Source organism: Streptomyces sp. NPDC056144 (assembly GCF_042264145.1).
Lineage (GTDB): Bacteria > Actinomycetota > Actinomycetes > Streptomycetales > Streptomycetaceae > Streptomyces.
This window is the reverse complement of the sequence record NZ_JBHJVF010000005.1, coordinates 1-56,474: the sequence shown is the minus strand read 5'-3', so window position 1 is coordinate 56,474 and position 56,474 is coordinate 1. Positions and strand designations below refer to the sequence as shown.

Below are 56,474 nucleotides of genomic sequence, written 5' to 3'. Positions count from 1 at the left end.
GCCGGGCGGCCATCCGGTCGAGGCCGTCGACGGTCAGCTCGGGGTCGATGGTGTCCTGGCCGACGCGGTGCGCCGGGTCGTCGACGACGCCGCAGCGCTCGGCCATGACGGCGAGGACGTCCTGCTCGTCGGTCCAGCGGTCGCCGAGCTCCAGGCCGAACCAGTAGTGCCGGTCGCCGTTGGCGAGCCTTCTGTAGTGCGCGAGGTTGTTGTCGCGCGGGGTGGCGACGTCTCCCGCGATGCGGGTGCGGACGAGGTGCTCGACAAGGGCGGCGCGGCTGAGTATCGGCATGGGGTTCATTCTGGCGGAGCGCCGGACGGTACGGGGAACCCGTTCCGCCTGACGGGACCGAACCCGTTCCACCTGGCGGGACCGAACCCGGTCCGCCTGGCGGGACCGGCGCCCGTGCTGCCGGGCGAGCTTCCGCGCTACCGGGCGAGCGCCCCGAAGGCCCCGTGGGCGAGCCCGCGCAGCAGGTCCTCCATCGAGCGGCGGCCGAGCGCCCCCAGGTGCGGGGTCGAGTTCAGGAGGCCGAAGACGGCGTGGACCGCCGTCCGGGCCTCGTCCTCCGACGGGTCCGGGTACAGCTCGCGCACGGCCGCGACCCACAGCTCGACGTACTGCCGCTGGAGCTGGCGGACCCGCTTGCGGTCCTCCTCCTTGAGCCGGTCGAGCTCGCGGTCGTGGAGGGTGATCAGCGGCCGGTCGTCGAGGGCGAAGTCGATGTGCCCGTCGATGAGGGAGCCGAGGAGGACGCGCGGGTCGCCGCCGGCCTCGCCCACGCGCAGGCGCCCGCCGTCGAGGAGCCGCTCGCTGATGCCGACGAGGAGCTCGGCGAGCATCGCGTCCTTGCCGGCGAAGTGGCGGTAGAGCCCCGGGCCGCTGATGCCGACGGCCGCTCCTATCTCGTCGACGCCGACCCCGTGGAAGCCGCGCTCGGCGAATAGCCGGGCGGCCTCTTTCAGGATCTGCTCACGCCGGGTCGGCACACCGTCCCTGCCGCGGGTCGTCGAGGTCGTGGGGCTCGTGGTCATGGATTCGATTCTAGACAACGCGGTTAGCGCTCGTTAACCTGATCGCCGTACGTTAACGCTCATTAACCGAGCAAGGGAGCTCGAGGGATGCAGCAGGCACCTGTGCTGACGAGCGCGGCGGATCCCGCGTCCGCGGCCTGGCAGGCCAACGAGGCCGCTCACCACGAGCTGGCCGCGGCCCTGCGCGCCAAGCTCGCGCAGACCGCCCTCGGCGGCGGCGAGAAGTCCCGGGCGCGCCACACGGCACGCGGGAAGCTGCTGCCGCGCGACCGGGTGGACACCCTCCTCGACCCGGGCTCGCCCTTCCTGGAGCTGGCCCCGCTCGCGGCGAACGGGATGTACGGGGACCAGGCACCGGCCGCCGGCGTGATCGCGGGCATCGGCCGGGTCAGCGGGCGCGAGTGCGTGATCGTCGCCAACGACGCCACCGTCAAGGGCGGCACGTACTACCCGATGACGGTGAAGAAGCACCTCCGGGCGCAGGAAGTGGCCCTGGAGAACCGGCTCCCCTGCCTCTACCTGGTCGACTCGGGCGGCGCGTTCCTGCCGATGCAGGACGAGGTCTTCCCCGACCGGGAGCACTTCGGCCGGATCTTCTACAACCAGGCCCGCATGTCCGGCGCGGGCATCCCGCAGATCGCGGCGGTCATGGGCTCGTGCACGGCCGGCGGCGCGTACGTCCCGGCGATGAGCGACGAGGCCGTGATCGTACGGAACCAGGGCACGATCTTCCTCGGCGGGCCGCCGCTGGTGAAGGCGGCGACGGGCGAGGTCGTGACGGCCGAGGAGCTCGGCGGCGGCGAGGTCCACTCGCGGATCTCCGGCGTCACCGACCACCTCGCCGAGGACGACGCCCACGCCCTGCGGATCGTCCGGAACATCGTGGCGACGCTCCCCGAGCGCGGCCCGCTCCCCTGGTCGGTCGAGCCGGCCGAGGAGCCGAAGGTCGACCCGGCCGGTCTGTACGGCGCGGTGCCGGTGGACTCCCGTACCCCGTACGACGTCCGCGAGGTCATCGCCCGGGTCGTCGACGGCTCCCGCTTCCAGGAGTTCAAGTCCGAGTACGGCCAGACGCTGGTCACCGGCTTCGCCCGGATCCACGGCCACCCGGTCGGCATCGTCGCCAACAACGGCATCCTGTTCGCCGAGTCCGCCCAGAAGGGCGCGCACTTCATCGAGCTGTGCGACCAGCGCGGCATCCCGCTGGTCTTCCTGCAGAACATCACCGGCTTCATGGTCGGCAAGGCGTACGAGCACGGCGGCATCGCCAAGCACGGCGCGAAGATGGTCACGGCCGTGGCGACCACCCGCGTCCCCAAGCTGACGGTCGTCGTCGGCGGTTCCTACGGCGCGGGCAACTACTCGATGTGCGGCCGGGCCTACTCCCCCCGCTTCCTGTGGATGTGGCCCAACGCCAAGATCTCCGTCATGGGCGGCGAGCAGGCCGCTTCGGTCCTCGCGACGGTCAAGCGCGACCAGCTCGGCGACGAGTGGAGCGCGGCGGACGAGGAGGCGTTCAAGGCGCCGATCCGCGAGCAGTACGAGACCCAGGGCAGCGCCTACTACGCGACCGCCCGCCTCTGGGACGACGGGGTCATCGACCCGACGGAGACCCGTCAGGTCCTCGGTCTCGCGCTGACCGCCTGTGCCAACGCGCCGCTGGGAGACCCCCAGTTCGGCGTCTTCCGGATGTGAGAGGGCTCCAGGAGATGCAGCAGATGTTCGACACGGTCCTCGTCGCCAACCGGGGCGAGATCGCGGTCCGCGTCATCCGCACCCTGCGGGCGCTCGGCGTCCGCTCGGTGGCCGTCTACAGCGACGCGGACGCCGACGCCCGGCACGTGCGGGAGGCCGACACGGCCGTACGGATCGGGCCGCCGCCGGCCTCGGAGTCGTACCTCTCCGTCCCGGCGCTCCTCGACGCGGCCCGCCGCACGGGCGCGCAGGCCGTCCACCCGGGCTACGGCTTCCTCGCGGAGAACGCGGGCTTCGCCCGTGCCTGCGCCGAGGCGGGTCTGGTCTTCATCGGCCCGACGGCCGAGGCGATCGCGCTCATGGGCGACAAGATCCGCGCCAAGGAGACGGTGAAGAAGGCGGGCGTGCCGGTGGTTCCCGGCGCGGCCGACCCCGAGATCGAGGCCGCGGCCCGCGAGTTGGGCGCCCCGGTCCTCCTCAAGCCGAGCGCGGGCGGCGGCGGCAAGGGCATGCGCCTGGTCCGCGACCTGTCCGTCCTGACCGAGGAGATCGCGGCGGCCCGCCGCGAGGCCCGCTCCTCCTTCGGTGACGACACGCTGCTCGTGGAGCGGTGGATCGACCGCCCCCGGCACATCGAGATCCAGGTCCTCGCGGACACCCACGGGAACGTGATCCACCTCGGCGAGCGCGAGTGCTCCCTCCAGCGCCGCCACCAGAAGATCATCGAGGAGGCGCCGAGCGTCCTCCTGACCCCGGAGATCCGCGCCGCGATGGGCGCGGCGGCGGTGGAGGCGGCCCGCTCCTGCGGCTATGTCGGCGCGGGCACGGTCGAGTTCATCGTCCCGGGCGGCGACCCGTCCTCGTACTACTTCATGGAGATGAACACCCGCCTCCAGGTCGAGCACCCGGTGACGGAGCTGATCACGGGCGTGGACCTGGTGGAGTGGCAGCTGCGCGTGGCGGCGGGCGAGCCCCTCCCCTTCACCCAGGACGACATCCGCCTGACCGGCTGGGCCGTCGAGGCCCGCATCTGCGCGGAGGACCCCTCCCGCGGCTTCCTCCCCTCCGGCGGCACGATCCTGGCCCTCGACGAGCCGTCGGGGAACGGGGTCCGCACGGACTCGGGCCTGAGCGAGGGTACGGAGATCTCCTCGCTGTACGACCCGATGCTCTCCAAGGTCATCGTCCACGCCGCCGACCGCCCCACGGCCCTCCGCAAGCTCCGCGCGGCCCTGGCGGACCTGGTCACCCTCGGCGTCCCGACCAACGCGGGCTTCCTGCGGAACCTGCTGGCCCACCCGGACGTGGTCTCCGGCGCCCTCGACACGGGCCTGGTGGAACGCGACGCGGAGAGCCTGATCCGCTCGGACGTCCCGGAGGAGGTGTACGCGGCGGCCGCCGCCGTGCGCCGCGCCGGGCTCGCCCCCGTGCCCCGGGGCGGCTGGACCGACCCGTTCGACGTGCCCGGCGGGTGGCGCCTCGGCGGCACCCCGAAGCCGCTCGCGTTCCCGTTCCGGATCGCGGGCCACGAGCCGGTGACGGTGGAGGCCCCGGCCGACGGCCGGGTCACGGACACCGGGGTGACCGTCACGGTCGACGGCGTCACCCACCACTTCCGCCGCGCGGGCGCCTGGCTCGGCCGCGACGGCGACTCCTGGCACGTGCAGGACCACGACCCCGTCGCCGCCGCGCTCAGCGGCGCCCGGCACGGCGGTGCCGACACGCTCGCCGCGCCGATGCCCGGCACCGTCACCGTCGTGAAGGTGGCCGTCGGGGACGAGGTCGAGGCCGGACAGAGCCTGCTCGTCGTCGAGGCGATGAAGATGGAGCACGTCATCTCCGCCCCGCACGCCGGCACCGTCACCGAACTCGACGTCACCCCCGGCGCCACCGTCGCCATGGACCAGATCCTGGCCGTCGTGGCCCCCCGCGAGGACTCCGCGAAGGAAGAGGAGGCGGCGGGATGAGCCTGCCCATGGCCGTACCGGACCCGACGCTTCCGAAGCGGGTCCGGATCCACGAGGTCGGCCCCCGCGACGGGCTGCAGAACGAGAAGACGGCCGTCCCGACCGCCGTGAAGGCCGAGTTCGTGCGGCGGCTCGCCGCCGCGGGGCTCACGACGGTCGAGGCGACGAGCTTCGTGCACCCGAAGTGGGTGCCGCAGCTCGCCGACGCGGAGGAGCTGTTCCCGCTCGTCCGCGACCTCCCGGTCCGTCTCCCCGTCCTCGTGCCGAACGAGCGCGGTCTCGACCGCGCCCTCGCCCTCGGCGCCCGCGACATCGCCGTGTTCGCCTCGGCGACCGAGTCCTTCGCGAAGGCCAACCTCAACCGCACCGTCGACGAGGCCCTCGCCCTCTTCGCCCCGACCGTCATCCGGGCCATAGAGGCGGGCCTCTCCGTCCGCGGCTACCTCTCGATGTGCTTCGGCGACCCCTGGGAGGGCGCCGTCCCGATCGAGCAGGTCGTCGGCGTCTCGAAGGCGCTCATCGAGATGGGCTGCGACGAGCTGAGCCTCGGCGACACCATCGGCGTCGCCACCCCGGGGCACGTCCAGGCGCTCCTGACGGCGCTCAACGACGCCGGGGTCCCCACCTCCCGTATCGCCGTGCACTTCCACGACACGTACGGGCAGGCCCTGTCCAACACCCTGGCCGCCCTGCGCCACGGGGTGACCACGGTCGACGCCTCCGCCGGCGGCCTCGGCGGCTGCCCGTACGCGAAGAGCGCGACCGGCAATCTCGCCACCGAGGACCTCGTGTGGATGCTCGACGGTCTCGGCATCGAGACCGGGGTCGATCTGGCCGCCCTGACCGCCACGAGCGGATGGATGGCCGAGCAGTTGGGGCGGCCCAGCCCCTCCCGTACCGTCCGCGCCCTCTCCCACAAGGAGTGACACCGCCCATGTCCCTCGACCATCGGCTCTCCGAAGAGCACCAGGAACTCCGCCGCACCGTCGAGGCGTTCGCCCACGACGTCGTCGCCCCGAAGATCGGCGACTACTACGAGCGGCACGAGTTCCCGTACGAGATCGTCGCCGAGATGGGCCGCATGGGCCTGTTCGGTCTGCCGTTCCCCGAGGAGTACGGTGGCATGGGCGGCGACTACCTCGCCCTCGGCATCGCCCTGGAGGAGCTGGCCCGCGTCGACTCCTCCGTCGCCATCACCCTGGAGGCGGGCGTCTCGCTCGGCGCGATGCCGCTCTACCTCTTCGGCACCGAGGAGCAGAAGCAGACCTGGCTGCCGAAGCTGTGCGCCGGCGAGATGCTCGGCGCGTTCGGCCTGACCGAGCCCGGCGCGGGCAGTGACGCCGGCGGCACCCGCACGACCGCCGTCCGGGACGGCGACCACTGGGTCATCAACGGCTCGAAGTGCTTCATCACCAACTCCGGTACGGACATCACGGGTCTGGTCACGGTCACCGCCGTCACCGGCCGCAAGCCCGACGGCCGCCCGCTGATCTCCTCGATCATCGTCCCGTCCGGCACCCCGGGCTTCACCGTCGCCGCCCCGTACTCGAAGGTCGGCTGGAACGCCTCGGACACCCGCGAGCTCTCCTTCGACGACGTCCGCGTCCCGGTGGAGAACCTGGTCGGCGAAGAGGGCCGCGGCTACGCCCAGTTCCTCCGCATCCTCGACGAGGGCCGGGTCGCCATCGCCGCGCTCGCGACGGGCCTCGCGCAGGGCTGTGTCGACGAGTCGGTGAAGTACGCGAAGGAGCGGCAGGCCTTCGGGCGGCCGATCGCCGACAACCAGGCCATCCAGTTCAAGATCGCGGACATGGAGACGAAGGCGCACATGGCCCGCATCGGCTGGCGCGACGCGGCCTCGCGGCTCGTGCTCGGCGAGCCGTTCAAGAAGGAGGCGGCCATCGCGAAGCTGTACTCCTCCACGGTGGCCGTGGACAACGCCCGCGAGGCGACCCAGATCCACGGCGGCTACGGCTTCATGAACGAGTATCCGGTGGCCCGCATGTGGCGCGACTCGAAGATCCTGGAGATCGGCGAGGGCACGAGCGAGGTCCAGCGGATGCTGATCGCACGGGAGTTGGGCCTGTCGGCCTGACCCACCGGAGGTACGCGAGGAGCCCGTCACCCCGTCAGGGGGCGGCGGGCTTCCGCGTTCTCCGCGCCGCCCGCGATCCAGGTGGCGCCGCTCGCGATCCAGGTGGCGCTGCCCGCGATCCGGGTGGCGCCGCCTGTGATCCAGGCCTCCCGACCCCACCCCTACCCCGGAAACTCAGGTTAGGCTAACCTACCTTCGACTCACCCCGGCCGACGACACGGCACGTACCGAAAGCGACTTCGCCATGCCCAGCAACGCCCGAGCCACCCACCTCACCCGCCGCGGCCTCATCGCCGCGGGCAGCGTCCTCGGGCTCGGTGCCATGCTGGCCGCCTGCGGCGGCGGCGAGACGAAGGACTCCGCCTCCCCGAAGGGCTCCTCCTCCGCCTCCGCCCCGGCGAAGTCCGGCGCCTGGGAGTTCAAGGACGACCGCGGCATCACGGTCAAGACGCCGAGCACCCCGAAGAAGGTCGTCGCCTTCACCGGCACCGCCGCCGCCCTCAAGGACTTCGGCGTCGAGTCCGTCGGCGTCTTCGGCCCGACCTACGTCGAGGACCCGAAGACCAAGAAGCGCACGGCGGACGTCCAGGCGGGCGACCTCGACATCAACAAGGTCAAGGTCATCGGCAACGTCTGGGGCGAGTTCAACATCGAGGAGTACCTGAAGCTCCAGCCCGACGTCCTCGTCACGGACATGTGGGAGAAGAACGACCTCTGGTACGTCCCGGCGGAGCAGAAGGACAAGATCGCCAAGATCGCCCCGAGCGTCGCCCTGTGGGCCGCGGACAAGTCCATGCCGTCCGTCCTCCAGCGCCACGCCGACCTGGCCGCCTCCCTCGGCGCCGACGTCGAGACCGCGCAGATCAAGGCGGACAAGGCCCGCTTCGAGGCCGCCGCCGAGCGCGTCCGCAAGGCCGCCCAGGGCAAGAAGGACATCAAGGTCCTCATCGGCTCGGGCTCCCCCGACCTGTTCTACGTCTCCACCCCGGTCCGCCCGACCGACACGCTCTTCTTCAAGGAGCTCGGCGTCAACCTCGTCGTCCCGGACAAGCTGGACGCGGCCGGCTGGTTCGAGGGTCTGAGCTGGGAGAACGTCGACAAGTACAAGGCCGACGTCATCATGCTCGACAACCGCACGGGCACCCTCCAGCCGGAGCAGCTCAAGTCCAAGCCGACCTGGGCCGCCCTGCCCGCCGTCAAGGCCGGCCAGGTCATCCCGCGCGTGACCGAGCCGATCTACTCGTACGCCAAGTGCGCCCCGCTCCTGGAGGACCTCGCGAAGGCCCTGGAGAACGCGAAGAAGGTGTCCTGACCCATGACGACCGCCGAGACCGCCCCGTTCCAGTTCTTCTCCCTCCAGGTCGACCGGACGCGGCGGCTCGGCCCGTCCCTGGTCCGCGTCACCTTCACCGGCGAGGACCTCAAGCGCTTCGCGGCCGGTGGCCGCGACCAGTCGCTCTCCCTCTTCCTGCCGCACCCCGGCCAGGAAGCCCCCGTCCTGCCGCCGCTGGACAACCCGGACATGTACGCGATCCTGGGCGCCTGGCGGGCGATGCCGGACGACGAGCGGGCGGTCATGCGCTCGTACACGGTCCGCGAACAGCGCACGGACCCGAACGAGATGGACATCGACTTCGCGCTCCACGCTGAGACATCAGCCGCCGGGGCGGCGGGCGTCGGCCCGGCCTGCCGCTGGGCCGGCCGCGCCAAGGCCGGTGACCGCGTGGTCGTCCTCGGCCCGGCGGTCGCCGCCAACACGGGCGTCCGCTTCCAGCTCCCGGAGGACGCCGACTCCGTCCTGATCTGGGCGGACGAGACGGCCCTCCCGGCCGCCTCCGCGATCCTGGAGTGGCTGCCGGCCGAGATCCGCGCGCAGGTCTTCCTCGAAGTGCCGTTCTCCGGCGACCGGATGGAGCTGCGCACCGAGGCGGACGCCACGGTCACCTGGCTCGTACGGGAGGAGGGCGCGCCCTCCGCGGTCGACGCGGTGCGCGGGGCGGAGCTGCCCGGCGAGGCCCCGTACGTGTGGATCGCGGGCGAGTCCGGTGCGGTGAAGGCGCTGCGCCGTCATTTCGTACGCGATCGTGAACTGGACCGCAGGCGCGTGACGTTCGTCGGCTACTGGCGCAAGGGCCTGTCCGAGGACGCGCTGCGCGAAGTGCCGGACGAGACACAGGAAGAGGCGTAAGCCCTACCCCCCGCTCGTCCACCCGATGGCCCCCAACCCTTCATGGGTTGGGGGCCATTGCGATCTCAAATTAGGTTAGGCTAACCTTACTTAAAGCGATCGCGCCTTTCCGGCGCGCGCTCAGCGTCCTCCCGGCGCTGTCCCAGCGTCCCCTCAAGCACATTCCCTTCCGAAAGGGCCCCACAATGCGCTCCCACCTGCTCAACGACACCACGGCGGAGAGCTACCGACGCTCCGTCACCGAAGGAGTCGAGCGGGTGGCGGGGAAACTCGCCGCGACGCGCCGCCCGTTCACCGGCGTGACCCCCGCCGAGCTGGCCCCCGTCATCGACGCCGTCGACCTCGACCGCCCGCTCGGCGACGCCTCCGCGGCCCTCGACGAGCTGGAGGACGTCTACCTCCGCGACGCCGTCTACTTCCACCACCCGCGCTACCTGGGCCACTTGAACTGCCCGGTCGTCATCCCCGCCGTCCTCGGCGAGGCGGTCCTCTCCGCCGTCAACTCCTCCCTGGACACCTGGGACCAGAGCGCCGGCGGCACGCTCATCGAGCGGAAGATCATCGACTGGACCACCGCCCGGATCGGCCTCGGCCCGCTCGCCGACGGCGTGTTCACCAGCGGCGGCACGCAGTCCAACCTCCAGGCCCTGCTCCTCGCCCGCGAGGAGGCCGGGACCGCGGACCTCTCCAGGCTCCGCATCTTCTCCTCCGAGTGCAGCCACTTCAGCGTCCAGAAGTCGGCCCAGCTCCTCGGCCTCGGCCGGGACGCCGTCATCGCCATCCCGGTCGACCGCGACAAGCGCATGCAGTCCGTCGTCCTCGCCGCCGAGCTGGAGGCCTGCCGCGCCGAGGGCCTCGTCCCGATGGCGATCGTCGCCACCGCCGGCACCACCGACTTCGGCTCCATCGACCCGCTGCCCGAGATCGCCGCCCTCGCCGCCGAGTACGGGGCCTGGATGCACGTCGACGCCGCCTACGGCTGCGGACTGCTCGCCTCCACCACCCGCCGCCACCTCCTCGACGGCATCGAGAGCGCCGACTCCGTCACCGTCGACTTCCACAAGTCCTTCTTCCAGCCGGTGAGTTCCTCCGCCGTCCTGGTCCGCGACGGCGCCACCCTGCGCCACGCGACGTACCACGCGGACTACCTCAACCCGCGCCGCACGGTCGCCGAGCAGATCCCGAACCAGGTCGACAAGTCCCTCCAGACGACCCGCCGTTTCGACGCGCTCAAGCTCTGGATGACCCTGCGCGTGATGGGCGCCGACGGCATCGGCGAACTCTTCGACGAGGTCTGCGCCCTGGCCCGCGAGGGACACGCCCTGCTCGCCGCCGACCCGCGCTACGACGTCGTGGTCGAGCCGCAGCTCTCCACCCTCGTCTACCGCTACATCCCCGAGGCCGTCACCTCGCCCGCCGAGATCGACCGCGCCAACCTCTACGCCCGCAAGGCGCTCTTCGCCTCCGGCGAGGCCGTGGTCGCGGGCACCAAGGTCGACGGCCGCCAGTACCTCAAGTTCACCCTGCTCAACCCCGAGACGACCGCGGCCGACATCGCCGCCGTCCTCGACCTGATCGCCGGCCACGCCGAGCAGTACCTGGGAGAGACCCTTGTCCACGCCTGAGTCCGTGACATACGACTTCATCGGTATCGGGCTCGGCCCGTTCAACCTCGGCCTGGCCTGCCTCACGGAGCCCATCGACCACCTGAACGGCGTCTTCCTCGAATCCAAGCCGGACTTCGAGTGGCACGCGGGCATGTTCCTGGAAGGCGCCCACCTCCAGACCCCGTTCATGTCGGACCTGGTCACGATGGCCGACCCGACCTCCCCGTACTCCTTCCTCAACTACCTGAAGGAGAAGGGCCGGCTGTACTCGTTCTACATCCGCGAGAACTTCTACCCGCTGCGGACCGAGTACAACGACTACTGCCGCTGGGCCGCCGCCAAGCTCGCCTCGGTCCGCTGGTCGACCACGGTCACCGAGGTCACGTACGACGAGACGGCCGAGCTGTACGAGGTCACCACGACCACCGGAGAAACGTTCCGCTCCGCCCGTCTCGTCCTGGGCACCGGCACCCCGCCGTACGTCCCCGAGACCTGCCGCGAACTCGGCGGCGACCTCATCCACAACTCGCGCTACCTCCCGAACAAGGAGGAGCTCCAGAAGAAGAAGTCGATCACCCTGGTCGGCAGCGGCCAGAGCGCGGCGGAGATCTACTACGACCTCCTGTCCGAGATCGACGTCCACGGCTACCAGCTGAACTGGGTGACCCGCTCCCCCCGCTTCTTCCCCCTCGAATACACGAAGCTCACCCTGGAGATGACCTCCCCGGAGTACGTGGACTACTTCCGCGCCCTCCCGGAGCAGACCCGCTCCCGCCTGGAGGTCCAGCAGAAGGGCCTCTTCAAGGGCATCGACGGCGAGCTGATCAACGCCATCTTCGACCTGCTCTACCAGAAGAAGCTGGCAGGCCCGGTCCCCACCCGCCTCCTCACCAACTCAGCCCTCCACACGGCGGGTTACGACGAGGCGACGAAGACCTACGAGCTCGGCTTCCGCCAGGAGGAGCAGGAGAAGGACTTCACCCTGGAAACCGAGGGCCTCATCCTCGCCACCGGCTACAAGTACACCGTCCCCGCCTTCCTGGAGCCGGTCCGCGACCGCCTCAACTGGGACGCCCAGGGCCGCTTCGACGTGGCCCGCAACTACGCGGTCGACACCACCGGCCACGGGGTCTTCCTCCAGAACGCCGCCGTGCACGCCCACTCGGTCACCTCGCCCGACCTGGGCATGGGGGCGTACCGCAACGCGTACATCATCGCGGAGATGCTGGGTTCCGAGTACTACCCCGTAGAGAAGACCATCGCTTTCCAGGAGTTCGCCGTATGACCGCCGGGACCACCACCCCGACCATCCGCTTCCGCCCGCTCGACGCCCTCAAGGACGCGGAGCTGCTCCACCGCTGGGTCACCGACCCCAAGGCCGCGTTCTGGATGATGCAGGACGCGAAGCTGGAGGACGTCGAGCGCGAGTACATGGCGATCACGGCGCACCCGCACCACGACGCCTTCATCGGCGAGGTCGACGGGGAGCCCGCCATCCTGATGGAGAAGTACGACCCGTCGAAGCTGGAGCTGGTCGGGCTGTACGACCCGGAGCCCGGCGACGTCGGCATGCACTTCCTGGTGGCGCCGACGGACACCCCGGTCCACGGCTTCACCCGCGCGGTGATCACCGCCGTCATGGCCGAACTCTTCTCCGACCCGTCGACGGCCCGCGTCGTCGTGGAACCGGACGTCCGCAACAAGGCGGTCCACGCCCTCAACGAGGCCGTCGGCTTCGTCGCCGACCGCGAGATCCAGAAGCCCGAGAAGAAGGCGCTGCTGAGCTTCTGCACGCGCGCCCAGTTCGAGACGGCCGTGGGAGCCACGATATGACCGCCACCGTCCAGGCAACCGACCCGGTCGCGCACCTCACCCCCGAGCGCTGGGCCGACGCCAACCGCGCGCTGATCCGCAAGGGTCTCGCCGAGTTCGCCCACGAGCGGCTGCTGCACCCGCAGGAGCTGGGCGAGTCCCGGTACAAGGTCCTCAGCGACGACGGCGAGATCGAGTACCGCTTCACGGCGGACCGTTTCGCCCTCGACCACTGGCAGGTCTACCCGGAGTCGATCAGCCGCCACTGCGGCGACGAGCAGCTCCCGCTCGACGCCCTCCAGTTCATCACCGAGCTGCGCTCCTCCCTCGGCCTGAGCGACGAGATCCTCCCCGTCTACCTGGAGGAGATCTCCTCCACCCTGGCGGGCACGGCGTTCAAGTCGACGAAGGAGCCCGTCACCTCCGCCGAGCTGGCCCGCGCCGGCTTCCAGGCGATCGAGACGGGGATGACCGAGGGCCACCCCTGTTTCGTCGCCAACAACGGCCGCCTCGGCTTCGGCGTGGACGAGTTCCGCGCGTACGCCCCCGAGGCCGCGAGCGGCATCCACCTGATCTGGCTGGCGGCGCGCCGGGACCGTACGACGTTCACGGCGGGCGCGGACATCGCGTACGAGACGTTCATCCGCGCGGAGCTCGGCGACGAGACGGTGGACGGCTTCCACGCCACCCTCACGGCCCGCGGCCTGGACCCGGCCGACTTCCTCCTCATGCCCTGCCACCCCTGGCAGTGGTGGAACAAGCTGTCGGTGACGTTCGCGGCCGAGGTGGCGCAGCAGCGCCTGGTGTACCTGGGCGAGGGCGAGGACACGTACCTGGCGCAGCAGTCGATCCGCACGTTCTTCAACACGACGACCCCCTCCAAGCACTACGTGAAGACGGCCCTCTCCGTCCTCAACATGGGCTTCATGCGCGGCCTCTCCGCCGCGTACATGGAGGCGACCCCGGCGATCAACGACTGGCTGCACCAGCTGATCGAGTCGGACGCGACCTTCAAGTCCGCCGACTTCTCGATCATCCGCGAGCGGGCGGCGATCGGCTACCGGCACCTGGAGTACGAGGCGGCCACCGACCGCTACTCCCCGTACCGCAAGATGCTGGCCGCGCTCTGGCGCGAGTCCCCGGTCCCGACCCTCGCCGAGGGCGAGCGCCTGGCGACGATGGCGTCCCTGCTCCACCTGGACCACGAGGGCGCGTCCTTCGCGGCGGCGCTGATCCGCGAATCCGGCGAGGAGCCGACGGCCTGGCTCCGCCGCTACCTGGACGCCTACCTCCTCCCGATCCTGCACAGCTTCTACGCGTACGACCTGGCGTTCATGCCGCACGGCGAGAACGTCATCCTCGTCCTCGACGAGCGCGGCAACGTGGCCCGCGCGATCTTCAAGGACATCGCCGAGGAGATCGTCGTCATGGACCCGACGGCGGTCCTCCCGCCGGCGGTGGAGCGCGTGCGCGCCGAGGTCCCGGAGGACATGAAGCTCCTGTCGGTCTTCACCGACGTCTTCGACTGCTTCTTCCGCTTCCTGGCCCCGAACCTCGCGACGGAAGGCGTCCTCTCCGAAGACGACTTCTGGCGCACGGTCGCGGAATGCGTCCGCGGCTACGAGCAGACGCACCCGGAACTGCAGGACCGTTTCACCGAGTACGACATGTTCGCGGAGACCTTCGCCCTGTCGGCCCTGAACCGCCTCCAGCTCCGCAACAACAAGCAGATGGTCGACCTGGCGGACCCGTCGGCGGCCCTCCAGCTGATCGGCGACCTGGGGAACCCGATAGCCCGCTTCCGCTAGCCCCTCCCCTCATACCGACGCGAGCCCCACCGGAGTACGGTCCTCCGGCGGGGCTCGTGTCTTTATTGCCGCGCGGGCGGCGCAGCCGCGTTGCTACGGTGCGCCGGTGTTATCCGTGAAGAACGTCCAAGTGACCTTCGACTGCGCCGAACCCGAGCGTCTCGCCCGCTTCTGGTGCGAGGTCCTGGGGTACGTCCTGCCGCCGCCCCCGGACGGTTCGGCTCCCTGGGACACGTGGTGCGCCTGCGTCGACCCCTCGGGCGTGGGCCCACGGCTGTTCTTCCAGCGCGTCCCCGAGGGAAAGACCGTGAAGAACCGCGTCCACCTCGACGTACGCGTCGCCACCGGCCTCGTCGGCCCAGAACGCCTGGCCGCCCTGGAAGCCGAATGCGCCCGCCTGCTCCCCCTCGGAGCCGTCCACGTCCAGACCCTGTACGACGGCGTCGACGCCTGCATCCCGATGCTGGACATCGAGGGCAACGAGTTCTGCCTCGACTGAGCACCTCCAGAGCCCTCGGGCGTCACATCGGATCCTCCTCCTCCCCCCCGGCCCCCGGCCCGACCGCCCCTCCGCCCCCCCTTAGAATCATTGGCCAAAGCTTTACTTTTTGACCTGGGGAAGACGGAACACCACACCATGCGCAAGCCGATCAAGCGGGGCCTCGCCTCGCTGCTGACCGCCGCCACCCTGGGGACCCTCGCCGTCGCCACCGCCTCGCCCGCTCAGGCCGCCGTGGACGACTGCCCGGCGGGGTACTTCTGCGCCTGGACGCAGGAGGACGCCAAGGGGGCGATGTTCAAGACCAAGACGGACATGAACACGACCGGCGCGGCGGGCACCTCGTTCCTCTCGTACATCAACCGGTCGTCCGTGGTCGCCTGCCTGTACAAGAGCCCGGGCTACAAGGCGTACGACGGGTACTGGTCCGAGAAGCCGTCCAACAACGGGTCCTGGACCAGCTGGAGCCAGAGCACCATCGCCTCGGTCAAGTTCGTCCGGACCGAGCGCGAGTGCTCGCAGGCCGCCTACCCCGAGTGGCGGTCGGTGCTGTCCCCCACGGCGGCCGGGTTCGGTGACCTGAACGGGGACCGCAGGGCCGACGTCCTCGTACGGGACCTGGTGGGGCGGCTCTGGTTCCTGCCCGGGGACGGCTCCGGCCGCATGGTCGGCTCCGGTGGGTGGAACGCCATGGACGCCTTCGTCCGTCACGGGGACTTCACCGGTGACGGCCGCGAGGATCTGATCGCTCGCGAGAAGGCCACCGGCAAGCTGTGGCTGTACCCCGGGACCGGGACGGGCGCGCTCGGCAGCCGGAAGCAGGTCGGGTCGGGCGGCTGGAACGGCATGAGCCGGATCGTCGGTGCCGGCGACCTCACCCGGGACGGCCGCGCCGACCTGCTCGCCGTCGAGAAGTCCACCGGCAAGCTGTGGTTGCACCCCGGCACGGGGACGGGCGCGTTCGGCGCGCGCAAGCTCGTCGGCTCCGGCTGGAACGCCATGAACGCCCTCGTCGGCGCCGGTGACACCAACGGCGACGGCCGGGCCGACCTGGTCGCCCGCGAAGCCTCCACGGGCAAGCTCTGGTTCTACCCGGGGAACGGCTCCGGCGGCTTCGGCGCCCGGAAGCTCATCGGCTCCGGCGGCTGGAACGCGATGGACACGTTCCTCGCGGTCGGCGACACGACCGGGGACGGCCGTCCCGATCTCTCCACCGTCACCAACGAGAGCTACGTCATCGGCGGCTCGAAGGGGCACCCGGGGTGGCTCGTCGGCTACCGCGGCCTCGGCACCGGCGCGTACGCGGCCGGCGCCCTGACCGACGGCGAGTGGTGGGAGCTCAACGGCGCCTTCTGACCGACGCGCCTACTCCCACGGCACCTCCGGCGAGCGGTAGTACGTGACGCCCAGGGCGTCGAAGCGCGGGGCCTGTTCCGCGAGGCGGACCTTGTACGTGTCCCAGTCGTGGGTCGCCGCCGGGGACCAGGCCACCTCCGCGAGGCCCGGGAGGCGCGGGAAGGTCATGACGTCGAGGTCGTCCGTCGTCGCGAGGGTCTCCGTCCACAGCGGGGCCTCGATGCCGAGGACGGACGACTCCGGGGCGCCGGGGAGGTACGTCGACGGGTCCCAGTCGTACGACCTGCGGACCTCGACCGTGCCGGCCCAGGCCAGGCCGAGTTCGGACTCCTTCGTGTACTTCATGTCCAGGTAGGAGCGGTCGGCCGGGGAGAGGATCAGGCCCGTGCCCCGGCGGGCCGCCGCCGCCACGCGTTCCTTCTCCGCCGTCGGCGTGCGGTCGTGGCCCCAGTACTGGACGACCGCGCCCTCCGCCGGGGTCGTACCGGTGAGCTGGTGCCAGCCGACGACGGTCTTGCCGTACTTGGCGACGAGCGGCTGGACGCGGTTCATGAAGGTCACGTAGTCGTCGTGGCTCGTCTTGTGGGCCTCGTCGCCGCCGATGTGGAGGTAGCGGCCGGGCGTGAGGGCGGCGATCTCGCGGATCACGTCGTCCGCGAAGTCGTACGTGACCTCCTTCGGCGCGCAGAGGGAGCTGAGGCCCACCTTGATCCCCGTGTAGAGGGGAGGGGCCACGCCGTCGCAGTTCAGCTCCGGGTAGGAGGAGAGCGCGGCCATGGTGTGGCCGGGCATGTCGATCTCGGGGACGACCTCCTGGTGGCGGGAGGCCGCGTACCGGACGATCTCCTTGTACTGCGCCTTGGTGTAGGAGCCGCCGGGGCCGCCGCCGACCTCGGTGGAGCCGCCGTACGTGGCGAGCCTCGGCCAGGAGTCGACGGCGATGCGCCAGCCCTGGTCGTCGGTGAGGTGCAGGTGCAGGGTGTTGATCTTGTACAGGGCCAGCTGGTCGATGAAGCGCTTCACCTCCTCCACCGTGAAGAAGTGGCGGGCCACGTCGAGCATCGCGCCCCGGTAGGCGTACCGCGGGGTGTCGGTGATCGTGCCGCCCGCGATCTTCCAGGGGCCGGCCTGCACGGTCCGCCGCTCGACGGCCGACGGGAGCTGCTGACGGAGGGTCTGGACGCCGTGGAAGAGGCCGGCGGGTTCGCGGGCCGTGACGGTGAGGCCGTCCGGGGCGGACCGCAGGCGGTAGCCCTCGTCGCCGAGGTCGGTCTCGCCGGGGGCCAGGCGGAGGCGGATGCCCCCGTCCCGCACGAGCTCCTCGTCGACGACGGGGAGCGGGAAGCCGGTGGACGGGCGGAGCAGCCCCGCCAGGTAGCGGCCCACGGCCTTGGTCTCGCGGGAGGCCGGGTCGACGCCGATGCGGGTCGCGGCGGTGAGGGTGTACGGGTCGCCCTCGGCGGCGACGGACACCGGCACGGGCACGATGCGGCCCAGCGGGCGTACCTCCGGTTCCCCCGAGCGGCCCTTCCCGTTGTCCGCCGAGGCCGCCGTGCAGCCCGCCCCCGCGCCTGCCGTGGCGGTGACGAGCAGGAGCGATCCGATCAGGCGGGGGAAGACGCGGATGCGGCGCTGGGTCACGGGCATGGTTCCTTCGCGTGCTCGACGGATCAGACGGGTCAGACGGGTCAGACGGGCCATTCTCCTGCCTTGTCTATATCCGGTCGAACACCCGGCGTACCGCCCCTGTCACTCTTCGTCGAGGTCTGGACCAACGAGCCCACTTCTCGCGCCAATCTCACTCTCCCTGCCCGATTTCGGGCAGGATTCTTGCATAAATCGCCAAGGAACCCTCAATATTCACTGGTGCTCGATCGCCGCCCGTCCCACGAGGACCTCGTCGACCATCTGGTCCGCAGCACCGCGCTCCAGCGCGGTGAGGCCGCCCGGGTGGTGCTCGACGTGCTGGCGTACTTCGACGAGACGACCGAGGAGTTCGTCCGCCGCCGCCACCGCGAACTACAGGCCGGCGGCTCGGTGAACGCCGAGATCTTCGAACGGATCTCGGCGGAACTCCCGCACCGTGCCGTGGCGCCGCCGGAGCTCTCGCTCCGCCAGCTGCGCCGCATCGTCTACGGCTGACGGCCCCGACCGGCCGATCAGCAAGCAGCACCACTGTCTACCCGGAGGGGTTTCACCTTTTATGTGCGGAATTGTCGGTTACATCGGTAAGCGCGACGTCGCCCCCCTGCTCCTGGAGGGCCTCGCCCGCCTGGAGTACCGCGGCTACGACTCGGCCGGCATGGTCGTGACCAGCCCGAAGGCCGGCGGCCTGAAGATGGTCAAGGCCAAGGGCCGCGTCCGCGACCTGGAGGCCAGGGTCCCGAAGCGCTTCACCGGCACCACCGGCATCGCCCACACCCGCTGGGCCACCCACGGCGCGCCGAGCGACATCAACTCGCACCCGCACATGGACCCCGAGAACAAGGTCGCGGTCGTCCACAACGGCATCGTCGACAACGCCCAGGAGCTCCGCGCCAAGCTGGAGGCCGACGGCGTCGTCTTCGCCTCCGAGACGGACACCGAGGTCATCACGCACCTCATCGCCCGCTCCCAGGCCGCCACCCTCGAGGAGAAGGTCCGCGAGGCGCTCAAGGTCATCGAGGGCACCTACGGCATCGCCGTCATGCACGCGGACTTCAACGACCGCATCGTCGTCGCCCGCAACGGCTCGCCGGTCATCCTCGGCATCGGCGAGAAGGAGATGCTCGTCGCCTCCGACGTCGCCGCGCTGATCGCCCACACCCGCCAGGTCGTCACCCTCGACGACGGCGAGATGGCCACCCTCAAGGCCGACGACTTCCGCACGTACACGACCTCGGGCGCCTCCACCACGGCCACCCCCGAGACCGTCGAGTGGGAGGCCGCCTCCTACGACATGGGCGGCCACGACACGTTCATGCACAAGGAGATCTCCGAGCAGCCCGACGCGGTCGACCGCGTGCTGCGCGGCCGCATCGACGACCGCTTCTCCACCGTGCACCTGGGCGGCCTGAACCTCGACCCGCGCGAGGCCCGCACCATCCGCCGCATCAAGATCCTCGGCTGCGGCACCTCGTACCACGCCGGCCTCATCGGCGCCGGGCTCATCGAGTCCATGGCCCGCATCCCCGCCGACGCCGAGCCGGCCTCGGAGTTCCGCTACCGCAACCCGGTCGTGGACCCCGACACCCTCTACATCGCGGTCTCCCAGTCCGGTGAGACGTACGACGTCCTCGCCGCCGTCCAGGAGCTGAAGCGGAAGGGCGCCCGCGTCCTCGGCGTCGTCAACGTCGTCGGCTCGGCCATCGCCCGCGAGGCCGACGGCGGCGTGTACGTCCACGCCGGCCCCGAGGTCTGCGTCGTCTCCACCAAGTGCTTCACCAACACCGTCACGGCCTTCGCGCTGCTCGCCCTGCACCTGGGCCGCATCCGCGACCTGTCCGTCACCGACGGCAAGCGGATCATCGAGGGCCTGCGCAAGCTGCCCGCGCAGATCCAGGAGATCCTCGAGACCGAGGACGAGATCAAGAAGATCGCCGAGCAGTACGCCGGTGCCCAGTCGATGATGTTCATCGGCCGTGTCCGCGGCTACCCGGTCGCCCTGGAGGCCTCCCTCAAGCTGAAGGAGATCTCCTACATCCACGCCGAGGCGTACCCGGCCTCCGAGCTGAAGCACGGCCCGCTCGCCCTCATCGAGCCGGCGCTGCCGACGGTCGCGATCGTCCCCGACGACGACCTCCTGGAGAAGAACCGCGCCGCCCTGGAGGAGATCAAGGCCCGCTCCGGCCGCATCCTCGCGGTCGCGCACCAGCCGCAGGCCAAGGCCGACCACACCATCGTCGTGCCGAAGAACGAGGACGAGCTCGACCCCATCCTCATGGGCATCCCGCTCCAGCTCCTCGCCTACCACACGGCGCTCGCCATGGGCCGCGACATCGACAAGCCGCGCAACCTGGCCAAGTCCGTCACGGTCGAGTAGTCGCGAAGGCGCCGGAGCCTGTCACTCCGGCGCCGCCGTCGGGGCCTGTCCCCCCGACACCGCGCCCGCCGGGCCTGTCCCCCGGCGGTCCGACCGGACACCGAAGGGGCCCCTGCCGCACACCCAGGTGCGGCAGGGGCCCCTTCCCCTTTTCCTCTTGCTCCCGTACCTGCCGCTTACCCCGCGGCCGGAGCGCTCGCCGCACGCCGTACGGACGTGGGCCAGCCCGCGACCGCCGCCGTGGCCCCGTACCAGGCGACCAGGCCCGCCACGGCCGCCACCCAGCCGCCCGCCTTCGCGAGGCTGCCGGTGTCGGAGAGGGCGCCGATGCCGATCAGCAGCAGCGCGACGAACAGCAGCCCGTACACGCCCTGCCCGAACAGGCCGCTGCCCCCGGCGGCCAGTGTCAGCGTGAGTGCCAGGAGCGCCCACAGGAGCATGAAGACGCCCACGGCGTCCGCCGAGGCCCCGCCGCCGACGGCGGTGCCCCAGGTGAACCAGAAGGCGCCGAGCGCCGCGAACGCCGTGCCGTTGCCCTTGTCGCCGGCGCGCAGGGCGAGCAGACCGACGAGGAAGAGCGCCACCCCGCCGACCCAGGTGGCGAGGCCCGCGGCATCCGCTGCCGCGACGTTGTCGACGAGACCCGTCCCGCCCAACCCGAAGGCCAGCAGGGTGAGTCCGAGTGCGAGGTTTCCGAGAGTGGAGGTGCTGTTTCCCGCGGCGACTTCGTTGTCCACGGCGGGCTCCCTTCAGGGGTGTGATCGTGTGACCCTTATCTACCCTTCACAAGCGCACAATTCACCTGAGGACGGCTGAATTTATGGCCGGTGGACGCCAGTTGGCGCCAGTTGATGCCAGAGGGGAGAGCGGAGAGCGGTTACGGGATCACGATCACGGGCCGCTGCGCGCGGCGCGCGAGACGCCCGGCGACCGAGCCGAAGATCCGGCCGACGATGCCGTGCGTGGAGCCGACCACGATCGCGTCGGCCGAGTACTCCCGGCCGACCTCCTCCAGCTCGTGGCAGATGTCCCCGCCGCGCTCGACGAGGATCCACGGCACCTCGGAGAGGTGATCGGCACAGGCCAGCTCAAGGCCGAGGACCTCGGTGCGGTGGTCCGGCACGTCGACGAAGACCGGCGGCTCGCAGCCCGCCCACACCGTGGTGGGCAGCCGGTTGGCCACGTGCACGATGATCAGGCCGGAGCCGGAACGGCGGGCCATGCCGATGGCGTACGCGAGGGCTCGCTCACTGGACGTGGAGCCGTCGAAGCCGACCACCACCCCGTGCCGGAAGGCCGGGTCGCAGGCGTGGCGTGGCTGTTCTACCGCGAGGGGGTCGACCGTGGAGTCGGCGACGCGCTTGCGGTCCGCGGGTTCGGAGAATTCGTGACCGGCCATCGATGTCTCGGCGAAGGGAGTCCTCGTGGGAAGGGGCGGGGACAGAAGGGGAAGGGAAGGACGGAAAGGGAGGGTGGTGCGGAGGGTGGTGCGAGGGGCGGAACAACGGGTCGCGGCGGGAGCCGTGTCCGGGAATCATCTTCCCCATCCCATACCCCCAAGGGTACGGCGACACTCCTTTCCTGCCCAGAGCCCGCCGTGTCGCGCCCCGGCGTGCACGCCGCTCGCGCGCGGCGTCCCAGGGAGCATGCACGAGGGGTTCGGGATCTGGCAATGCCGCTCGTGCGCCGGGGCTCCCGCGGGGCCGGGGCGAGGGGGCCAAACGGACGTCGCCCAGAGTGACCGGAACGTTCTACTCCTCGTTGCCACAGGTCCAGCCCACCGTCGCAGGGAGCCCGCCCGTGCACGCACCATCGACGCCCGCCGCCGACCGGCCCTCCACCGCCCCCGTCCCGACTCCCCGCCCCGCCGGCCCCTCCCGGACCCCGCGCTCGGCCCGCTCGGCCCGCCCGTCCCGCTCCGCCCGCTCCGCCGCGCTCCCCGAGCGGCCGTCCGGCGTCGAGGAGGAGGCGGGCGCCGACCCCGCCGGTGACGTCGTCCGGTGGTCGGCCTTCTGCTGTGTGCTCGTCCCCGTGGTGCTCCTCGCCTACGGCACCTCGCTCGGCGGGGCCGCCGGCACCGCGCTCGGACTCGTGTCGGTGACGGCGGCCTGCCGCGTCCTGCTCCGCCGCTCGGAGCGCGGACTGCGCGCCGAAACCGGACGAACGAGGCGCCGGAACTGACACCCGGGGCTCTCCCGTACCCCCCGGGAACCCTTCGAGTTGACAGGCTCGTACACCCGAGCCCATACGTTTTCAGCCAACTTCTTTTCGTCGGCGCGTCCTTGGCGAAACGGTTGGCCAACCCCCCTGCCCACCACCGCGAAACCCCTGTGCCCAAGCCCCTGACCCTACGTCCACGGGATGTTCGCGCCATGGCGCCTTCCCCCCGCGCTCTCCGGGTGGAAGGCTTCGCCAACGATCGCTTCACGCCAAGTGGCCTTGTCGACAATCCACCGGATGGAGAACTTGTCACGGCGGCGCCACGGGACGCAGTAGATTCGATCATGGGTACCGAAGACTGGGGTTTCGTGCAAAACCGAGGGGAAACGTGCAGGTGCGACACGACCAGGGAGACGCGAACACCGAGGGGGGCTTAGCGTCATGAGCCAGGACTCCGCCGTAGTACCGGAGGTCGCGCGAAAGCTGTCCGGGCGCCGACGTCGCGAAGTCGTCGCGGTGCTGCTGTTCAGTGGCGGCCCCATCTTCGAGAGCTCCATCCCGCTCTCCGTATTCGGCATCGACCGGCAGGACGCCGGCGTGCCGCGTTACCGGCTGCTCGTCTGCGCCGGCGAGGACGGCCCGCTGCGGACCACCGGCGGCCTCGAACTCACCGCGCCGTACGGCCTGGAGGCGATCAGCAGAGCGGGCACGGTCGTCGTGCCGGCCTGGCGGTCGATCACCTCGCCGCCGCCGCCGGAAGCGCTCGAAGCGCTCCGTCGGGCACACGAGGAGGGCGCGCGGATCGTCGGTCTGTGCACCGGCGCCTTCGTCCTCGCCGCCGCCGGCCTGCTCGACGGCCGCCCGGCGACCACCCACTGGATGTACGCGCCGACGCTCGCCAAGCGCTACCCCTCGGTCCACGTGGACCCGCGGGAGCTCTTCGTCGACGACGGCGACGTCCTCACCTCCGCCGGGACCGCGGCCGGAATCGATCTGTGCCTGCACATCGTGCGGACCGACCACGGCACCGAGGCCGCGGGCGCGCTGGCGCGCCGGCTGGTCGTCCCGCCGCGGCGCAGCGGCGGTCAGGAGCGCTACCTCGACAGGTCTTTACCAGAGGAGATCGGCGCCGACCCGCTGGCCGAGGTCGTCGCCTGGGCGCTGGAGCACCTCCACGAGCAGTTCGACGTGGAGACCCTGGCCGCGCGCGCGTACATGTCACGGCGGACCTTCGACCGCCGGTTCCGCTCGCTGACGGGCTCCGCCCCGCTCCAGTGGCTGATCACGCAGCGGGTGCTCCAGGCACAGCGGCTGCTCGAAACCTCCGACTACTCGGTCGACGAGGTCGCGGGCAGGTGCGGCTTCCGGTCCCCGGTGGCTCTGCGCGGCCACTTCCGGCGCCAGCTCGGCTCCTCGCCGGCGGCCTACCGTGCCGCGTACCGCGCCCGTCGCCCGCAGGGCGAGGGGAGTACGGCGGTGCTCGACCCGGTCGTGCCCGTCCAGGTCCCGGCCGGCGTCCGGCGACCGTCCGCCCCGCTGGAGCCGGGGAAAACGCACGCTGACGTCTTCGTTCCCGGCCGCCCCTCTCTGCCGGGCCAGCGCAGCGCGCAGTAAGGCACCACCGACCCGCGGGGCCACAAGCCGCGCAACGCAGGAACGACGGGCGTCCGGGGACACCTCCCCCGGGCGCCCGTCGGCCGTTTCCCCCACGGGGTCGAGGCAGTCAAGAACCCCTAAGGTGGACGCATGAACGATCGCATGGTGTGGATCGACTGCGAGATGACCGGGCTCTCGCTGACGGACGACGCACTCATCGAGGTGGCCGCACTGGTCACCGACTCGGAACTGAACGTGCTCGGCGACGGGGTGGACATCGTGATCCGCCCGCCGGACGCGGCCCTGGAGACCATGCCGGAGATCGTGCGCCAGATGCACACGAGCTCGGGCCTGCTCGACGCCCTCGCCGACGGCACGACGCTCGCCGACGCGGAGGCCCAGGTCCTCGCGTACATCCGCGAGCACGTGAAGGAGCCGGGCAAGGCGCCGCTCTGCGGGAACTCGGTCTCCACGGACCGCGGCTTCCTCGCCCGGGACATGCCCGCCCTGGAGAGCCACCTGCACTACCGGATCGTCGACGTGTCCTCGGTCAAGGAGCTGGCCCGCCGCTGGTACCCGAGGGCGTACTTCAACAGCCCGGAGAAGAACGGCAACCACCGGGCGCTCGCCGACATCCGCGAGTCCATCGCGGAGCTGCGGTACTACCGCGAGGCCGTCTTCGTCCCGCAGCCGGGACCGGACTCGGAGACCGCGAAGCGGATCGCCGCGCGGCACGTCCTGCCCGCCGAATAGAGCCCTCCGGAGGGGGTCGCTCGCCCCCGGCGCGAATGCGGGCGCGAGCACCCCCCAAGACCCTGTAGACTTCTTCTCGGCCGGTCAGGGAAACCTTCGGGAAAACCGCCGGTCATGGTGGGTATAGCTCAGCTGGTAGAGCACCTGGTTGTGGTCCAGGATGTCGCGGGTTCGAGTCCCGTTACTCACCCTGATGGATTCAGGCCCCGGTTCGGAAGAACCGGGGCCTGAGTCGTTTTCATGTCCCGGAACCCGCCCGCCGGGCGCCGATGTGACGGAGCGCACACCGGAGCTGCCCTGGGCCGGGAAGGTGAGTTCCGGGTGTCGCGGCGGGCCGGACGGCGGGAGCGCGGCTACGGTCCCGGGCCATGGGCTGGCGACGGGGCGGGACGTACGGACGGGGCCGCTGCGCGGGGCCGCACCCCACCCCGCCCCTTCCCGAAACCGGGGGCTCTGCCCCCGGACCCCCGCGCCTCAAGCGCCGGCGGGGCTGGATTTTCCGCCCTGCGGGCGGAAACTCAGCCCGCCCAGCCTTTGAAGCCACGGCCGTCAGACCGTACGTGGTCTGGGGCGCAGCCCCGACACCCCAGCCCCGCCGGCGTTTGAGGCGCGGAGTCTGGGGCGGAGCCCCAGTTCGGGAAGGGGCGGGGTGGGGAACAGGCCCCGCGCAGCGGCCCTCCGCGCCCCGCCGGGTCCCGCGACTCCTCCTCCTGCTCACGGCGCTCGCCCTCGTCGCGGGCTGCGCCACCGACCCGCCCGACCCCCGCCCGTACACACCCCGCCCCCCGGCCGACGCCGACGCCCCCGCCCGCCGCACCACCCTCACCATCGGCGTCTTCGGCACCTTCGGCCTGCAGGAGGCCGGCCTGTACGACGCGTACATGCGGCTGCGTCCGGACATCGCGGTCCGGCAGACGTCGCTCACCCGGAACGACGTCTACTACCCGCAGCTGCTCACCCACCTCACCGCGGGCTCGGGCCTGGCGGACGTGCAGGCGGTGGAGGTGGGGAACATCGCGGAGGTCCTGGAGACCCAGGGCGGCCGGCTGGACGACCTCGGGGCCGTGCCGGGGGTCGACGCCTCCTCCTTCCTTCCCTGGAAGTGGGCGCAGGGCACGGCGGCGGACGGCCGGACTCTCGCGCTCGGCACGGACATCGGGCCGCAGGCGGTCTGCTACCGGAAGGACCTGTTCGCGCGGGCGGGGCTGCCGACGGACCGGGACGCGGTGGGCCGCATGTGGGCGGGCGACTGGCGGAAGTACCTGGCGGCGGGGGTGGCGTACCGCCGGCGGATGCCGTCGGGTCCGGCGTTCACGGACTCGGCCTCCGGGGTGCTCTCGGCGGTCACGGGCAGCGCGGCGCTGCGGTACTACGACGAGCGCGGCGATCTGATCGTGGCCACGAACCCGGCGGTACGGGAGGCCTGGGACCTCGCGGCGGCGTTCGCCCGGCAGGGGCTGACGGCCAGGCTCCAGCAGTTCACGCCCGGCTGGGACCAGGCCTTCGCGAACGGCGCGTTCGCCACGGTGGCCTGCCCTGCCTGGATGCTCGGCTACATCCGGGACAAGGCGGGCCCGGCCGGGCGGGGCCGGTGGGACGTGGCGGCGGCTCCGAGGCCGGGCAGTTGGGGCGGCTCCTTCCTGGTGGTCCCCTCGGCGGGCCGCCACCGCGCGGAGGCGGCGGCCCTCGCGGCCTGGCTGACGGCCCCGGCCCAGCAGGCGGTGCTGTTCGCGCGCCGGGGCAGCTTCCCGAGCGCGGCGGCCTCGTACTCCCTCCCGGCGGTGGCGGACGCCCGCAGTCCGTACTTCGCCGACGCCCCGGTGGGCCGCGTCTTCGCCGCGGCGGCCCGGGGCGTCCCCCGGGCGCCGGTGGGCCCGAAGGACGCCCTCGTCGCCCAGACGCTTTCCGACGTCGGCATGCTCCAGGTCGACCAGACGGGCCGTTCCCCGGAGTCGGCGTGGGACGAGGCGATGCAGGCGATCGACAATGCGCTGGACCGATGACGGAGACGCGGGTGAACCCCCCGGTGCCGCAGGCCGGCCGAGTCGACGCCGGGGCACGCGCGGATAGGCGCGGGCCCGGCACGCGCCCCCGCCCCCGTCCCCGCCCCACCCCCACCGGCTCCCCCTGGGCCCCCTACGCCCTCGTCGCGCCCTTCTTCCTCCTCTTCGCCGCCTTCGGCGTCTTCCCTCTCCTCGCCACCGGGTGGGACTCCTTCCACCGGGTCGAGCTCACCGCGCCCTCGGACCGCGAGTGGGTCGGCCTGCACAACTACGCGCGGCTGCTCGACGACGGGTTCTTCTGGAACGCGCTGTTCAACACCGTCACCATCGGGGTCCTCTCGACCGTCCCGCAGCTCCTCCTCGCTCTCGGGGTCGCGCACCTTCTCGACGTACGGCTCCGGGGGCGCGGGTTCTTCCGGGTGGTGGCGCTCGCGCCGTACGCCACCTCCGTGGCCGCGGCCACGCTCGTGTTCGCGTTGTTCTACGGGCGGGACCACGGGATGGCCAACTGGGCGCTCGGTCTCCTCGGCGTCGGGCCGGTCGACTGGCAGAACGGGCCGTGGGCCTCGAAGTTCGCCGTGTCCTCGATCGTGGTCTGGCGCTGGACCGGGTACAACGCGCTGATCTACCTCGCCGCCATGCAGACCGTCCCCCGCGAGCTGTACGAGGCGGCCGCGCTCGACGGGGCCTCTCGGTGGCGGCAGTTCAGGCACGTCACGCTGCCGGGGGTGCGGCCGGCCATCGCGTTCACCCTGGTCGTGTCGACCGTCGGCGCCGTCCAGCTCTTCGGCGAGCCGCTGCTCTTCGGCAGCGGCGCCGGTGCGACGGGCGGCGCGGACCACCAGTACCAGACCCTGGGGCTCTACCTGTACGAGCAGGGCTGGGTGAACCTCCATCTCGGCCGTGCCGCCGCCCTCGCCTGGGTCATGCTCCTCGGCCTCGCCGTCGCCTTCGCCTGCACCCGTGCCGTACGTCGCAAGGGCGGAGGCGGCTGATGCGTACCGACCGGCCGCGCTGGGGCACGTACCTCCTGCTCGCGCTGTTCACCGCCGTCTCGCTGTTCCCGCTGCTCTGGACGGCGATCGCCGCCTCGCGTACGAGCACCCGCCTCGCCGCCACCCCGCCCCCCTTCCGCTTCGGCCGGAACCTGCCCCGGAACCTGGAGGCCGCCTGGACCGACGCCCGTCTCGGGGACGCCCTCGTCAACACCGCCGTGGTGGCGAGCGCGGTCGCCGTCGGCACCGTGCTCTTCTCGACGCTCGCCGGTTTCGCCTTCGCCAAGCTGCGGTTCCGTCTGCGCGGCCCGCTGCTCCTCCTTGTCGGCGCGACCCTCCTCGTCCCGCCCCAGCTCGGTGTCGTCCCGCTGTACCTGCTGATCGCCCGGCTGCGGTGGACGGACGAGCTGCAGGCGGTGGTCCTGCCCGCGCTCGTCTCGGCCTTCGGGGTGTTCTTCATGCGCCAGCACCTGGACCGCGCGCTGCCGACGGAGGTCCTCGAAGCGGCCCGGATGGACGGGGCGGGGACGGCGCGGACGGTGTGGCACCTGGTCCTGCCCGCCGCGCGTCCGGCGATGGCGGTGCTCGGGATGCTGTCGTTCGTCGCCGCCTGGAACGACTTCTTCTGGCCGGTCCTCGCGCTGTCGCAGACGGGCAACCCGACCGTGCAGGTGGCGCTCACGGGTCTGGGGCGCGGGACCGTGCCCGACCAGTCGGTGGTGATGGCGGGGGCGCTGCTCGGGACCCTGCCGCTGCTGCTCGTTCTCGCGCTGTTCGGGCGGCACATCGTGGGCGGGGTGATGCGCGGCGCGGTGAAGGGGTGAGAGACGGGGCCGAGTTCACTCGTACGAAGGACGTTCACCCGAACGGGTGTAGCTCACCCGTACGGGCGAGGCGGAGATCCTCTTTGCCCTGCCCCCTGTTAATTTCCCTTTATGTCCGAGATTCTCACTTTTTCTCCCCACCGGGGCGAGGTGACGGCCGATGGGAGTCCTGCGTGACCATCCCGAACTCGCCCTGTTCCTCTGCCTTGCCGCCGGCTATCTCGTGGGCAAGCTGCGGGTCGGCCCCATCACCCTGGGCGGCATCTGCGGCACCCTGATCGTCTCGCTGCTGCTGGGCGCCTGGGCGAAGGTCACCGTCTCCGACGACGTGAAGACGATCTTCTTCGCGCTCTTCATCTTCTCCCTCGGCTACCTGGCCGGACCGCAGTTCTTCGCCAACCTCAACAAGAAGAGCCTGCGCTTCTTCACGCTCTGCCTCATCGAGGTCGTCTGCGTCGTCGGCATCGCCCTCGGTCTCGCGGAGGCCTTCGACCTCGACGTCGGCACCGCCGCGGGCATCCTCGCCGGCGCGGCCACCGAGTCGGCGGTCGTCGGCACGGCCACCGAGGCCATCGGCAACCTCACCACCCTGACGCAGGAGCAGATCACCGAGTACCAGGGCCACGTGGCCACCGCGTACACGGTCTGCTACCTCTTCGGACTCGTCACCATCGTCATCTACACCAGCCAGATCATGCCGATGATGCTGCGGATCAACCTCCGCGACGCCTCGCGCGAACTGTGGGAGAAGATGCGGGGCTCCGGCGGGGGCCTGGAGTCGGACGAGCGCGAGGCGCTCCCGAACATGGTCGGCCGGACCTTCCTCGTCACGCTCGCGGACGGTGCCAAGGTGGGCGACCTGGAGCGGCGCCTCGGCGGCCGGGTCACGGTCGAGGCCGTGAAGCGGGGCAGCAAGGTCCTCACCCCGCCCCCGCAGGACTTCGAACTGACCCTCTCGGACCTGGTCCTGACCGTCGGCCGACGGGCCAACATCATCGAGGCCGGGAAGGTCATCGGCCCCGAGACCCCGGCCGTCCCCGGTCTGGACACCCCGCTCGCCACGACCGAGATCTCGCTGACCGACAAGACGGCGGTCGGCAAGTCCCTCGACGCCCTCGCCAAGGAGCACCCCGAGTTCTCCTCCGGCGGGGTGTACGTGACGGACGTGCTGCGCAACGAGCAGCACCTGCCCGCCACCCCCGAGACCGTCGTCCACCGCGGTGACGTGCTCACCCTGGTCGGCGCCCGCTCGGGCCTCGGCAAGCTGGCGGGGAAGATCGGCGCGGTCGTGAAGAACGACGCGACCGACTTCATCTACCTCGGACTCGGCATCGTCGCGGGCTCGCTCCTCGGACAGGTCGTCGTGACGTTCGGCGACGTCCCCATGTCGCTCGGCACCGGCGGCGGCTGCCTCATCTCCGGTCTGCTCTTCGGCTGGTTCCGCTCGCGTACGCAGACCTTCGGCGCCTTCCCTCCCCAGGCCGCGACCACGCTCAAGGACATGGGCCTCGCGATCTTCATCGCGTGCACGGGTCTGGTCTCCGGCCCGCAGGCCTGGCCGCTGCTCCAGGAGTACGGCGCGCTGCTGCCGTTCGCCGGCATCGCGATGGTCCTGGTCCCCGCGACGATCTCGCTGGTCGTCGGCATCAAGCTGCTGAAGATCGAGAAACCGATCCTCATCGGCGCCATCGCCGGCCAGCAGTGCTCGACCCCCGCGATCACCTCGATCGGCCAGGTGGCCCAGAGCTCGGTACCGATGCTCGGCTACACGATTACGTACACACTCTCGAACTTCCTGCTCCCCCTGACCGGGCCGCTGCTCGTCGGCATCCTCGGAGCGTGAGAGGACCCATGACCTCATGATCGACTTCCTCAACAGGAACATCTTCCAGCCCCATCCGGAGCTGTTGGTCTTCATCACCGTGGCCCTGGGCTTCCTCTTCGGGAAGCTCCGCTACAAGGCCATCGCGCTCGGCGCCGTCACCGGCTGCCTCGTCGCCGGTCTGCTGCTCGGCGCCCAGTTCAAGGTCACCATCGACGGCACCGTGAAGAGCCTCTTCTTCACCATGTTCCTCTTCGCCCTTGGCTACAAGGTCGGCCCCCAGTTCTTCCGGGGCCTGAAGAAGGACGGCATGCCGCAGGTCCTCAACGCGATCGTGGTCTGTGTGACCGGTCTGCTCGTCTGCTGGGGCTTCGCCTCCATGCTCGGGTACGGCCCCGGTCTCTCGGCCGGTCTCCTCGGCGGCGCGCTCACCCAGTCCGCCGTCATCGGTGTGGCGCAGGACGCCATCGCCAACCTCCCCGGCTACTCCGCGGACCAGCTGAAGAGCGAGGAGAACCTCGTCGCGATCGGCTACGCGGTCACGTACCCGCTCGGCACGATCCTCTGCGCGATGCTCCTCGCCAACGTCCTCCCCAAGCTCTACAAGCGCGACCTGGCCGCCGAGTCGGCGCAGATCGCGAAGGAGATGGACTCCCCCAGCGACAACCCGGACCTCGCCGAGGGCTACTACGAGGTCGTGCTCCGCGCGTACAAGATCCAGCGCCCCGACCTCGTCGGCCGCACGATCGACGACTTCGAGAACCAGCAGCAGGCCCTCGGCCACCGCATCTACATCACCCGGGTGCGGCGCGACGGAGAGATCCTCGACCACAACCAGCAGACGGTGCTCCGCGAGAACGACGTCGTGGCCGTCAGCGCCCTGCGCGGCTCGCTCGTCGACTTCGACGCCCGGACGCACGTCGGCGCGGAGACCGACGACGTCGAGCTCCTCGGCTACCAGACCGAGTCGCTGCACGTCGTCGCCTCGAACAAGGAACAGCTCGGCAAGACGGTCGCGGAGCTGCGCCGCGAGCCGTTCATGGTCGGCGTGTACATCGACAAGATCTACCGCTCGGGCGCGGAGTTCCCGTACCGGCTCAACACGAAGCTGGAGCGCGGCGACACGGTCATCCTGACCGGTCCGAAGCGGCTGGTCGACCCGGCGGGCAAGGCGATCGGCAAGCCGGTCCCGACCTCCTTCGCCACCGACATGCTCTGGGTGGGTCTCGGCATCTTCCTCGGCGGCTGCATCGGCATCCCGGCCCTGACTGTCTCGGGCGTCCCGATCTCGCTGTCCACCTCGGGCGGCGCGCTGATCATGGGTCTGATCTTCGGCTGGATCCGTGGCAAGTACCCGACGTACGGCAACGTGCCCCCGGGCGCCCAGTGGTTCATGGACACCTTCGGTCTCTGCGCCTTCGTCGCGGTCGTCGGCATCAACGCCGGTCCGAGCTTCACCAGCGGCCTGTCGCAGGCGGGCTGGGGCCTCCTCGTGTGGGGCGCGGTGGCGACGGTGATCCCGCTGATCGTGGGCTTCCTGGTCGGTCACTACATCCAGAAGATCCGCTTCCCGATCCTCATGGGCGTCCTGGCCGGCGGCCAGACGACGACAGCGGCGATCGGCGCGATCAACGAGCAGTCGAAGTCCCAGGTACCGGTGCTCGGCTACACGATCCCCTACGCGGTGGGCAACGTCCTGTTGACCATCTGGGGCGCCGTGATCGTCATCCTCAACCACTGACACCCACCCCCCGCGAACCAAAGGACGCACCGTGCCCAAGACCTCGTTCTCCCGCGAGGAGATCCAGTCCTTCGCCCAGCTCTCGCCGTTCGAGCTGAAGGACAAGTTCATCCAGATCGCGCAGGCCGCCCAGGCCGACAAGCCCGGTCAGAAGGACAAGTCGCAGACGCAGATGCTCAACGCGGGCCGCGGCAACCCGAACTGGGTCGCCACCGGCCCCCGCGAGGCCTTCTACGCCCTGGGCTACTTCTCGCTCTCGGAGTCCCGCCGGGTGTGGACCGCCGACAACCTCGGCGGCATGCCGGAGGCGTCCGGCGCCGGAGCCCGTTTCGACACCTTCGTCCGCCAGCACCCGGACCTCCCCGGCATCGAGATGCTCCAGAACTGCGTCGAGTACGCGGTCGAGCGCTTCGGCTTCGACAAGGACGCCTTCGTCCACGAGCTCACCGACAGCACGATCGGCGACAACTACCCCGTCCCGGACCGCATCCTGACCCACACCGAGCAGATCGTCCGCGGCTACATCGCCGACGAGATGTTCGACAAGCGCCCGCCGGCCGGGAACATCTCCTACTTCGCGACCGAGGGCGGCACCGCCGCCATGTGCTACATCTTCGACTCGCTCATGAAGAACGGGATCCTGAAGAAGGGCGACAAGATCGCCCTGATGGTCCCGGTGTTCACCCCGTACATCGAGATCCCCGAGCTCGACACGTACGAGTTCGACGTCGTCACCGTCAACGCCAGCATGATGGCCGAGACCGGCGTCCGCGAATGGCGCTACCCGACCGAGGAGGTCGAGAAGCTCGCCGACCCGTCGGTGAAGCTGGTCTGCGTCGTCAACCCCTCGAACCCGCCGTCGCTGGCGATGAGCGAGCGGGTCGCGAACCAGATCAAGGACATCGTCGCGACGAAGAACCCGAACCTGCTCGTCGTCACCGACGACGTGTACGGCACCTTCGTCGAGGGCTTCCGCTCGCTGGCCGCCGACATCCCGCGCAACACGCTGCTCGTGTACTCGTACTCGAAGCACTACGGCTGCACCGGCCACCGCCTCGGCGTCATCGGCCTCCACGACGACAACGTCATCGACGAGATGATCGCCAACCTCCCCCAGTCCGAGAAGGACCGCCTGAACAAGCGGTACGGGACCCTCACCCTGGAGCCCGAGAAGATCCGCTTCATCGACCGGCTGGTCGCGGACTCCCGGCAGGTGGCCCTCAACCACACGGCCGGGCTCTCGCTGCCGCAGCAGGTCCAGATGTCGCTGTTCTCGCTCTTCGACATGCTGGAGGAGGGCCAGGCGTACAAGCACAAGATCCGCGCGATCGTCCGCCAGCGCCTCGACCTCCTCCTCGAAGGCGCCCAGATGAAGATCGCCGACGACGACAAGCGCGCCGGCTACTACATCGAGCTCGACCTGCTCGCCGAGGCCGAGCGCGTCCACGGCAAGGACTTCGCGGACTTCCTGGAGAAGAACTACGAGGCCGTCGACCCGCTGTTCCGCCTCGCCGAGCAGACCAGCGTCGTCCTGCTCAACGGCGGCGGCTTCGACGGCCCCGAGTGGTCCGTCCGCGTCTCGCTCGCCAACCTCGACGACCTGGACTACCTGAAGATCGGCCACCACCTGCGGGCGATCTTCAACGACTACGCCGAGGAGTGGAAGACCTCGCGCGCCTGACGGAACGGACGGCGGCGGGAACAGGGGTGCGCGCCCCGACCGGTGGTGGGGTTTCGCCGGTCGGGGCGCGCGTCTGTGGGGGGGCTTGGGGGGCCTGGGCCTACGGCCTACTGGGCCTACTGGGCCTACCGGGCCTACCGGGCCTACCGGGGCCTTACTTGTAGGCGGCGAAGGCCTTCGTGAAGGCCAGCGGCTGCTGGAGGATCGAGGAGCAGGTGGGGTCGGCGTAGTTCACGGCACCGGCGGCGCACTGCTTGTCCCGCGTCGAGGACCACATCGCGAGCCAGGCGAGCCCCTTGGACTTCGCGAAGTCCACGAGCTGGGTGGCGTCCTCGACCCGGAAGACCTCGCTGGTCACGTCGTTCACGCCGATCATGGGGGTCACGGCGACGGCCTTCCAGGCGGCGGCGTCGGAGAGCCCGAGGACGCCCTTGACCTGCGCCTGGGTCGCGGTGGCGGCCTGGATCGCGTAGGTCCCCATGTCCGCGCTGTACGCCGGCCCGTAGTCCATCGCCATGATGTTGACGGCGTCGACGCGCACCCCGTTCTTCTTCGCGTCGGCGAGCAGGGCCACGCCCGGCTGGGTCAGGCCCTCGGGCATGACGGGCAGCGTGAACGAGACGTTCAGGCCGGGGTGGTCCTTCTGGAGCTGCGCGATCGCCTGCGAGCGGCGGGTGTTGGCGGCCGTGTCGGGCAGGGCCGCGCCCTCGATGTCGAAGTCGACCTTGGTCAGCTTGTACTGGTCGACGACCTTGCCGTACGCGGCGGCGAGCGCCGGGGCGGAGGAGCAGTTCAGGGCCAGCTCGTGCCCGGCGGCGCCGCCGAAGGAGACCCGGACGTCCCCGCCCTTGGCGCGCAGGGCGCCGATCTGGGAGGCGACCCGGTCGCTCGCGAGGTCGGTGACCCCGCCCCAGAGCGGGGCGCAGGAGCCGCCGGAGGTGATGAAGGCGAGGGTGAACTCCTTGACACCGGTGGCGTCGGCGGTCGCGAGGAGGTCGTACGTCGGGTAGAGCGAGGTGTCGACGTACGGGGCGAACTTGGCGGCCGTGACCGGGGCGGGCGCGGACGTGGTGGGGGCGGCGGTCGGCGCGGTCGTGGTGGGGGCGGCGGTCGGCGAGGTCGGGGTGGGGGTGGGGGCCGGGGTGGTCGTCGTCGGCTTGGCCGTGGTGGGGGTCACGGTCGGCGTGGGCTTCACGGTCGGGGTCGCCGTGGCCGTCGGCTGCTCCGTCGGGCGGCCGCTCGGGGTGGGCGCCGGTCCTCCCGCCGAACAGGCGACCTTGTTGATGAGGCAGTCGGCCGGGTCGCCGGCCGCGCCCGTCGCCGAGGTCACGAAGCCGACGGTGACCGACTGGCCGGGCGCGAGCTGCCGGTTCCAGCTCGCGGGCTTCACGGTGACGTGGCGGCCGGCGACGGTGTGCTCGCCGTTCCAGAGGGAGCCGAGGGTCGTCCCGCTGGGGAGGTCGAACTCCAGGGTCCAGTCCGTCTGGGTGGTGGAGCCCGCGTTGGTGACGACGTACTGGCCGGTGTAGCCGCCCGTCCAGGCGCTGGTCCTGGTGTACGCGGCGCCGACACCGGCGGCCTGGGCCGTACCGGCGAGCGCGAAGGCGGTGCCGCCGACGACGGCCGCCGCGACGATTCCGCCGATGACCTTGGTGCGCGTTTTCGTCGTACGCCGGTGCGAACTGGTGCCCATCGCTGTGCCTGCCTCTGTGGGGGTGGGTGCGGCAGCACGCTAGCGACCGGGAAACGGACAAAGGGCCCTTCGCGGACGGGCGTTGGGATCCTTAGGCTCCGCTTAAGGAAGGCATCGGAGCCACGAAAGGTTCAGGGGCCCCTAGCCCCTCCTGGTGCCCGTCCCTCCCCCGCGCCTCCGCTTGGCCGGGCGCCTGCCCCGGCGGCCCCCGCCGCCCGTGCCCTCCGCGCGGCCGCCGTCGAGGGCGATCCAGACGCGGACCTCGGTCCCGCCGAGCACGGAGTGCCCGATGCGGACGTCTCCCCCGGTGGCCTCCGCCATCCGCCGCACGATGTCGAGGCCGAGGCCGGTGGAGCCGTCCCGGCCGCCGCTGTTGCCGCGCGCGAGGGCGGCGGCGGGGTCGGCGATGCCGGCGCCCGCGTCGGAGACGAGGACGATGACGGCGTCGTCCCCGTTGTGGACGTCGATGGAGAAGGCGGTGCCTTCGGGGGTGTGCCGGAAGACGTTGCCGAGCAGGGCGTCGAGGGCGGCGACGAGTTCGGGGCGGGCGACCGGGATGCGGACCGGCCCCTCGACGCCCGCGACCCGCACCCGGCGGCCCTCGTCCTCGGCGAGGGCGGACCAGAAGTCCATGCGCTCGCGGACCACTTCGGCGGCGTCGCAGCCCGCGCCGGGGCCGTTCGCCTGGGTCTGGGGCTTGGCCTCCCTGGCCGTACGGATGATGGTGTCGACCTCGCGTTCCAGCTGCTCGACGGCGGCGCGGGTCTGTTCGGCGGCGGGCCCCGAGCCGAGGGAGGCCGCGTTGAGCCGGAGGACGGTGAGCGGGGTGCGGAGCCGGTGGGAGAGGTCGGCGGCGAGCTCGCGTTCGTTGGCGAGGAGCTGGACGACCTGGTCGGCCATGGAGTTGAAGGCGACGGCGGCGGAGCGGAGTTCGGGCGGTCCCTCCTCGGGGACGCGGGCGCCGAGCCGGCCCTCGCCGAGGTCGTGGGCGGCGCCCGCGAGCCGCTGGGCGGGGCGGACCATGCGGACGCCGAGCCGGTCGGCGACGGCGAGGGAGCCGACGACGAGGGCGACGCCGACCCCGGCGAGGACGAGCCAGGCGGTGGCGACGCCGTTGGTGACCTCGGCCTCGGGGACGAAGAGTTCGACGACGGCGACCTCGCCGCTGCTGAGCGCGGTGGGCTGGAGCAGCGCGAAGCCGCCGGGGACCTCCGCGATGGAGGCCCGGCCGAGCCTGCGGGTGGCCGCGAGCTCCTCCGCGCCGGCCCTGCGCGTACCGATCTCCAGGTCCGTGCCGCCGGGTTCGCCCGCGGGCACGTGGACGGCGAGCCGTCCGGCGGCGCCGTCCTCAGTGGTGGCGACGGCCTTGTCGAGCTCCTGGCGGTCGGTGGTGATGGCGAGGACGGGGGCGAGTCCGGCGGCCCGGCGTTCGGCGTTGGAGAAGGCCCGGTCCCTGGCCATCTCCTTGACGACGAGCCCGAGGGGGACGGCGAAGGCGATGACGACCATGGCGGTGACGGCGAGCGACACCTTGACCAGCGCCCACCTCATGACCCCGGCTCCCGGGGCGGTTCCAGCTTCACGCCGACCCCGCGCAGGGTGTGCAGGTAGCGCGGCCGGGCGGCCGTCTCGCCCAGTTTCCGTCGCAGCCATGACAGATGTACGTCGATGGTCTGGTCGTCCCCGTAGGACTGCTGCCACACCTCGGCGAGCAGCTCCTTGCGCGGGACGACCACGCCGGGCCGCCCGGCGAGGAAGGCGAGCAGGTCGAACTCGCGCCGGGTGAGGTCGAGCGGCACCCCGTCGAGCTCGGCCTGACGGCGCAGCGGGTCGACGCTCAGCCCGCCGACCCGGATCACCGGGGAGGGCGGCGCCTCGCCGGTGGCGGCCCGGGCCCGGCGCAGGACGGCGGCCATGCGGGCCGTGAGGTGGTCCACGGAGAAGGGCTTCACGAGGTAGTCGTCGGCCCCGGCGTGGAGGAGCCGGACGATCTCGGCCTCGTCGTCCCGCGCGGTCGCGATGATCACCGGTACGTCGGTGATCCCGCGCAGCATCTTGAGCGCCTCTGACCCGTCGAGATCCGGCAGACCGAGGTCCAGGATCACGACGTCGAAGCGGAAATGGGCGACCTCGCGCAACGCCTCCAGAGCCGTGCCGACGCTCCGTACCGTGTGGGAGGCGTCCGACAGCTGCCGGATGAGGGCGGAGCGCACGAACTGGTCGTCCTCGACCACGAGCACACTTGCCATGGGCCGCACCGTACGCCATTCGGGTGAGCCCGTGAGCAATGTCCACCCTCCGGCCCGCACCCCTCCGGGGTGGTGCACTATGAGCCGGTGCGAAGAGGACTCGTTCACGCCCTGGCCTGGTCGCTCGCCACCGGCGCGGCGGTCACCCTGTCCTGGTGGGGGGTGCACTCGGTGCTGTCCGGAACCGTCTACGACCCCCCGCGAGCCCTGCCGCTCCCGGCCGGCCCGGCCGACGAGGCCCCGGCGCTCGCGGGCGACGATCCGCTGAACCCGCTGACGTCCTCGACGCGGAACCCGGAGACCTCCGCGCCGCCGTCCGGGTCTCCCGGCGCCTCGTCCTCCGCGCGTCCGGAGGCGACCGAGAGCGCCGCCCGCACGCCCGCCGGGACCGCGTCCACGCCCCCGGCGGACCCGGCCGAGACGGAGACGGGGACGGGGACGGCGGCCCCCGACCCGGTCTCGCCCACCGGCCCTGAGCCCACGACGGAGGCACCGGCCGCAAGCACCGCCCCGGCCCCCGGGACGAGTACGGACGCCCCCGCGGCAACGTCCGACAGCGGCGTGAAGACCTACACCGTCGACGGCGGCCGGGTCACCTTCGACCTGGGCGAGTCCTCGGCGGAGCTCGTCTCCGCGACCCCGGCCTCCGGCTGGCAGATGCAGGTGTGGAAGGACCCGGCCTGGATCCGGGTCACCTTCACCGGAGACGGCCGGGAGATCTCCGTCTTCTGCCTGTGGCACGACGGCCCGCCCCACGTGCAGATCGAGGAACGGAAGCTGTGAGGCCCCGCGTCAGCGGAACACGGACGCGGGCGGTACGGGCGAGGGCTTCGCGCTCGCGTCGGTGACCGGCTGCGCTCCCCCGGCGAAGTCGGCGAGCTCCTTGCCGTGCTCCACGCGCCCCGGGTGCGGGTCGGTGGCGACCCTGCGGGTCAGCTCGGCGACCGACAGCTCGCGGTCCGAGGCGAGCAGCACCGCGTTCCCGAAGCGGCGGCCGCGCAGGACCGTCGGGTCGGCGGTGAGGGCGAGCTCGGGGAAGACGGTGGCGGCCGTGGCGATCTGGCCGCGCAGATGGGCCAGGGGCGGGCCGTCGGCGAGGTTCGCCGCGTAGAAGCCGCCGGGCCGCAGCACCCGGCGCACCTCGGCGAGGAACTCGGTGCTGGTCAGGTGGGCGGGGGTGCGGGCCCCGCCGAACACGTCGGCGATGACGAGGTCGGCCCAGCCGTCCTGCACCTTGGCGAGCCCGGCGCGGGCGTCGGTGGAGCGGACCCGGATGCGGGCCCCGGCGTCGAGGGGGAGCTCCCGGCGGACGAACTGGACCAGGGCCCCGTCGATCTCGACGATCTGCTGGGTGGAGCGGGGCCGGGTCGCGGCGACGTACCGGGCGAGGGTGAACGCGCCGCCGCCGAGGTGCACGACCTGGAGCGGCCGGTTCGGCGGGGCGACGAGGTCGGCGATGTGGCCGAGGCGCCGCTGGTACTCGAAGGAGAGGTGGGCCGGGTCGTCCAGGTCCACGTGGGACTGCGGGGCGCCGTCGATGAGCAGGGTCCAGGCGCGCGGGCGCTCCCGGTCGGGTACGAGCTGCGCGAGACCGCCGTCGACGGTCTCCTCGACGGTGGCGGCGGCTGCCGCCCGGTCCCGCTGTTTGTTCCTGGCCACGGCCCCATTATCCGGGGTGTGCCGAGGGCAGGGCTCAGTGGCAGCCGTCGGCCGCTTCGATGAGGCGGGCCGCCTCGCCGAGCGCGTGGCGCAGGACCACCGGGTCGGTGACGGGCTCGGACTCCCCCGGCGGCAGCAGCCAGCCGGCCGGGCGCGGGGTGTCGCCGGTGGGCTCGGGGAGTTCGGGCAGCTCGGGGAGGCGGAGACCGCGCCCCGAGGTCCTCGTACACGCGCTGCCGGGCATGTCCCAGGCGGCGGCGGTGCCGGGGGGCACGAGGAAGCCGAGGGTGTCGCAGGTGCCGTCGTGCACGACCGGCCCGACGGTGGGGCCGCCGCCGCGGCGCAGGATGTCGACGGCCTCCAGGCCCTGCCGTACGGGCACGGTCACCAGGTCCCAGGGCTCCGTGGACTGCGATCCGATCTCCGACATGGGACCCCTCCTCGCTCCAGAGGAGACACGTTCCGTCTCTCCCATACGGTTCAACGCCCGTCCGCGTCAACGGCTACGGCGCCATGCCGCTGCAAAGGATGGCAGTTCATGGCAGATCGGAGGCGAGATATCCGATTTGTAGCCAAACTCCACGTAGGCATCCGGTCACAGCGGGTACGTTCTTGCCGCCGGACACCCCGGCAGCACCAGGAGAGGGCTCGGGCCATGACGATGTCACGGGCGGTTCCCAATCTCGCCTTCCGCCGGCTGCGCGGACAGCTCTCGCCGGCGGAGTTCGCCGCGGCGGTCCGCAGGGCGGCGCGGGAGATCGGCGAACAGGTCGCGTGCGACGCCCGCTACATCGGGCGCGTGGAAGCGGGCGAGATCCGCTGCCCCAACTACGCGTACGAGCGGGTCTTCCTGCACATGTTCCCCGGGCTCGGCCTCTGCGACCTGGGGTTCTCCGCGCGGGAGGCGGTACGCGGACGGCGGCAGACAGCCCCGGCCGCGGTCCCCGCTCCCGGCGCCCTCCCGACCCGGAACGATGAGGAGAGCGACGTGCTGCGTCGCGCATTCATTGCGAGCGGCTCCGCCACCCTGGCGGCCGCCTCGCTGGGACTCGGCGGCCCCGCCGTCGCGATCCCCGCCCCCCGCGGCACCCACCGGATCGGCGAGACCGAGGTCCGGGCCGTCGAGGAGGCGGTACGGCGCATCCGTACGCTCGACGACCGGCACGGCGCCGACGGGCTCTACAAGATCGCCGCACAACCGCTCCGTACCGCCTACGCCCTGCTCGACGCGGGCACCGCGAGCCGCCGCTCCACCGAGGACCGGCTGCACGCGGGCGCCGGCGAGCTGTCCCTCTCCGTCGGCTGGCTGGCCCACGACTCCGGCCGCCACGAGGACGCCCGCTCCCACTACGCGGAGGCGCTCGCGACCGCGCGGGTCTCCGGGAACGCGGCCCTGGAGGCGCACGCCTTCTGCAACACCTCGTTCCTCGCCCGCGACACCGGCCGCCACCGCGAGGCGGTCCGGGCGGCCCAGGCCGGGCTGCGGGCCGCGCAGCCGCTCGACTCGGACCGGCTGCTCTCGCTGCTCTCCCTGCGGGAGGCCGGGGCGTGGGCCGAGCTCGGCGACCGCAGCGCCTGCGAGCAGGCGCTCGGCCGGGCCCACGCGCACTTCGACCGGGGGCCGTCCGACGGCGACCCCGAGTGGATGTCGTTCTTCGGCGAGCCGGAGCGGGAGGCCCAGGAGGCGCAGTGCTGGGCGGCGCTGGGCGACTGGGGCCGGGCCGTCCGCCACGCCCACCGGGCGACCGTCCTGCAGAATCCGTACTTCGCCCGGAACCTCGCGCTCTACCGCGCGCACCTGGCGCGGGACCTGGCCCACGCCGGGCGGCCCGACGAGGCGGCGGCGGAGGCGCGGCGGGTCGTGGACTCGCTGGACGGCATCGCCTCCGCGCGGATCAGCGGGATGCTGGCGGAGACGCGCCGGGTCCTGTCGAGGTGACCGAGTCCGTGCGGGTCTACGACTCCAGGTGGCCGGTGTCGTTCCACCGCTCGATCGCCGGGGCGCCGTAGGCCCAGCCGAGGACCGACAGGCTCGTCGGGTCGAGGCGGATGCGGGAGGCGAAGGACACGTCCTCGCCGAGCCAGCGGGCGCCGATCGAGCGCAGGATGTGGCCGTGGCCGAAGACGAGGACGTCGCGGTCGGCCGAGCGGGCCCAGTTCACGACCTCGTCGGCGCGGGCGGAGAGTTCGGCCAGGGTCTCGCCGTCCGGGACGGCGTCGCGCCAGATGAACCAGCCGGGGCGGATGTCCTGGATCTGCGCCGGGGTCAGCCCCTCGTACGCCCCGTAGTCCCACTCCATGAGCGCGTCCCAGGGCTCGGCGCGGTCCCCGAACCCGGCGATCTCGCAGGTCTCGCTCGCGCGGACCAGCGGGCTCGTGCGCACCTCGACGCCGGGCAGGCCCTGCCAGGGGCCCCGGTGGAGCCGCTCGCCGAGCAGCTTCGCGCCGCGCCGGCCCTCGTCGAGGAGGGGGATGTCGGTCCTGCCGGTGTGTCGGCCGAGCAGCGACCATTCGGTCTGGCCGTGCCGGGCGAGCAGGATGCGCGGTGCCATGGGAAGCGTTCTCCAGGGGTCACGTGGGGGCTCGGGTGTGGGGTCGTGCCTCTCCCATCATCGCCGAAGCGGCGGGAAGGACCGGGATGTCCCCCCGTTGTCAGTGGCGGATGCAAGACTTCGGCGGGTGAGCGCTTCCCTTCGTCATCAACTGGCCGAGCTGCGCGGACCGAGTACGGCTCCGCGCGCCCTCGACGCGCGGGCGCTCGCGGCGCTCGCCGCGAATCCGGGCTGCCGGCGGCGGGCGCTGCTCGACGGCGCCGGGGTCGACAAGGCGGCACTGGCCGCGAAGCTGGGCTCGCCCGCGCCCTACGGGCAGTCGCAGTTCGCGATCGTGCGGGGCAACTCCTTCGAGGCGAAGGTCAAGGCGGACGGCGGCCGTGAGCTGCTGCGGCTGCTGGGCGTCGGCGAGCCCGGGGCGGTCCTGCTGCCGGACCTCGCGGCGGCCGGTCCGCAGGGCCGGACGGCCCGGACGGCGCTCGCGCTGCGCGAGGCGACGGCGGCGGGCGCCTGGTCGCTGCTCGACCACCCGCTGCTCGCCCTGGAGGTGGCCGGGTCCCCGGTGTACCTGGAGCCGGACGCGGTGGTCGTCGATCCCGACGGGCGGTGGACGGTCGTCGAGATCAAGTCCTTCCCGATGATCGACGGCGCGGCCGACGCCTCGAAGGTGGGCGCGGCGGCCCGCCAGTCGGCGGTGTACGTGCTCGCGCTCGAACGGATGGCGGCGCTGACGGAGGGCGCGAAGGTCGCGCACGCGGTGCTCCTCGTCTGCCCGAAGGACTTCTCGAACGTGCCGACGGCCTCGGTCGTGGACGTGCGCAAGCAGCGCGCGGTGACGCTGCGGCAGCTCGGCCGGCTGACCCGGATCGAGGAGATCGCGGACGCCCTGCCGGAGGGCACGAGCTTCGACGTGGCGGAGCGCTCGGGGGCGGAGCTCGCCGAGGCCGTCGAGTGCGTCCCGCACGCGTACGCCCCCGAGTGCCTGGCCGCCTGCGAGCTGGCCTTCCACTGCCGGGCGCGCGCCCGTGCGGCGGGCGCGGTCGAGACCCTGGGCCGCGCGGTACGGGGCGAACTGGGCGGCCTGACGACGATCGAGGCGGTCCTGTCGGCGGCCCGGGGCGAGACGGGCGACCCGGAGGACCCGGCGGTCGCGGCCCTGCGCAGGGCCCGGGCGCTGCGCCAGGAGGCACTGACGGTGGAGGGGCCCGCATGTCGTTGATTTCCGCGCTGGCGCGGATGGAGGCCGTCGAGGCGGGGCGGGCGCAGCCGGTGGCGACCGTGCGGCACCGGCGGCTGTCGGAGCGGCCGCTGGTGTTCGTGCCGCTGACGACCGCCGGTGAGGCGGGCGCGCCGCTCGGGGCGCTGGTCGGGACCGATCCCGGGGAGCCCCGGCTGCTCGTCGTGCCGCAGCCCCGGGACCGGGACCTGCGGTTCGGGTTCCTCGCGGATCTGGCCGAGGAGGTCCTCCCGTACGTCGACGCGTTCACGGGGGTCGTCGAGGCGGCGGAGAAGAGCGAGGTCGACCCGGAGACCGGCAAGAAGGTGAAGGTCGAGGTCGAGCTGTGCGCCGACGCGCCGCAGCTGATCGTGCCGAGCCGGGCCGGTGTGGAGTACGTACGGCTCCTGGGGCGGTCGACGCGGTTCCGGCGGACGGCCGAGCAGGACCCGGAGACGCCGTTCCCCGCGCCCCCGCGCGTCCCGCTCCTCGGGCGGTGGCTGACGCACTTCGCCGACCGGGCCCTCGTCCCCGGCTCCTCGCTGCTGCTCTCGGCGACGGACCTGCTGAACCGGCACTGGGCGACCGGCATGTCCTCCCTGGAGGACCAGCACCTCGGCGCGCTGCTCGCCTGGATCGACCCGGCCGACGGGGAGTCCGCCCCCGAGGCGGCGCTGCGGGCCGAGGTCGGGCGGGACGCGGCGGGACAGCTGCTGTGGCCGCCCGCCGGACCCGCGACCGACCCGGCCTTCGACAACAAGCTGCTCGCGCCGGCGATCGAGCGGTACGACCGGGCCCGGCACGCGGTCGGGGCGGCCGAGGACGGCGAGGCCGCCGACGCGGGCCTCGGCGAGCTGCACGCGGCCGAGCGGGAGCTGCGCCGGCTCGTCGCCTCGCAGCTGCGGCCCACGTGGGACGCGGTCTGGCGGGCGATCGGGCTGCTGCGGGAGCTGCCGGAGGGGGCGCGGGTCGAGGACCGGTGGACCCGGGACCGCTGGTCGTTCACCGCCCACCGCGACCGGGTCGCGTCCGGCGAGCCGCCGCAGCCGCGCAAGGACGACGTGATCGCCGCCGCGGCGAAGCTCGCGAGCCGCGAGCGGGCGCAGGGGCAGCTGGAGGCGCAGGAGGCGCTCGACGACCCGCTGGTCCTGGCGGGGCGGCGGCTCGCGGGCGAGGCCTTCGCGGCCGAGGTCGTCGAGGTGACGCCGGCCACGACGGACAAGGGACGTCCGCGTCCGCTCCTCACGGTCCGCACGGAGGACCTGCCGCACCTGGGCGAGCGGGCGAAGGTCTACCGCTCGCTCGACGGGAAGCCGCAGACGGCCGAGTTCGTGCGGTACGAGGAGGACGGCTCGCTGCTGCTCAGGGTCCTGGACCGGATGGGCCGGTCGAAGGAGCCCGCCGAGGGTTCGGTGCCGGAGAAGGGCGAACGGACCGTCTGGACGCTGTTCGAGCACGACCAGCGGGTCGGTCCTGGACTGCCGGACCCGGAGCAGACGCCGTGGACGCACGGCGGTCCCCCGGGCTCCGAGCCCGTCGTCGAGCTGCCCGATGCCGTCACCCCGGAGGACGTGCTGTGACCGCGCCCGTTTTCGATCCTTCCGCCGAGGCCGCCCGCGCCACGGACGGCATCCTCGCCGACACCCTGCACGGCAGCGCCCGGGGCGTCGTCGTGGACTCGCCTCCCGGCGCCGGGAAGTCGACGCTGGTCGTCCGCGCCGCCCTCGAACTCGCGGCGGCCGGACGCCCGCTCATGGTCGTCGCGCAGACGAACGCGCAGGTCGACGACCTGGTCCTGCGGCTCGCCGAGAAGGAGCCGGACCTGGAGGTCGGCCGGCTGCACTCCAGCGACGCGGACGCCTACGACAAGGCGCTCGACGACCTGGCGAACGTACGGAAGTCGGCGAAACCCGGCGATCTGGCGGGGCTTCCGGTGGTCCTGTCGACCTCGGCCAAGTGGGCGCACGTGAAGAACGTCGAGCCGTGGGCGCACGCGATCGTCGACGAGGCCTACCAGATGCGCTCGGACTCCCTCCTGTCCGTGGCGGGCCTCTTCGAGAGGGCGCTGTTCGTGGGCGACCCCGGGCAGCTCGACCCGTTCTCGGTGGTCGGCGCGGAGCAGTGGGCGGGGCTCGCGTACGACCCGTCCGCCTCGGCGGTCGCCACCCTCCTCGCGTACAACCCGGACCTTCCGCAGCACCGGCTGCCGGTGTCCTGGCGGCTGCCCGCCTCGGCGGCGCCGCTGGTGTCGGACGCGTTCTACCCGTACACGCCGTTCCGCAGCGGTACGGGCCCCGGCGACCGGAAGCTGTCCTTCGCGGTCGCCTCGGACGGCTCGGGGCCCGACCGGGTCCTCGACGAGGCGGCGGAGTCGGGCTGGGGCCTGCTCGAACTCCCCGCCCGGCACACCCCGCGCACCGACCCCGAGGCCGTCGGCGCGGTCGCCCTCGTCGTCAGGCGGCTGCTCGACCGGGGCGGTGCCGCCGTCTCGGAGCGCGCGGACGCCCCCGTACCGCTCACGCCCGACCGGATCGCGGTCGGTACGGCCCACCGCGACCAGGCGGCGGCGGTCCGGGCGGCGCTCGCGGGGCTCGGGGTGACGGGCGTGACCGTGGACACCGCGAACCGGCTCCAGGGGCGCGAGTACGACGTGACGGTCGTCCTGCACCCGCTCTCCGGGCGCCCGGACGCGACCGCGTTCCACCTGGAGACCGGGCGGCTGTGCGTGCTCGCCTCCCGGCATCGGCACGCGTGCGTCGTGGTGTGCCGGGCGGGCGTGGCGGAGCTCCTCGACGAGCACCCGTCGGCGGAGCCGGTCCAGCTGGGCGCGGCGGTGTCGTTCCCGGACGGCTGGGAGGCGAACCACGCGGTCCTGGCACATCTGGCGGAGCACCGGGTGAGCTGGACGCCGTAACCGGTAACCGGCCCCGCCGTGTCCCAAACCGGGGCTCGGGAGCAGGTCGGGGGCGTGCGCCGGGAGCCACACGCTCTTGCGCGGCGCGGGACAATGGAAAGCGGCCCGGGATCCCGGGCCGTGCCTGTGCGAGGAGGAGAAGGACGATGGCGGAACCCGCGGAGCGGAGCGGCGGACAGCGGCGGCTCCGGCCGGCCTCGCTGGTCTTCGAGCCTGCCGAGGCGACCGCCGAGGCGGAGCACTTCTTCGACCTGGAGTCGATAGAGGACCCGCGCGAGCTGCTCACCCGGGCCACGGAGCTGACGCTCGCGTTCCGCGCCGCGTCGGACCGGGCGACGGAGTTCCAGGCCGTCGCGGCGGCGCAGCTGGCGGACCCGCGCCGGTTCGACCGGCTGACGGTGGCGGACGTGGCCGAGCGGGCGCAGTGGACCGAGGACTACGCGCTCAAGATGATCGAGTTCGGCCGGGGGCTGATCCTGTCGAACGGCCGCCCGTCGGAGGAGTGACGGGGCGGGATCCCCACGGGAGGCCTTTCCGGGGACTCTCCTGGCATATGCGTCGCGCACGATACTCCTCCCGTACCTCTCCTGTCCGGGATTCCGTGACCTTCGGATAGCGGACGGTCACAGCCGGTAGATCTGGTCATATGACGACCTGGCTGCGCGACGACGCCCCGCACGACATCTTCCGGTTCCTGACCGAGGGCGACGAGGGACGGCACCACACGGCCCGGGTGACCGCCGACGGGGCCGCCTGGCTGGCCTCGGCCGCCGGCGGCTACCCGGGGGCCGCCCTGACCCGCTGGGAGTCCCGCCCGGACGCCCCGGCGGCGCTCCCCTGCGGGACGGTCTTCGACGTCGTCAGCGTGGACCCGGTCTTCGGCCGCCGGATGCTGGACCGGCTGTGGGAGGAGGGCCCGGGCTCCGGGCCCGTCGCGACGCACCGGGGCCGGATGATGCTCTTCGCCGCGCCCGGGACGGCCCAGCGGCTGCCGGCGCTGCTCGACTGGGAGGAGTGGGGCGAGGGCGTGCCCCGGCCGCTCTGTCACGGCGTCGGGGACGCGGTGACCGTGCCGCCGCTCACCCCGTCCGGTTCATCGGGCCCCCGCTGGCTGGTGGCGCCCGACACGCGGAACCCGTGGCTGCCGGGCCCCGAGGTCGTCCTGTGGGCCTGCGTGCGGGCCGTTCGGGCGGCTTCCGCGCCCGACGTGCGGGTATCGATTTTTCCTCCGGCCGATCAGGGTGCTAATGTCTACGACGTCAGCAGGCGCCGCTAGCTCAGTTGGTTAGAGCAGCTGACTCTTAATCAGCGGGTCCGGGGTTCGAGTCCCTGGCGGCGCACCGACAGAAGAAGCCCCTCGCGGAAGCGGGGGGCTTCTTCGTGTGTGCGGCCGGATCGCTCAGCCGACGACCGGCGGGGCGATCTTCACCGTCCAGCTGCCGCTCTCCGTGCGGTCCGTCACCTCGACCCGTACGCCCGTCCCGGGCACGGTGAAGGTCTCGCCGACCTCCAGGGGCGCGTCCGCGAGCGGCGGGTAGACCGAGCGGTCCCAGCATGCCTCGGTGTCCGGGTGGGCGTCGACGACCTCGACGGGGCCGTCGCCGGAGGCGGCGCCGTTGCGCACCCGGTAGACGAGGACGCCCTCGGTGCAGGTCTCGGCGTCGTTCCCGGCCGCGCTGCGGGCCTCGATCGCGAGGACGCTGTCGGGGCCGGTCCTCACGACCGCGAGCCGGGTGCCGAGGCCCCCGTACTCCGGTGGCGGCGCGTCGGTCGGCTCCAGGCTGACGACCTGCGGCTCGGTGCCCTGGACGCAGGTGACCTGGGCGCGGGAGAGCCAGCCGAGCTTCCACTTGTGCCAGCCGAAGAGGTCGGGGGCGAGGCCGAACTGGCTGCCCATGACGTCCCAGTCCCCCACGTGGGTGTCCCAGTCCCCCTCGCCGTCCTCCGGGCGGTGGTAGAGATCGGCGAGGTCGAAGACGTGGCCGGTCTCGTGGGCGAGGACGTTGCGGTCGGGCGGGTGGCGCTCGAAGACGGTGACGACCCGCCTGATCTCGGTGCCGTCGGCCTCCAGCGGGCGGTCGAGGTTGACGACCTTCGTCGCGTCCGAGTCCACGCCGGGCGCGTCCGGGTCGGCGACCAGGTACACGATGTCGTACTGGGAGAAGTCCACGTCCTTGTCGGCGGCGGCGACGGCGTCGCGCAGGTAGGCCGAGCGGTTCCCCGAGTCCCAGTCCCGCCGTATGCCGTACGAGGTCGAGTCCCGCGGCATCTCGATCCACTCGCTCCGGGGGTGGGCGCGCAGGTCGAAGCGGCCGTAGGAGGCGCGGGTGAAGTACTCGCTGGTGGCGGGGAAGTGGTCGGCGGCGAGCTCGGCGGGGGTGGTGAGCGGCTCGGCGTCCGGGAAGGAGAGGAAGACCATGACGGCGTCGAGGGCCCGGGTGGGGCGCGCGTAGGAACTGTTCCAGCTGTCGAGGCCGAGCGAGTGATGGGCGCCGGTACGGGGCAGGGCGCAGGGGTTCGCGACGGTCGCGCCGAAGGCCGGGCCCGCGACGAGGCCGGTGGCGGCCAGGGCGGCGAGAGCCGTGAAGGCCGCCGCGCCGGAACGCAGCCGCGGGCGCTCCACTCCTCCGGGTGGCTGCTGACCCCTCACGTGGACCTCCGGATCGGTTGTGCGGGACACCACATCCACCTTGTGATGTTTTGCGGCGTTTCGCATGTTTCCGCTGCCCCGGTCGGGTGAGGAACGGCCCCCGCGTCGACGCGACACGAGCGGTCGTCAGCTCACGGAAAGTCACATTCGGTCAGGTCGGCACCGACCCGTGTCAGACCCGTGCAGAAACGATCGGCCGGGGCGGCCGACGGGGTCCTCCCCGCACGCCGGCGCCGCCGGGAGCCGCCTCGGAGCTGGAACGCTCCCCCGGCCTGGCTCTATGATCGGCTCACTTTTCCTTGGCCGACCATCCCGACCACAAGTGACCGGCCCGACTGCACTACGGGAGCGAGCGGTGAGCGGAACCCCCGAAGGACCGGTGCACTCAGAGCCGCCGGAGACGACCCCGACCGACCCCCTCCTCACGGAGCGTCACGCCCGGGCCTGCGCCGAGCGCGACTACCGCGCCGCCTTCGCCGTCGCCCAGCTCCCCATGGCCGTCGTCGACGAGGACGGCGTCGTCGTCGACGCCAACGACTCCCTCGGCACCCTCCTCGGGACCCCGTCGGCCGCGCTCCGCGAGCGGCCCGCCGCCGACCTCGTCGACCTCTCCTCCGACGGCCGCACCTGGCACGCGTACCGCGAGGTCCTCGGCGGCCGCCGCTCCCGCTTCCGCTGCACCCGCCGTCTCAAGCACCCCGACGGCCGCACCCTCTGGGCCGAGGTCACCGTCTCCCCCGTGCCGGACAGCCGCCGCGTGCTGCTCTCCATCGCGGACATCAGCGCCCGCCGCGAGCTCCAGGCCCGGCTGCGCCACCTCCAGATGCACGACCCGGTGACCCGGCTCCCCAACAGGGCCCTGTTCTTCGAGCGCCTGTCGGCGGCGCTGGAAGCCGCGGAGGCGTACGACTCGCACGACTCGTGCGCCTCCGACGAGACCTACCAGTCCGACGAGTCCGACGAGTCATACGGGTATGGCAGAACAGGGCGGATCGGTCTCTGCTACCTCGACCTCGACGGCTTCAAGGCCGTCAACGACACCCTCGGCCACCGCGTCGGCGACCGTCTGCTCACCGCCGTGGCCGACCGGCTCACCGCCTGCGCCGGGAACGGCGACCACCTCGTCGCCCGGCTCGGCGGCGACGAGTTCGCGATCCTCATCGAGGACTCCACCGGCACGGAGCAACTGGCCGACCTGGCCCGCTCCGTGCTGAGCGCCCTGGAACTCCCCTTCGACCTCGGCGGCCGACGCCTCTCGGTCTCCGCCTCCATCGGCGTCGTCGAACGACTCGCCCACGGAACGACCGCGACCGCCCTCATGCAGGCCGCCGACACCACGCTGTACTGGGCCAAGGCCGACGGCAAGGCCCGCTGGACCTTCTTCGACCCGGAGCGCAACGCCACCCGCATGACCCGGCAGGCGCTCTCCTCCTCCCTGCGCCCGGCCCTGGAGCGCGGGGAGTTCGCCCTGGAGTACCAGCCGCTCGTGGAGCTCGCGGGCGGGGCCGTACGCGGGGTGGAGGCCCTGGTGCGCTGGCACCACCCGCAGTTCGGCTCGCTCACGCCGAATCGGTTCATCCAGATCGCCGAGGAGGACGGCTCCATCGTCGAACTCGGGCGGTGGGTACTGCGGACCGCCTGCCGGCAGGCCCGGCAGTGGCAGCGGGACCACCCGCGCGAGCGCCCGCTCTTCGTCAGCGTCAACGTGGCGGTCCGGCAGCTCTGGGACTCCGACCTGGTCGCCGACGTGGCCGCGATCCTCGCCGAGACCGGGCTCGCCCCGCACCTGCTCCAGCTGGAGCTGACCGAGTCCGACCTCATGGGCCCGGCGGGACGGCCGCTCCAGGTGCTCCAGGCGCTGAGCGACATGGGCGTGTGCATCGCCATCGACGACTTCGGCACCGGCTACTCGAACCTGGCCTATCTGAGCCGGCTGCCGGTCTCCGTCCTCAAGCTCGACGGCTCGTTCGTCCGCGGCTTCCAGGACGAGGAGCACGCCAACCCGGCGGACGAGCTGATCGTGGAGGCGCTCGTGCAGCTCGCGCACCGGCTCGGGATCTCGGTCACCGCCGAGTGCGTCGAGACGACCGGCCAGGCGGCCCGGCTCCGCCGGATCGGCTGCGACACGGGCCAGGGCTGGCTGTACTCGCGGGCGGTCCCCGCCGACCGCATCGCCGAACTCATCGGCGGGACGGAGCCCTTGCGAGTGTAAGACGAAGGGCCTGCCCGTCCGGTCATCCGGACGGACAGGCCCCTCCTCACCTACTCGGCCGAGGCGAGCCCGACGAACCCCGCCCAGGCGGCGGGAGAGACCTGGAAGGACGGGCGGGCCACGTCCTTCGAGTCACGGACGTGCACGACTCCCGCGCCCGCCGCGACCTCGACGCACTCGCCGCCCTCGGCGCCGCTGTAGCTGCTCTTGAACCAAGCGAGGGATTCCGTGCTGTTCATAGCTCTCCCAACAACTTCTCGATGAACGCCAGCGACTCTCGTGGGCTGAGAGCCTGTGACCGGATGATTCCATAGAGGGCGGCGGCGAGAACTGCCCGCTTGGGGGCGGTCTCCAGGGAGCTGTTGCCCTGGACTTCGGCGTAGACGAAACGCTTGCCGTCCTCGCGGGTGATCACGGTGAACGGACCGTCCACGCCCGCGTTCTCGGCACAGCTGAGCGGCAGGACCTGGATCTCGACGTGCGCCCGCTGCCCCATGAGGAGAAGGTGCTCCAACTGCCCCCGCAGCACCTCCTTGCCGCCGTACTCCCGCCGCAGCACCGACTCGCACATGACGAAGCTCGTCAGCGGCTCGGGGCGGCGGTCGAAGATCGCCTGCCGGGCCAGCCGGGCACTCACCCGCTGCTCGATCGTCTCCGCGCTGAGCGGCGGACGCCGGTTGGCGAGGAGAGCCCGCATGTACTCCTCGGTCTGCAACAGGCCGTTGACCACCAAGGTGCCGAAGGACAGCAGCTCCACCGCTTCCTTCTCCAGCTGCGCCATCCCCTGGAAGAACGCCGGGTACTGCGCCTGCTCCAGCTCCTCCTTCCACACCTTCAACAGGCCGTCCGCGCCGACCTCGTGATCCGCCTGGTCGACCGCGCGCGGCGGCGGGATCCTCCGGCCCTGCTCGAACGAGGCGATCGTGGACGCCGAGTACCCGAGGAGCTTGCCCAGCGCCTCCCGGTCGATGCCCGCCCGCGTCCGGAGCGTCTTCATGCTCCGGCCGAAGGCCACCGCCACACCCGAGACGGGTGGCCTGGCTCCCGGTGTCGCGGAGTCCTCCTCGCGCCCCGACTCCAGGACCCCGTCGCTCTGTTCTTCCGTCATCGCACCCCACACCCTCTCGTGCCGTGGTGTCACTGTTCGTCACGCTAAGCCACCACGGGATGGCGCGTGGGCCCGATCGGAAAAGTACGAAGAACGAGGGGACGGGGACATGGGACTGCCCCCGGCCGGAGGGACAGTCCGGGCGGGGGCAGCGTTCATGAGGTGTTACTCAGGGGTGTTGCTCGGGGGTGCGGTTCAGCAGGCGCCGAGGTCCTGCCAGACACCCCACTCACCCGTGGTGCCGGGGGTCTCGTTCTGGGTCCACCACTTGGCCTTGTACTTGCGGCCGTTGTGGGAGACCTCGTTGCCCGAGTTGTAGATCGTGCCCGCGACGTACGCCGGGACCGTGCCGCAGCCCGTGGAAGGCGTGGTGGGCGGGGTCGTCGGAGGCGTGGTGGGCGGGGTGGTGGGCGGCGTCGTCGGCGGGGTGGTCGGCGGCGTCGTCACCGGCGGGGTGGTCGGCGGGGTGGTGGGAGAGCCGAGCGCGGTGTTGATCTGCTTCAGCAGGGTGATGTTGTCGTCCAGACCGAGGAGCGAGTACATCATCGCGCCGCCGAGGCCGCGCTGCTTGGCGTAGTCCACGCGGGCCTGGATGGACTTCTGGTTGAGGCCGGTGAAGAACTCGCCGTCCTTGTAGAAGTACGAGGCCTTCGCCTGGTCGTCCCAGAAGGTCGTCGACGCGTTGTCGACGATGCCGCCGAGCTCCTTGTAGTGCGCGATGCCGGCCTGCTGCGAGAGCGGGCGGACGTTGGAGCCGCCGGTGGCGGTCTGGGCGAGGCCGTTGGTGGTGCCGGCCGGGACGCCCTTCCAGCCGCGGTAGTAGAACTCGTAGCCCAGGGTCAGCTTGTTGGCGGGGAAGCCGCCGGTGATCCCGTAGGTGGCGTTGCCGTCGATCCAGGAGTCGATGGCGGCGTCGATGCTGTACTTCTCGGTGCCCGGCGCGATGACGTCGGTCGGGTCGTTGGTGCCCGAGTACAGCGGAGACTGGTGGTACGTCGGCCCGTCGCCGTCCCAGGCGCCGTGCATGTCGTACGTCATGATGTTCGCGTAGTCGAGGTACGCGCCGATCTTGTTCGTCTCGATGTACTTGATCTTGTCCTGGCCGGCCGGGAGGGCCGCGGTCAGCATGTACTTCTTGCCGCCGTTGGCCGCGCCGTACTCGTCGAGCTGCTTGCGGAACTCGGCGAGGAGGAGCGTGAAGTTCTGCTTGTCCTCGGGGGCGTAGTGGTTGCCCAGGTGGCCGCCGGAGGAGCCCGGGTACTCCCAGTCGATGTCGATGCCGTCGAAGATGCCGGCCGCCGTGCCCGCACCGCCGAAGCCGCCCTCGACGGGCAGGTTGCCCTTGATGTACTGGTCGATGCAGGAGGCCACGAACTTCTTGCGGCTCGCGTCCGTCTTGGCCGCGTCGCTGAAGTACTTGGAGTAGGTCCAGCCACCGAGCGAGATGTTGATCTTCAGGTGGGGGTACTTCGCCTTCAGTTCCTTGAACTGGTTGAAGACGCCCACGATCGGCTGGTCCCACTTGTCGGCGACGCCGTCGACGCTGTCCGCCGCGCTGAAGGACTTCTGGTAGTCGGCGTACGAGTCGCCCGCACCGTCACCCGCGTTGGGGTTGTTGTCGTCACCCGCGGCCTTGTTGGCCTCGAAACAGGTGAGGTTGGTGGGGTGGATGTTGCCGAACGAGTAGTTGATGACGTCCAGGTTGCTCGCGATGCCCCGGGTGTCGAGGTGCTTGGGGTAGAACGCGTTGCCGTAGACGCTCCACTGGTCGTAGTACGCGATGCGCACGTTGCCCGCAGAGGCACTGGTCGAGGTGTCGGCCGCCTGGGCGGAGCCGAGACCGACGGTCGCGGCGAGGGCGCCGCCGGCGAGGGCCGTGCTGAGGAGCGCGGCGATCAAGGGCTTACGGGGGTGCACGTGCGGCCTCCGAAATGGGGGGGTACTGGGTGCTGCCGTACAGGAGCTGAGGAAGTGATAACCGGCGTGTGAACGGCGCGTCAATGGTCTGAACCAGATTGAGGACTAGACCAATTTGCCGAGGAAACCCCTCGTCAGGGGGGTGCAGCACAAAGCAGAACCGCCCGCCACCATCGGTGACGAGCGGTTTAAGGTTCACTTATGGGTGGAGCGGGGGCGCCGGGGGAAGGAACCAGCCACTCCGGAAAATGCGGGGTACGGGACCTCTAGGGGACCGGCGGGACCGACGGGACCGACGGGACCGACGGGGGCTACGGGACCGACGGGGGCTACGGCAGCTCCGGGAAGTCGTACGCGTCCGCGATGAGTTCGAAGCTGCGCAGCTGCGCCTCGCCGCCGTGCCCCCGGCCGTTGATCATCAGCTCGTCCGCGCCCGTCCGCTTCCGCAGGTCGTCGAGGCCGACCCGCACCTCGTCCGGAGCGCCGTACACGACGTCGGCCATCCAGCTTTCCACGAACTCCCGCTCGGCGGAGCTGTAGTCGTACGCCTCCGCCTCCTCGGGCGACGGCAGCAACCCCGGCCGCCCCAGGCGGAGCTGGAGCATCGCGAGGGCGCCGGCCAGGGTGTGCCGACGGGCCTCCGCCGCCTCGTCGGCGGCGAACGCGGAGACGGCGATCAGCGCGTACGGGCTGTCCAGGACCTCCGAGGGGCGGAACGACTCCCGGTAGAGGTCGAGCGCCGGGATCGTGTTCCGGGCCGAGAAGTGGTGGGCGAAGGCGAAAGGCAGACCGAGCAGACCGGCGAGCCGGGCGCTGAAGCCGGAGGAGCCGAGCAGCCAGACCGGCGGGCGGCCCGTCGGCCCCTGGACGGGGCCGGGGACGGCGTGGATGCGGGAGTACCGGTGGCCGTCGGGGAAGTCGTCGTCCAGGAAACGGGTCAGTTCGGCCAGCTGCTCGGGGAAGTCGTCGGCGCCCTCGTTGAGCGTGGCCGTCCGGCGCAGCGCGGCGGCCGTGGCGCCGTCGGTGCCGGGCGCGCGGCCGAGTCCCAGGTCGATGCGGCCCGGGGCCATGGCCTCCAGGGTGCCGAACTGCTCCGCGATCACGAGCGGGGCGTGGTTGGGCAGCATGACGCCACCCGAACCGAGCCGGATGCGGCGGGTGTGGGCGGCGAGATGGGCCAGGATCACGGCCGGCGAGGAGGAGGCGACCCCGGGCATGGAGTGGTGCTCGGCCACCCAGTGCCGGTGGAAGCCGCGCCGCTCGGCGAGCTTGCTCAGCTCGACGCTGGTGGCGAGCGCCTGCGACGCGGTGCGCCCGCTGCCGACGGTCACCAGGTCCAGTACGGACAGCGGTACGGGCGCGGTGCCCCGCACCTCTCCTCGAATTGCGTCGGTCACCGTCGCGACCCTCTCCTCGGCACATGTGTCGAAGGACGAAACAGGAGGGTGTCTCCGCTTATTCCCCGACCAGTCGGGGGCGGGGTCATGACGTTGGCATATGCCCTGGTCGCCCCGCCCAGCGTGAGGCCCCGAACCAGCCCGCCATTCTCGTCAACAGCCCCCCTGCGAACGCCCCTTGGCGGCTATCGTGAAGAGAAAGCATGCGGTCACAACCTGGTAGGGGGAAACCGTGGCGCTGAAGCCCGAGCCCACCGCGCCGTTCCACTCGGTGCAGTACGCCCTGCGCGTGCTGGAGACGGTCTCACGGCACGGCGGCGGAGTGTCGGACGCCCAGATCGCCCGCGAGACCGGACTCCCCGTCGCCCACCTCACACCCCTGCTCCTCATGCTCCGCCGCGAGGGGTACGTCGAACAGGTCGCCGTCGGCGCGTACACGATCGGAGACTCGCTCGCCCTCCTCGGCTCCGGCCTCACCCGCCGCGAAGCCCTGGAAGTGAAACTCCAGGAATCCCTGACCGAACTGCGCGACTCCGTCGGCGCGGCGATCTACGTCAGCCGGTACATCGACGGCGAGGTGCGGATCACGCAGGTCGCCGACGGCCCCGGCACACCCGCCGTCAACGAATGGGTGGACTTCCGGTCCGCGGCGCACGCGAGCGCCGTCGGCAAATGCCTGCTCGCCCAGCTCGACGTGAACGGCCGGAAAGACCACCTCTCCCGCCACAAGGCGGCCCGGCTGACCTCCCGGACCATCACCGACGAACGGATCCTCCTGTCCCGGCTCGCCGGCCAGCCGCCGACGGTCCCCGTCCTCGACCTCCAGGAATACGCGGTCGGCACGGTCTGCGCGGCGGTCCCCCTCACGGCGGGCTCCACGGCGGGCTGCCTGGCGCTCTCCCTCCCCGTCGAGCAGGCCCACCGCCTGCGGGAGGCGGCGGACACGCTGAACCGGGGGGCGGCGCCGGTGTCGCTGGCGCTGGCGCTCTGAGGGGGCGCGGGGGCGGGGGCCGCTGCGCGGGGGCGGGGGGCCGCTGCGCGGGGCGTTTCCCCCACCCCGCCCCTTCCCGAAACCGGGGCGCCGCCCCGGACCCCGGTCCTCAAACGCCGGACGGGCTGAAAAGACTCGGGGCTCCGCCCCGGGCCCCGGTCCGCTGACGCCCGACGGGCTGAAGCGTTCGGGGCTCCGCCCCGGACCCCGCGCCTCAAACGCCGGCGGGGCTGGATTTTCCAGCCCGCCCGGCGTTTG

Annotated in this window: 48 protein-coding genes and 2 tRNA genes (1 of these 50 running past the window's edge); 34 read left to right on the top strand and 16 right to left on the bottom strand. The window is 71.8% G+C overall.

All coding sequences use genetic code 11. The features are described 5' to 3' along the window. Positions 1 to 292, bottom strand: the 5' portion of a protein-coding gene (locus ACFC0Z_RS17035) for a phosphatase (protein ID WP_376438097.1). Its footprint begins 482 nt before the window's first position; the window shows 292 of its 774 coding nt (coding positions 1–292); it begins with the start codon at positions 290 to 292; the stop codon falls past the left edge of the window. 137 nt (positions 293 to 429) lie between these two features. After that, complete coding sequence (locus ACFC0Z_RS17030; protein ID WP_376438095.1) at positions 430 to 1,035, bottom strand: TetR/AcrR family transcriptional regulator; 606 nt, start codon at positions 1,033 to 1,035, stop codon at positions 430 to 432. An 87-nt stretch (positions 1,036 to 1,122) separates the two neighbouring features. Here ACFC0Z_RS17030 and ACFC0Z_RS17025 point away from each other — a divergent pair, with 87 nt between their 5' ends. The 12 genes from ACFC0Z_RS17025 to ACFC0Z_RS16970 all read left to right on the top strand — a co-directional run bounded on the left by ACFC0Z_RS17025 (position 1,123) and on the right by ACFC0Z_RS16970 (position 16,062). Beyond that, entirely contained in the window at positions 1,123 to 2,730 is a 1,608-nt protein-coding gene (locus ACFC0Z_RS17025) for a carboxyl transferase domain-containing protein (protein WP_376438094.1), read from the top strand. A 14-nt stretch (positions 2,731 to 2,744) separates the two neighbouring features. Next, positions 2,745 to 4,697, top strand: coding sequence for an acetyl/propionyl/methylcrotonyl-CoA carboxylase subunit alpha (locus tag ACFC0Z_RS17020; protein WP_376438092.1), 1,953 nt, complete (start codon positions 2,745 to 2,747; stop codon positions 4,695 to 4,697). Continuing rightward, a complete protein-coding gene (locus tag ACFC0Z_RS17015; RefSeq protein WP_376438090.1) occupies positions 4,694 to 5,623 on the top strand; it encodes a hydroxymethylglutaryl-CoA lyase in 930 nt (309 codons plus the stop codon). The genes ACFC0Z_RS17020 and ACFC0Z_RS17015 overlap by 4 nt, the downstream gene beginning before the upstream one ends. An 8-nt stretch (positions 5,624 to 5,631) precedes the next feature. Next, positions 5,632 to 6,792 carry an acyl-CoA dehydrogenase family protein gene (locus ACFC0Z_RS17010; protein WP_376438088.1) on the top strand — a complete coding sequence of 387 codons (1,161 nt, stop codon included), beginning with the start codon at positions 5,632 to 5,634 and terminating at the stop codon, positions 6,790 to 6,792. Between the two features lie 244 nt (positions 6,793 to 7,036). Further along, positions 7,037 to 8,104: an ABC transporter substrate-binding protein gene (locus ACFC0Z_RS17005; protein ID WP_376438086.1), complete on the top strand. Its 1,068-nt coding sequence runs from the start codon at positions 7,037 to 7,039 to the stop codon at positions 8,102 to 8,104. Between the two features lie 3 nt (positions 8,105 to 8,107). Beyond that, a complete protein-coding gene (locus ACFC0Z_RS17000; protein ID WP_376438084.1) occupies positions 8,108 to 8,980 on the top strand; it encodes a siderophore-interacting protein in 873 nt (290 codons plus the stop codon). A 185-nt stretch (positions 8,981 to 9,165) separates the two neighbouring features. Next, a complete protein-coding gene (locus tag ACFC0Z_RS16995; protein WP_376438082.1) occupies positions 9,166 to 10,605 on the top strand; it encodes a pyridoxal phosphate-dependent decarboxylase family protein in 1,440 nt (479 codons plus the stop codon). Beyond that, positions 10,592 to 11,872, top strand: coding sequence for a lysine N(6)-hydroxylase/L-ornithine N(5)-oxygenase family protein (locus ACFC0Z_RS16990; protein ID WP_376438080.1), 1,281 nt, complete (start codon positions 10,592 to 10,594; stop codon positions 11,870 to 11,872). The genes ACFC0Z_RS16995 and ACFC0Z_RS16990 overlap by 14 nt, the downstream gene beginning before the upstream one ends. Further along, positions 11,869 to 12,420 carry a GNAT family N-acetyltransferase gene (locus ACFC0Z_RS16985; RefSeq protein ID WP_376438078.1) on the top strand — a complete coding sequence of 184 codons (552 nt, stop codon included), beginning with the start codon at positions 11,869 to 11,871 and terminating at the stop codon, positions 12,418 to 12,420. The genes ACFC0Z_RS16990 and ACFC0Z_RS16985 overlap by 4 nt, the downstream gene beginning before the upstream one ends. After that, positions 12,417 to 14,207, top strand: a complete 1,791-nt coding sequence (locus ACFC0Z_RS16980; protein ID WP_376438076.1) for an IucA/IucC family protein — start codon at positions 12,417 to 12,419, stop codon at positions 14,205 to 14,207. Before ACFC0Z_RS16985 ends, ACFC0Z_RS16980 begins: the two co-directional genes overlap by 4 nt. Positions 14,208 to 14,313: 106 nt before the next feature. Then, positions 14,314 to 14,706: a VOC family protein gene (locus ACFC0Z_RS16975; protein ID WP_376438074.1), complete on the top strand. Its 393-nt coding sequence runs from the start codon at positions 14,314 to 14,316 to the stop codon at positions 14,704 to 14,706. Positions 14,707 to 14,844: 138 nt separating this feature from the next. After that, positions 14,845 to 16,062 carry an FG-GAP-like repeat-containing protein gene (locus ACFC0Z_RS16970; RefSeq protein ID WP_376438072.1) on the top strand — a complete coding sequence of 406 codons (1,218 nt, stop codon included), beginning with the start codon at positions 14,845 to 14,847 and terminating at the stop codon, positions 16,060 to 16,062. Between the two features lie 9 nt (positions 16,063 to 16,071). Here the strand turns inward: ACFC0Z_RS16970 and ACFC0Z_RS16965 are convergent, their stop codons facing one another. Further along, the gene (locus ACFC0Z_RS16965; RefSeq protein WP_376438070.1) at positions 16,072 to 17,709 is read right to left on the bottom strand and encodes a beta-N-acetylhexosaminidase; all 1,638 of its coding nucleotides are present in this window, start codon (positions 17,707 to 17,709) and stop codon (positions 16,072 to 16,074) included. A gap of 219 nt (positions 17,710 to 17,928) precedes the next feature. On the opposite strand from ACFC0Z_RS16965, the gene ACFC0Z_RS16960 reads away from it, so the two are divergent. Further along, positions 17,929 to 18,204, top strand: a complete 276-nt coding sequence (locus tag ACFC0Z_RS16960) for a hypothetical protein (protein WP_376438068.1) — start codon at positions 17,929 to 17,931, stop codon at positions 18,202 to 18,204. A 61-nt stretch (positions 18,205 to 18,265) separates the two neighbouring features. Next, a complete protein-coding gene (gene glmS, locus ACFC0Z_RS16955; protein ID WP_376438066.1) occupies positions 18,266 to 20,083 on the top strand; it encodes a glutamine--fructose-6-phosphate transaminase (isomerizing) in 1,818 nt (605 codons plus the stop codon). Between the two features lie 176 nt (positions 20,084 to 20,259). Here the strand turns inward: glmS and ACFC0Z_RS16950 are convergent, their stop codons facing one another. Together ACFC0Z_RS16950 and ACFC0Z_RS16945 are read right to left on the bottom strand one after the other, a co-directional pair. Beyond that, positions 20,260 to 20,820 (bottom strand): GPR1/FUN34/YaaH family transporter, encoded by a 561-nt coding sequence (locus tag ACFC0Z_RS16950; RefSeq protein ID WP_376438064.1) that lies wholly within the window; start codon positions 20,818 to 20,820, stop codon positions 20,260 to 20,262. Positions 20,821 to 20,960: 140 nt separating this feature from the next. Further along, a complete protein-coding gene (locus tag ACFC0Z_RS16945) occupies positions 20,961 to 21,482 on the bottom strand; it encodes a universal stress protein (RefSeq protein WP_360801053.1) in 522 nt (173 codons plus the stop codon). A gap of 401 nt (positions 21,483 to 21,883) precedes the next feature. On the opposite strand from ACFC0Z_RS16945, the gene ACFC0Z_RS16940 reads away from it, so the two are divergent. The 10 genes from ACFC0Z_RS16940 (at position 21,884) to ACFC0Z_RS16895 (ending at position 33,658) form a co-directional block, all read left to right on the top strand. Next, positions 21,884 to 22,264 (top strand): hypothetical protein, encoded by a 381-nt coding sequence (locus ACFC0Z_RS16940; RefSeq protein WP_376438062.1) that lies wholly within the window; start codon positions 21,884 to 21,886, stop codon positions 22,262 to 22,264. A 420-nt stretch (positions 22,265 to 22,684) separates the two neighbouring features. Next, positions 22,685 to 23,857: a helix-turn-helix domain-containing protein gene (locus tag ACFC0Z_RS16935; RefSeq protein WP_376438061.1), complete on the top strand. Its 1,173-nt coding sequence runs from the start codon at positions 22,685 to 22,687 to the stop codon at positions 23,855 to 23,857. Between the two features lie 132 nt (positions 23,858 to 23,989). Continuing rightward, the gene (gene orn / locus ACFC0Z_RS16930; protein WP_360801044.1) at positions 23,990 to 24,592 is read left to right on the top strand and encodes an oligoribonuclease; all 603 of its coding nucleotides are present in this window, start codon (positions 23,990 to 23,992) and stop codon (positions 24,590 to 24,592) included. Between the two features lie 117 nt (positions 24,593 to 24,709). Continuing rightward, positions 24,710 to 24,782, top strand: a tRNA-His gene (locus ACFC0Z_RS16925). Positions 24,783 to 25,302: 520 nt separating this feature from the next. Then, positions 25,303 to 26,595, top strand: coding sequence for an extracellular solute-binding protein (locus ACFC0Z_RS16920; RefSeq protein ID WP_376439128.1), 1,293 nt, complete (start codon positions 25,303 to 25,305; stop codon positions 26,593 to 26,595). Then, positions 26,592 to 27,590, top strand: coding sequence for a carbohydrate ABC transporter permease (locus ACFC0Z_RS16915; protein WP_376438059.1), 999 nt, complete (start codon positions 26,592 to 26,594; stop codon positions 27,588 to 27,590). The genes ACFC0Z_RS16920 and ACFC0Z_RS16915 overlap by 4 nt, the downstream gene beginning before the upstream one ends. After that, positions 27,590 to 28,414 (top strand): carbohydrate ABC transporter permease, encoded by an 825-nt coding sequence (locus ACFC0Z_RS16910; protein WP_376438057.1) that lies wholly within the window; start codon positions 27,590 to 27,592, stop codon positions 28,412 to 28,414. Before ACFC0Z_RS16915 ends, ACFC0Z_RS16910 begins: the two co-directional genes overlap by 1 nt. Positions 28,415 to 28,574: 160 nt before the next feature. Continuing rightward, positions 28,575 to 30,257: an aspartate-alanine antiporter gene (gene aspT / locus ACFC0Z_RS16905; RefSeq protein WP_376438055.1), complete on the top strand. Its 1,683-nt coding sequence runs from the start codon at positions 28,575 to 28,577 to the stop codon at positions 30,255 to 30,257. Between the two features lie 16 nt (positions 30,258 to 30,273). Beyond that, positions 30,274 to 31,977: an aspartate-alanine antiporter gene (gene aspT / locus ACFC0Z_RS16900; protein ID WP_376438053.1), complete on the top strand. Its 1,704-nt coding sequence runs from the start codon at positions 30,274 to 30,276 to the stop codon at positions 31,975 to 31,977. 31 nt (positions 31,978 to 32,008) lie between these two features. Beyond that, on the top strand, positions 32,009 to 33,658 hold the full coding sequence (locus ACFC0Z_RS16895) for a bifunctional aspartate transaminase/aspartate 4-decarboxylase (protein ID WP_376438052.1): 1,650 nt from the start codon (positions 32,009 to 32,011) through the stop codon (positions 33,656 to 33,658). 154 nt (positions 33,659 to 33,812) lie between these two features. On the opposite strand, the gene ACFC0Z_RS16890 is transcribed toward ACFC0Z_RS16895, so the two are convergent. The 3 genes from ACFC0Z_RS16890 to ACFC0Z_RS16880 form a co-directional block, all read right to left on the bottom strand. Next, a complete protein-coding gene (locus ACFC0Z_RS16890) occupies positions 33,813 to 35,351 on the bottom strand; it encodes a cellulose binding domain-containing protein (protein WP_376438050.1) in 1,539 nt (512 codons plus the stop codon). A gap of 141 nt (positions 35,352 to 35,492) precedes the next feature. Next, the gene (locus ACFC0Z_RS16885) at positions 35,493 to 36,902 is read right to left on the bottom strand and encodes a sensor histidine kinase (protein ID WP_376438048.1); all 1,410 of its coding nucleotides are present in this window, start codon (positions 36,900 to 36,902) and stop codon (positions 35,493 to 35,495) included. Beyond that, entirely contained in the window at positions 36,899 to 37,600 is a 702-nt protein-coding gene (locus ACFC0Z_RS16880; RefSeq protein WP_376438046.1) for a response regulator transcription factor, read from the bottom strand. Before ACFC0Z_RS16880 ends, ACFC0Z_RS16885 begins: the two co-directional genes overlap by 4 nt. A gap of 87 nt (positions 37,601 to 37,687) precedes the next feature. On the opposite strand from ACFC0Z_RS16880, the gene ACFC0Z_RS16875 reads away from it, so the two are divergent. Continuing rightward, on the top strand, positions 37,688 to 38,383 hold the full coding sequence (locus ACFC0Z_RS16875) for a hypothetical protein (RefSeq protein WP_376438044.1): 696 nt from the start codon (positions 37,688 to 37,690) through the stop codon (positions 38,381 to 38,383). Positions 38,384 to 38,392: 9 nt separating this feature from the next. Here ACFC0Z_RS16875 and ACFC0Z_RS16870 read toward each other — a convergent pair whose 3' ends face one another. Together ACFC0Z_RS16870 and ACFC0Z_RS16865 are read right to left on the bottom strand one after the other, a co-directional pair. Beyond that, the gene (locus ACFC0Z_RS16870) at positions 38,393 to 39,259 is read right to left on the bottom strand and encodes a spermidine synthase (protein WP_376438042.1); all 867 of its coding nucleotides are present in this window, start codon (positions 39,257 to 39,259) and stop codon (positions 38,393 to 38,395) included. 34 nt (positions 39,260 to 39,293) lie between these two features. After that, the gene (locus ACFC0Z_RS16865) at positions 39,294 to 39,689 is read right to left on the bottom strand and encodes a hypothetical protein (RefSeq protein WP_376438040.1); all 396 of its coding nucleotides are present in this window, start codon (positions 39,687 to 39,689) and stop codon (positions 39,294 to 39,296) included. Between the two features lie 225 nt (positions 39,690 to 39,914). Between ACFC0Z_RS16865 and ACFC0Z_RS16860 the strand changes: the two genes are divergently transcribed. Continuing rightward, positions 39,915 to 41,198, top strand: a complete 1,284-nt coding sequence (locus ACFC0Z_RS16860) for a tetratricopeptide repeat protein (RefSeq protein ID WP_376438038.1) — start codon at positions 39,915 to 39,917, stop codon at positions 41,196 to 41,198. A gap of 16 nt (positions 41,199 to 41,214) precedes the next feature. Here the strand turns inward: ACFC0Z_RS16860 and ACFC0Z_RS16855 are convergent, their stop codons facing one another. Next, positions 41,215 to 41,811 (bottom strand): histidine phosphatase family protein, encoded by a 597-nt coding sequence (locus tag ACFC0Z_RS16855; RefSeq protein WP_376438037.1) that lies wholly within the window; start codon positions 41,809 to 41,811, stop codon positions 41,215 to 41,217. A gap of 127 nt (positions 41,812 to 41,938) precedes the next feature. On the opposite strand from ACFC0Z_RS16855, the gene ACFC0Z_RS16850 reads away from it, so the two are divergent. From ACFC0Z_RS16850 to ACFC0Z_RS16825, 6 genes are all read left to right on the top strand, one after another. Continuing rightward, positions 41,939 to 43,030 carry a hypothetical protein gene (locus ACFC0Z_RS16850; protein WP_376438035.1) on the top strand — a complete coding sequence of 364 codons (1,092 nt, stop codon included), beginning with the start codon at positions 41,939 to 41,941 and terminating at the stop codon, positions 43,028 to 43,030. After that, entirely contained in the window at positions 43,021 to 44,607 is a 1,587-nt protein-coding gene (locus ACFC0Z_RS16845; protein ID WP_376438033.1) for a hypothetical protein, read from the top strand. Before ACFC0Z_RS16850 ends, ACFC0Z_RS16845 begins: the two co-directional genes overlap by 10 nt. Beyond that, complete coding sequence (locus ACFC0Z_RS16840) at positions 44,604 to 45,941, top strand: AAA domain-containing protein (protein ID WP_376438032.1); 1,338 nt, start codon at positions 44,604 to 44,606, stop codon at positions 45,939 to 45,941. Before ACFC0Z_RS16845 ends, ACFC0Z_RS16840 begins: the two co-directional genes overlap by 4 nt. A gap of 146 nt (positions 45,942 to 46,087) precedes the next feature. Next, entirely contained in the window at positions 46,088 to 46,447 is a 360-nt protein-coding gene (locus tag ACFC0Z_RS16835) for a hypothetical protein (RefSeq protein WP_376438030.1), read from the top strand. Positions 46,448 to 46,587: 140 nt separating this feature from the next. Beyond that, positions 46,588 to 47,217, top strand: coding sequence for a hypothetical protein (locus ACFC0Z_RS16830; RefSeq protein ID WP_376438028.1), 630 nt, complete (start codon positions 46,588 to 46,590; stop codon positions 47,215 to 47,217). Beyond that, positions 47,208 to 47,281, top strand: a tRNA-Lys gene (locus tag ACFC0Z_RS16825). Before ACFC0Z_RS16830 ends, ACFC0Z_RS16825 begins: the two co-directional genes overlap by 10 nt. Before the next feature lie 59 nt (positions 47,282 to 47,340). Here ACFC0Z_RS16825 and ACFC0Z_RS16820 read toward each other — a convergent pair. After that, a complete protein-coding gene (locus tag ACFC0Z_RS16820) occupies positions 47,341 to 48,591 on the bottom strand; it encodes a M6 family metalloprotease domain-containing protein (protein WP_376439125.1) in 1,251 nt (416 codons plus the stop codon). Positions 48,592 to 48,946: 355 nt separating this feature from the next. Between ACFC0Z_RS16820 and ACFC0Z_RS16815 the strand changes: the two genes are divergently transcribed. Then, entirely contained in the window at positions 48,947 to 50,803 is a 1,857-nt protein-coding gene (locus tag ACFC0Z_RS16815) for a putative bifunctional diguanylate cyclase/phosphodiesterase (protein ID WP_376438026.1), read from the top strand. A gap of 50 nt (positions 50,804 to 50,853) precedes the next feature. On the opposite strand, the gene ACFC0Z_RS16810 is transcribed toward ACFC0Z_RS16815, so the two are convergent. From ACFC0Z_RS16810 to ACFC0Z_RS16795, 4 genes are all read right to left on the bottom strand, one after another. Next, the gene (locus ACFC0Z_RS16810) at positions 50,854 to 51,042 is read right to left on the bottom strand and encodes a DUF397 domain-containing protein (protein WP_376438024.1); all 189 of its coding nucleotides are present in this window, start codon (positions 51,040 to 51,042) and stop codon (positions 50,854 to 50,856) included. Next, positions 51,039 to 51,911, bottom strand: a complete 873-nt coding sequence (locus tag ACFC0Z_RS16805) for a helix-turn-helix domain-containing protein (protein WP_376438022.1) — start codon at positions 51,909 to 51,911, stop codon at positions 51,039 to 51,041. The genes ACFC0Z_RS16810 and ACFC0Z_RS16805 overlap by 4 nt, the downstream gene beginning before the upstream one ends. Positions 51,912 to 52,106: 195 nt before the next feature. Further along, the gene (locus ACFC0Z_RS16800; RefSeq protein WP_376438020.1) at positions 52,107 to 53,828 is read right to left on the bottom strand and encodes a glycosyl hydrolase family 18 protein; all 1,722 of its coding nucleotides are present in this window, start codon (positions 53,826 to 53,828) and stop codon (positions 52,107 to 52,109) included. Between the two features lie 329 nt (positions 53,829 to 54,157). Next, positions 54,158 to 55,225: an LLM class flavin-dependent oxidoreductase gene (locus tag ACFC0Z_RS16795; protein WP_376438018.1), complete on the bottom strand. Its 1,068-nt coding sequence runs from the start codon at positions 55,223 to 55,225 to the stop codon at positions 54,158 to 54,160. A gap of 232 nt (positions 55,226 to 55,457) precedes the next feature. Here ACFC0Z_RS16795 and ACFC0Z_RS16790 point away from each other — a divergent pair, with 232 nt between their 5' ends. After that, positions 55,458 to 56,216 carry an IclR family transcriptional regulator gene (locus ACFC0Z_RS16790; RefSeq protein WP_376438016.1) on the top strand — a complete coding sequence of 253 codons (759 nt, stop codon included), beginning with the start codon at positions 55,458 to 55,460 and terminating at the stop codon, positions 56,214 to 56,216. The last annotated feature ends 258 nt before the right edge of the window (positions 56,217 to 56,474 follow it).

Bases quoted from the DNA above. Each gene is read 5' to 3' on its own strand.
- ACFC0Z_RS17030 (WP_376438095.1), bottom strand. From the start codon at position 1,035: ATGACCACGAGCCCCACGACCTCGACGACCCGCGGCAGGGACGGTGTG.
- ACFC0Z_RS17025 (WP_376438094.1), top strand. From the start codon at position 1,123: ATGCAGCAGGCACCTGTGCTGACGAGCGCGGCGGATCCCGCGTCCGCG.
- ACFC0Z_RS17020 (WP_376438092.1), top strand. From the start codon at position 2,745: ATGCAGCAGATGTTCGACACGGTCCTCGTCGCCAACCGGGGCGAGATC.
- ACFC0Z_RS17015 (WP_376438090.1), top strand. From the start codon at position 4,694: ATGAGCCTGCCCATGGCCGTACCGGACCCGACGCTTCCGAAGCGGGTC.
- ACFC0Z_RS17010 (WP_376438088.1), top strand. From the start codon at position 5,632: ATGTCCCTCGACCATCGGCTCTCCGAAGAGCACCAGGAACTCCGCCGC.
- ACFC0Z_RS17005 (WP_376438086.1), top strand. From the start codon at position 7,037: ATGCCCAGCAACGCCCGAGCCACCCACCTCACCCGCCGCGGCCTCATC.
- ACFC0Z_RS17000 (WP_376438084.1), top strand. From the start codon at position 8,108: ATGACGACCGCCGAGACCGCCCCGTTCCAGTTCTTCTCCCTCCAGGTC.
- ACFC0Z_RS16995 (WP_376438082.1), top strand. From the start codon at position 9,166: ATGCGCTCCCACCTGCTCAACGACACCACGGCGGAGAGCTACCGACGC.
- ACFC0Z_RS16985 (WP_376438078.1), top strand. From the start codon at position 11,869: ATGACCGCCGGGACCACCACCCCGACCATCCGCTTCCGCCCGCTCGAC.
- ACFC0Z_RS16980 (WP_376438076.1), top strand. From the start codon at position 12,417: ATGACCGCCACCGTCCAGGCAACCGACCCGGTCGCGCACCTCACCCCC.
- ACFC0Z_RS16970 (WP_376438072.1), top strand. From the start codon at position 14,845: ATGCGCAAGCCGATCAAGCGGGGCCTCGCCTCGCTGCTGACCGCCGCC.
- ACFC0Z_RS16965 (WP_376438070.1), bottom strand. From the start codon at position 17,709: ATGCCCGTGACCCAGCGCCGCATCCGCGTCTTCCCCCGCCTGATCGGA.
- glmS (WP_376438066.1), top strand. From the start codon at position 18,266: ATGTGCGGAATTGTCGGTTACATCGGTAAGCGCGACGTCGCCCCCCTG.
- ACFC0Z_RS16945 (WP_360801053.1), bottom strand. From the start codon at position 21,482: ATGGCCGGTCACGAATTCTCCGAACCCGCGGACCGCAAGCGCGTCGCC.
- ACFC0Z_RS16935 (WP_376438061.1), top strand. From the start codon at position 22,685: ATGAGCCAGGACTCCGCCGTAGTACCGGAGGTCGCGCGAAAGCTGTCC.
- orn (WP_360801044.1), top strand. From the start codon at position 23,990: ATGAACGATCGCATGGTGTGGATCGACTGCGAGATGACCGGGCTCTCG.
- ACFC0Z_RS16915 (WP_376438059.1), top strand. From the start codon at position 26,592: ATGACGGAGACGCGGGTGAACCCCCCGGTGCCGCAGGCCGGCCGAGTC.
- ACFC0Z_RS16910 (WP_376438057.1), top strand. From the start codon at position 27,590: ATGCGTACCGACCGGCCGCGCTGGGGCACGTACCTCCTGCTCGCGCTG.
- aspT (WP_376438055.1), top strand. From the start codon at position 28,575: ATGGGAGTCCTGCGTGACCATCCCGAACTCGCCCTGTTCCTCTGCCTT.
- aspT (WP_376438053.1), top strand. From the start codon at position 30,274: ATGATCGACTTCCTCAACAGGAACATCTTCCAGCCCCATCCGGAGCTG.
- ACFC0Z_RS16890 (WP_376438050.1), bottom strand. From the start codon at position 35,351: ATGGGCACCAGTTCGCACCGGCGTACGACGAAAACGCGCACCAAGGTC.
- ACFC0Z_RS16885 (WP_376438048.1), bottom strand. From the start codon at position 36,902: ATGAGGTGGGCGCTGGTCAAGGTGTCGCTCGCCGTCACCGCCATGGTC.
- ACFC0Z_RS16880 (WP_376438046.1), bottom strand. From the start codon at position 37,600: ATGGCAAGTGTGCTCGTGGTCGAGGACGACCAGTTCGTGCGCTCCGCC.
- ACFC0Z_RS16865 (WP_376438040.1), bottom strand. From the start codon at position 39,689: ATGTCGGAGATCGGATCGCAGTCCACGGAGCCCTGGGACCTGGTGACC.
- ACFC0Z_RS16860 (WP_376438038.1), top strand. From the start codon at position 39,915: ATGACGATGTCACGGGCGGTTCCCAATCTCGCCTTCCGCCGGCTGCGC.
- ACFC0Z_RS16855 (WP_376438037.1), bottom strand. From the start codon at position 41,811: ATGGCACCGCGCATCCTGCTCGCCCGGCACGGCCAGACCGAATGGTCG.
- ACFC0Z_RS16845 (WP_376438033.1), top strand. From the start codon at position 43,021: ATGTCGTTGATTTCCGCGCTGGCGCGGATGGAGGCCGTCGAGGCGGGG.
- ACFC0Z_RS16835 (WP_376438030.1), top strand. From the start codon at position 46,088: ATGGCGGAACCCGCGGAGCGGAGCGGCGGACAGCGGCGGCTCCGGCCG.
- ACFC0Z_RS16830 (WP_376438028.1), top strand. From the start codon at position 46,588: ATGACGACCTGGCTGCGCGACGACGCCCCGCACGACATCTTCCGGTTC.
- ACFC0Z_RS16810 (WP_376438024.1), bottom strand. From the start codon at position 51,042: ATGAACAGCACGGAATCCCTCGCTTGGTTCAAGAGCAGCTACAGCGGC.
- ACFC0Z_RS16805 (WP_376438022.1), bottom strand. From the start codon at position 51,911: ATGACGGAAGAACAGAGCGACGGGGTCCTGGAGTCGGGGCGCGAGGAG.